Consider the following 57,671-nt stretch of genomic DNA (forward strand, 5'->3'; position numbering starts at 1 on the left):
TCGAGTTGTACTGCTTGAAGAACTGGGTCATGTCCACGATCAGGTCGCGGATGACGGGCAGGCCAGGCAGCGGCTTCAGCACGATGGTCTGAGGCAGCGTGCGCATGTTGGTCAGGCAGGCCAGACCATTCTTGCCGTTGATGTTCATGGCGTCGGAACCGCACACGCCTTCACGGCACGAACGGCGGAACGACAGCGTGGGGTCCACGGCCTTGAGCTTGACCAGGGCATCCAGCAGCATGCGCTCGTTACCTTCGAGTTCGATCTCGATGGTTTGCATGTACGGCTTGGCGTCCTTGTCCGGATCGTAGCGGTAGATTTGGAAAGTGCGCTTTTGGCTCATTTTGAAATCCTCAAAACTGGTCGCTGACGATCAGAAGGTACGGGCCTTGGGAGGCACGGACTCTGCGGTCAAAGGCTTCAGGTTCACGGGCTTGTAGTCCAGACGGCTACCTTCCGAGTACCACAGCGAGTGCTTCATCCAGTTCGCATCGTCACGGTTCGGGTAGTCGTTGTGAGCGTGAGCGCCACGGCTTTCCGGACGGGCTGCAGCGGCCACCATGGTGGCTTGTGCAGCTTCGATCAGGTTGTCTACTTCCAGCGCTTCGATACGGGCCGTGTTGAAGACCTTGGAGTTGTCCTTCAGACCAATGCCCTTCACGCGCTCACGCACTGCAGCGATGCGTTGGACGCCTTCGTCCATCGAGGCTTGCGTACGGAACACACCAGCGTGCTTCTGCATCGTGGCGCGGATCTCGTTGGCCACGTCTTGGGCGTATTCGCCGCTCTTGCAGTTGTCCAGGCGAGCCAGGCGCGACAGGGTGTAGTCGGCGGCATCCTTGGGCAGCGGCTTGTGCGACTTGGTCTTGCTGGCGAATTCCACGATGTGGTTGCCGGCTGCGCGACCAAACACCACCAAGTCCAGCAGGGAGTTGGTGCCCAGACGGTTGGCGCCGTGCACCGACACGCAAGAGCACTCACCCACAGCGTACAGACCGTTGATCATTTCGTTGGGGCCGGAAGCGCCCGGAACCACGACCTGACCGTTGATGTTCGTGGGGATACCACCCATCTGATAGTGGATGGTCGGCACAACAGGGATCGGCTCCTTGGTGATGTCGACGTTGGCGAAGTTATGGCCAATTTCGAACACCGAAGGCAGACGCTTCATGATGGTCTCTGCGCCCAGGTGAGTCATGTCCAGCAGGACGTAGTCACCGTTGGGACCGCAGCCGCGGCCTTCCTTGATTTCCTGGTCCATCGAGCGCGACACGAAGTCACGAGGAGCCAGATCCTTCAGCGTGGGCGCATAGCGCTCCATGAAACGCTCACCCTTGCTGTTACGCAGGATGGCGCCTTCACCACGGCAGCCTTCGGTCAGCAACACGCCAGCACCGGCCACGCCGGTGGGGTGGAACTGCCAGAATTCCATGTCTTCCAGAGGGATGCCAGCGCGAGCTGCCATACCCAAACCGTCACCGGTGTTGATGAAGGCGTTGGTGGAAGCCTGGTAAATACGGCCAGCGCCGCCGGTTGCGAACAACACGGTCTTGGCGTGCAGCACATGCACGTCACCGGTTTCCATTTCCAGGGCGGTCACACCGACCACGTCGCCATCGGCGTCGCGGATCAGGTCGAGGGCCATCCATTCCACGAAGAACTGGGTACGGGCCTTGACGTTTTGCTGGTACAGCGTGTGCAGCAGCGCGTGACCGGTTCGGTCAGCCGCCGCGCAAGCGCGCTGCACGGGCTTTTCACCGTAGTTGGCGGTGTGGCCGCCGAACGGACGCTGATAGATGGTGCCATCTGCGTTACGGTCGAAAGGCATGCCGAAGTGTTCGAGCTCGTACACGACCTTCGGTGCTTCGCGGCACATGAATTCGATGGCGTCCTGGTCGCCGAGCCAGTCGGAACCCTTGACGGTGTCGAAGAAGTGATAGTGCCAGTTGTCTTCGGACATGTTGCCCAGCGACGCACCGATACCACCTTGGGCGGCCACCGTGTGCGAGCGGGTCGGGAAGACCTTGGACAGCACGGCCACGTTCAGGCCAGCCAGAGACAGTTGCAACGAAGCGCGCATGCCGGAGCCACCGGCACCGACGATCACGACGTCAAACTTACGGGTAGGAAGAGAAGTAGCGCTCATTTTTTACAGTCTCCACAGCACTTGGATCGCCCAGCCAGCGCAGCCAACCAGCCACACGAGGGTCAGAACATGCAGCGTCAGGCGGACGCTCACGGGCTTGACGTAGTCCATGAAGATGTCACGAACGCCAACCCACACGTGGACGAGCATGGCCACAATGACCACGAGGGTCAGGGACTTCATCCACTGGGACGAGAAGATACCGGCCCACTTGTAGTAGCTCAGGGGCTCACCGAAGATGACCTGCGCCAACAGGACGACGGTGAAGAGGGCCATGATGATGGCCGTTGCACGCTGAGCCAGCCAGTCGCGCAGACCATAGTGCGCACCGGTGACGATGCGCTTGGTTCCGTAGTTTTGAGACATGGTTGTGATTTCCTGCAATCAGGGAAACAAAAGCGGGGATCAGAACAGACCGAACAGCTTGGCAGCCAGAACGATCGTCAGACCAGTGCTGACCACCAGGGCGACACCAGCAGTGGACTTGCCAGCTTGCTTGGTGTAGCTGTGGGTGATTTCCATGGCCAGGTGACGCACGCCTGCGCAGAAGTGCACCAGGTAGCCCCAGATCAGGCCCAGGGCCAGCAACTTGAAGAACCAGCCGAAGTCCCCGGCAAAGACCGAGGTGAATTCGTCATACGAGATCTCGGAAGTGACGCTCTTGTCGAACATCCAGATGAAGAAGGGCATCAACAGGAACATCAGGGCACCGCTGATCCGGTGCAGGATCGAGACGATCCCGGCCAGAGGCAGTCGGTAGGTGACGATGTCCGTCACGTGGATGTTCCGGTAGACGGGGCGTGGTTTTTTCGCGTTGTCAGCCATGTTGGTGGGGCTCCTGCCGAGCGTCAAAAATCTGTCAAGAGGATCCGGGATTTTAGGGCAATCCCCAGCCCGACGAACTCGCACTGTTATTTCCATCCTTTCGGACAGCGTCAACAATGCGCGAACAAGGGTCCAAAACGAACTGTTTCGTCAACTCAGTTCATTGCGGTAGTAGTGTTGATCGGTACGGTAAAGGCCGCGGCGCAGCTCGACCGGCTGCTCACCATAGGTGAAGGAGCGTCGCTCAACGCTGAGCAACGGCGTGCCCGCATCGACCTTCAGCAACTCAGCCACGGATGGATCAGCCGCCACCGCGCGCAACTTCTCTTCTGCGCGGATCATGCTGACGCCAAATTCGGATTCAAACAGGCCGTACATCGGGCCTTGGTATTCACTCAGGCGCTCGGCAGTCAGCCCCTTGAAGAGGTGACCGGGCAGCCAGATGTCGTCGAGCACCACCGGCACGCCGACAAAATGCAGCACGCGGCGTACTTCAACCACCATGTCGCCTGCCTTGAGTTGCAGGGCGCGCGCCACGTCGGCGGGCGCACGCATGCGACGACAGTCGAGAAATTCTCGACGGGATTGTTCGCCCCCCGCATCGGCGCGATCAGGGATCAAGCGCAGGAAGCGGTACTGGACCTGCTCTTCGTCAGAGTGGGTCGCCACGAAAGTGCCCTTGCCCTGACGACGCGTGAGGAGATTTTCAGCCGCCAGTTCATCGACCGCCTTGCGGACGGTGCCCTGACTGACCTTGAAACGGGCCGCCAGTTCGACTTCGGAAGGAATGGCCTCACCGGGCTTCCACTCACCCGCCTGCAGGCTGCGCAAGATCAAGGCCTTGATCTGCTGGTAGAGCGGGCTGAAGGACGGCCCACCGGCAACGCCAACCGACGCCGAAGCGGTGTCGTGCGAAATAGCGGAGGACGGTGTAGGGGTCACCACAGCGTGTAGTCTCTGTTGATCGATCGGGGTATGATCGCGGGCGGGTTCGGCGCAGGCATGGATATGTGCCAGCCGGATGCCATTGCACCACAATCGTGACGTGAAGTCCACTGGTGATGTGGCTTATGTCTTATATAAGACATCTGATCACGAAGACAGTATGATGACAGTCCCCTGCAAGCCTGCGCACAACGCTACACTTGTGGGTTTTCACCCAGTCCCATCTCCTTACCTATCTCGGAGTTGCATATGAGCAAAGCACCCGTTCGCGTCGCCGTTACCGGCGCCGCTGGTCAAATCGGTTACGCCCTCCTGTTCCGCATCGCTTCTGGCGAAATGCTGGGCAAGGATCAACCAGTGATCCTGCAACTGCTGGAAATTCCTGACGAGAAGGCTCAAAACGCGCTGAAGGGCGTGATCATGGAGCTGGAAGACTGCGCATTCCCTCTGCTGGCTGGCATCGAAGCTCACTCTGACCCGATGACCGCTTTCAAGGACACCGACTACGCTCTGCTGGTGGGTGCACGTCCTCGCGGCCCCGGCATGGAGCGCGCTGACCTGTTGGCTGCCAACGCCCAGATCTTCACCGCTCAAGGCAAGGCTCTGAACGCCGTGGCTTCGCGCAATGTGAAGGTTCTGGTCGTCGGCAACCCCGCCAACACCAACGCCTACATCGCCATGAAGTCGGCTCCGGACCTGCCTGCCAAGAACTTCACCGCCATGCTGCGCCTGGACCACAACCGCGCTGCATCGCAACTGGCTGCCAAGGCTGGTTTCAAGGTTGGCGACATCAAGAAGCTGACCGTGTGGGGCAACCACTCGCCCACGATGTACGCTGACTACCGCTTCGCTACCGTGGACGGCAAGTCGGTCAAGGAAACCATCAACGACCAGGAATGGAACGCCAACGTGTTCCTGCCCACAGTCGGCAAGCGTGGCGCCGCCATCATCGCCGCTCGCGGTCTGTCGTCGGCTGCTTCGGCTGCCAACGCCGCCATCGACCACATGCGCGACTGGGCCCTGGGCTCGAACGGCGAATGGGTGACCATGGGCGTGCCTTCGAACGGCGAATACGGCATCCCAGCCGGCATCGTGTTCGGCTTCCCCGTCACCACCACCCCTGACGGCGAGTACAAGATCGTTGAAGGCCTGGAAATCGACGCATTCTCGCAAGAGTGCATCAACAAGACCCTGGCTGAACTGCAAGGCGAACAAGACGGCGTCAAGCACCTGCTGTGATGCGCGTTGGTGACGACTTGATGCGCTGACACCCCGTTGGCGCGCAAGTGGATCACAATGAAGCCGGCACCTTCGGGTGGCCGGCTTTTTTATTGCCCGATTGGGACAGGACCCGCCTATGTCGACCTTGAGCACCATTCATCCACGCCAGGCGCTGTTCGGCGCCGAAACAGCTTCCCCCGCTCTGCCTGTCTGCGATCACTATGCTGGCGTAGAGGCCAGGATGCGCAAAAGCCTGGCACTGCAAGCCGAGATGGGCGAGGCATGTGGACACGCGGTGTTTGATGTGACACTGGACCTGGAAGATGGCGCCCCCGTAGGCGGGGAAGCGGAGCACCTGGCGCTGGTGACAGAACTGGTGAACAGTTCAGCCAACGCATTTGGCCGCGCTGGCGTGCGGGTGCACGATCCGCGTCATCGCCACTTCGAGGAAGACGTCGACACCCTGATTCGGCAAGCCGGGCACCGTCTGGCTTACATCATGGTGCCCAAGCTGGGCAGTGCCGAGGAAGCGCAGCGCGCCGTAGCAACGATCAAGGCGGCGCGGATCAAACACGGCATCGAGCGCATCGTGCCCGTACATGGTTTGATCGAGACGCATCAGGCGGTTCACGAGGTGTTCGACATCGCCGCAACGTCTGGCGTGGAGTCCTTGTCGTTTGGACTGATGGATTTTGTGTCGGAACATCGGGGAGCGCTGCCCGCGTCAGCCATGAGCGCCACCGGGCAGTTCAGCCACCCCCTGCTAGTGCGCGCCAAACTGGAGATCGCGGCGGCTTGCCACGCCGCACGCATCACGCCCTCACACTGCGTGGTGACGGAGTTCAAGGACAAGAAAACCTTGAGCAAAGCGGCCGAGCGTGCCGCCCGCGAACTGGGCTACACGCGCATGTGGAGCATCCACCCTGACCAGATTCCCGTGATCGTGGAGGCCTTTGCGCCCGTCACGGCAGAGGTGGATGACGCCGCCGACATTTTGCTGGCCGCACAGGCGGCGCACTGGGCCCCGACGTCGTACCACGGCGTGCTGCATGACCGCGCGAGCTACCGCCACTATTGGCACGTACTGGAGCGCGCCTGGCTGACCGGACAGCCTTTGCCTGAAGAGATTGAGCGCGCGTTCTTTGCGGATTGATCGCGCGTTCGTCAGTGCTGACGCAAGGCGCGCTCAATGAAGTGACGCGGCACGGTGGTGCGCGGCACCTTGAAGGGGAACCAGCTGCGCACGTCTTCATCCAGGCCGATGCCGTGCATGAAGTTGTAGATGGCCTTTTTGAGCACTTTGCCCAGTCGGTCGTGATCCACCCCGGTCGGATCGATGAAACCGACATCATTCTTGGCAAAGGTGACGGGCGGCAGCGGCAGCAGTTCAATGCCGTAGGCCTGGGGATCCAAACCGACGGGCGAATGCACCGTGCAAGCGAAACGGTGAAAGAAGCCCGACTGGATGCACCCTTCTGCAAACAACTGGCGCACGTACTCCAGCGCATCCACCGTGTCTTGCACGGTCTGAGTAGGGAAACCGTACATCAGGTAGGCATGCACAAGGATGCCGGCATCGGTGAAGGCCCGCGTCACACGCGCCACCTGATCCACCGACACGCCCTTTTTCATCAGCTTGAGCAAGCGGTCTGAGGCGACTTCCAGTCCGCCCGAAATGGCAATGCATCCGCTGTCGGCCAGCAGTTGGCACAGTTCAGGGGTGAAGGTTTTTTCAAATCGGACATTGCCCCACCATGAGATGGCGACACCCCGCCGGATCAGCTCCTCCGCCAGGGCCTTGAGGGCTTTGGGCGGGGCAGCCTCATCCACAAAATGGAAGCCGGTCTGGCCGGTTTCCTGAACGATGGCCTCGATGCGGTCGACCAGCACCGAGGCTTCGGCGCCTTCGTAGCGGGCGATGTAATCAAGGCTGACGTCGCAGAAACTGCACTTCTTCCAGTAGCAACCGTGGGCCACGGTGAGCTTGTTCCAGCGGCCGTCGGACCACAGCCGGTTCATGGGGTTGAGCATGTCCAGCAAGGACAGGTACCGATCCAACGGCAAGCCATCCCACGTCGGCGTGCCCACTTCAGCAAAGGGCACATCGGGCTCGGGCCAGTTCATGTAACGCACCTGAGCCGAGTCGGGCTCACGAATGAACGTGCGCACGAGGCGTTGCGCCGAACGCTGACCTTGAAGGTGTTCCAGCAAGGCCAACAGGGGGCGCTCGCCCGCGTCCAGCGTCACAAAATCCACGTAGTCGAACACGCGTGGTTCAGTGAGTTCGCGCAATTCGGTGTTGACGAAGCCCCCGCCCAGAACGATGCGTACCTCAGGCGCATGCTGCCGGATGGCCTGCGCCATGCGAAATGCCGCATAGACGGCCCCGGGGAAAGGCACGGACAACAAGACCAGTTGGGGCTGGTGGCGGGCCAAAGCCTGCAAAGTCAGCGCAAGCAGGGTGTCATCCACGAGGTTCATGGGTGCCGCCAGGGCTTCAGCCAGCGGTTCGAACGTGGGCTGACTGGTCGCCAGGGACTCGGCATAGCGCACGAATTCAAATCGAGGGTCCACCGCGTCGCGCAGGACATCGGCCAGATCATTCAGATACAAGGTGGCCAGGTGTTTGGCGCGATCGTGCTGCCCCAATGCGCCAAAGGCCCAGCCCAAGGGGTCCCCCCCCTCATCATCGACGTACACATCCAGCGAACTGAACCGGGGCCCCTCGGGCAAGAAGCCTCGGCTGGCAATGCGATGCGCCAAGGTGGGGTCACGCCCTTGCAGAAACGCGATGGTGGGCTGGATGGTGGCGAGGTAGCGCTCGACGTGATCGGCAAAGAAGTTGACGGGCGCCGTGCGCGCCTCGTCGGACAAGGCCTGCACGCACGCCAAGACCGAGCGCAAGCCTTCTTTGGACAACAAACTCAGCACCAGTTGCAGCGCCAGGTCCTCCTGGACGGCATCGACCCCTCGGCTGCGCAGAAAGCCCGTGAGATACGCCGTCGACGGATACGGCGTGTTGAGTTGCGTCATGGGTGGGATGAGAGACAGGACGCGCATGGCGGGACGGCTTGGCTGAGTGGGTCGCAAAGGGTGCGGCATTGTAGGTGGGGGTCAGGCTTCTCGCAGCTTGCGCCACAAGGTGGTTCGGCTCATGCCCAATTGCTGCGCGGCGCGACCTTTGTCTCCCTCACAGGCCTGAAGCACTCGCTGAATCTCGGCAAGAGACACGGGACGCCGCGGCTCAGTCGATGGCGCAGGCATCGGCCCAGCGGTCAACATGCGCGACGGGCGAACGGCGACGGTTGGCGCCATGAACAACTCGGGTGCCGTGTCCTGCACAAACCCCGCCAACTGCCACGCGGGGATGGGCTCTGAGCGCGAGGCCGCATACGCCACCAGTCGCTCGATCAAATTCTCCAACTCGCGGACGTTGCCGGGCCAGGGGTAATGGGCGGATTGTTCGATGAGGGCCCCGAGCAAAGCCAAAGTGGCCGACGGATGCAAACCCAGGCGCGCACACACCCGACCATGCAAGGCTTGCGCCAATTCGGGCACGTCCTCGGCGCGCTCGCGCAGCGCGGGCATGTCGATGCGCAGGATGTTGAGGCGATAAAACAGATCTTGCCGGAAACGCCCTTCGGCCACGTGCGAGGCCAGGTCGCGGTGGGTGGCCGCGATCACGCGCACATTGACCGGCGTGGGCTCGGTGGCCCCGACACGCAGCACCTCACGCTCTTGCAGCACCCGCAGGAGACGGGTCTGCAGTGACAACGGCATCTCGCCCACTTCGTCGAGAAAGATGGTGCCGTTGTGCGCTGCTTCGAACAGGCCGATCTTCCCGCCCCGGCGAGCACCGGTGAACGCCCCTTCTTCGTAGCCAAACAGTTCGCTTTCGAGCAAGGACTCGGACACCGCCGCACAGTTGACGGCGACAAAAGGCATGTCACGCCGGTCACTGGCCATGTGGATGCCTTGAGCCACCACTTCCTTACCCGTCCCGCTCTCACCGATCAGCAGCACGGTCGCCTGACTGCGTGCGCAACTCGACGCCATGCGCTGAACGCGAGCAATGGCCTGGCTGTGCCCGATCAATTGGTGCAGTTCGTAGCGCGCGTGCTGGGCCTGCGGCTTGATACGGGTCCGAATATGGCGATCCACCCGCTGGATCGAGATCGGGTCCTGGCTGCTGAGCAGCGCACCGGTCAGCACCCCCTGCTCAATCAGCGGAATGCGGTTGACGATGAGGGTCTTGCCCTTGACGCGCTCAATGCGCTCCAGGTCCTGCGCCCCCAAGCGGAGGGTGTGCTGCAGGCTCAGTTCGGGGCACACCTCGCTGAGGCGTCGCCCGAGCCACTGCTCGGCCGTGACGCCCAGCCATTGCGCCATGGTGGGGTTGAGGGTCAGGATGTGCTCTTGCCGATCGACGGCAATCACGCCATCGCTGAGTTGCGCCAGGATGGTACTGAGTCGCTCGCGCTTGGCTTGTTCGATGCGCGAGGCCCGCGCCACTTCCACAGCATCCTCCAGCGCCCCACGCACTGCATCAATGGAGTACAGGAAGATGCCGGTCATGCCGTGCTGGTCAGCCAGATCCGCCACCACGCCCGAACCGACCACCACCTCGATGCCCTGCTGCTGCAACTCGCGCACACAGGCTTGAGCCTCTTCTTCGGTGCGATAGCTGCGCTGAGACACGCCGAAGGCAAACAAGTTGTCGAACTGCGTGATGTCGGGCGCCATGCCTTCGTATGTGACCAGCCCGATTCGCGCAGACAGGCGACGGGCATGGGTGAGCGCCTGCATGAGGTCAAAACCCCCCACTTTCACCAACACCACCGGGGTATCGAGGCGCTGCCGCAAATAAGCGCCGTTGGACCCGGCTGCCACGATGACGTCCACCGGCCGCTGTCGCTGCAACTCACGCACGCGGGCCACGGCCTGGTCAAACCCCATGTCCAGCACCTCGACGGCGGCGCGGTCCGCGAACTCGGGCGCCAGCTCTTGCAGCAGCTTGTTGATGCGTCGAAAACCGACCGCCACGATGCGCGGGATCGAGGGGGGCAGACTGGCGTGCAAACTCGGTGAAGGCAGCATGAGCGGGACATTCAGAACGTTTCATGAGTTTCACACAAAAATGAAACATGTTTCATGAAACAATTCTTGAAACAGAGCATCGGGTGAACCCTCTTTGCTGCGCGGCACAAATCGGCGCCAAATCAAGCACTTAGCGCAAGCGGCCACGCACGCACCGCGACGTGGCCATGCTGGCACGCAGGTTGCGCTAGAGCAGGAAGTATCTCGTTGACCGTTCCATCTGGAGAACCAACATGGCCCTCACCTCTCCCGGCGCACGTTTCCGCCAGGCCCTCAAAGACGAATCGCCCCTGCAGATCATGGGCACCATCAACGCCAATCACGCGTTGCTGGCCAAGCGTGCGGGCTACCGCGCCATCTACCTGTCGGGTGGCGGCGTCGCTGCAGGCTCGCTGGGTCTGCCTGACCTGGGCATCAACACGATGGACGACGTGCTGATTGACGTGCGCCGCATCACCGACGTGTGCGACACCCCGCTGCTGGTCGACATCGACACCGGCTTCGGCCCCTCGGCTTTCAACATCGAGCGCACGGTCAAGAGCCTGATCAAGGCTGGCGCCGCCGCTTGTCACATTGAAGACCAAGTGGGCGCCAAGCGCTGTGGCCACCGTCCCGGCAAGGAAATCGTGACCACCGAAGAGATGGTGGACCGCGTGAAGGCCGCTGCCGATGCCAAGACCGACCCCGACTTCTTCCTGATCGCCCGCACCGACGCCATTCAGGTGCACGGCGTGGACGCCGCCATCGAGCGCGCCATCAAGTGCGTGGAAGCGGGCGCCGACGGCATCTTCGCCGAAGCCGCTTACGACCTGCCCACCTACGAGAAGTTCTGCAAGGCCGTGAACGTGCCCGTGCTGGCCAACATCACCGAGTTCGGCAAGACCCCGCTGTTCAGCGTGGACGACCTGCGCCCCACCGGCGTGGGCATGGTGCTGTACCCGCTGAGCGCCTTCCGCGCCATGAACAAGGCCGCCGAAGCCGTGTACACCGCCATCCGTCGTGACGGCCATCAAAAGAATGTCGTGGACTTGATGCAGACTCGCGAAGAGTTGTACGACCGCATCGGCTATCACGCCTTCGAGCAAAAGCTCGATGCGCTGTTTGCCGCCAAGAAGTAATTCCCTGTTGCCCCCTCTCATCTGGAGACACATCCCATGAGCGCTACCCCCGAGACGACCACCCCCGGTTTCAAGCCCAAGAAGTCTGTGGCCCTGTCTGGCACCGCCGCCGGCAACACCGCCCTGTGTACCGTGGGCCGCACTGGCAATGACCTGGCTTACCGTGGCTACGACATCCTCGACGTCGCCACCACTTGCGAATTTGAAGAAATCGCCCACCTGCTGGTTCACGGCAAGCTGCCCAACGTGGCCGAACTGGCTGGCTACAAGGCCAAGCTGAAGGCCCTGCGCGGTCTGCCCGCAGCTGTGAAGGTCGCCCTGGAGCAACTGCCCCCGTCATCTCACCCCATGGACGTGATGCGCACCGGCGTGTCCGTGCTGGGTTGCGTCAAGCCTGAAAAGGAAGACCACAACCACCCAGGCGCCCGCGACATCGCTGACAAGCTGATGGCCTCGCTGGGTTCGATGCTGCTGTACTGGTACCACTTTGCCTACAACGGCAAGCGCATCGAAGTCGAAACCGATGATGACTCCATCGGCGGCCACTTCCTGCACCTGCTGCACGGCGAGAAGCCCCGCGACAGCTGGGTGCGCGCCATGCACACCAGCCTGATTCTGTACGCAGAGCACGAATTCAACGCCTCGACCTTCACGTCGCGCGTGGTGGCCGGTACCGGTTCGGACATGTACTCGGCTCTGTGCGGTGGCATTGGTGCCCTGCGCGGCCCCAAGCACGGCGGCGCCAACGAAGTCGCGTTCGAAATCCAGAAGCGCTACGACAACCCCGATGAGGCCGAGGCTGACATCCGTGCCCGCGTCGAGAAGAAGGAAGTCGTGATCGGCTTCGGTCACCCCGTGTACACCGTGAGCGACCCCCGCAACGTGGTCATCAAGAAGGTGGCCCACGACCTGAGCGCCGAACAGAACAACATGAAGATGTACAACATCGCCGAGCGTCTGGAGTCGGTGATGTGGGAAATCAAGAAGATGTTCCCGAACCTGGACTGGTTCTCGGCCGTGAGCTATCACATGATGGGCGTGCCCACCGACATGTTCACCCCGCTGTTCGTGATCGCCCGCACCTCGGGCTGGTCGGCCCACGTGATCGAGCAACGCATTGACGGCAAGATCATCCGTCCGTCGGCCAACTACACCGGCCCTGAAGATCAGGTCTTCGTGCCGCTGAAGGACCGCAAGTAATCCAGCCAGTCAAGGGCGCCACATTGCCAACAGGTGATGTGGCGCCTTTCTACCTTGAGCCCCCACCGTTCCGAGAACGCACCGGCCATGAGCAACATCAACACCCAATACCGCAAGCCGCTGCCCGGCACCGACCTCGATTACTTCGACACGCAAGCCGCGGTCGAAGCCATCCAGCCTGGCGCCTGGGCCACCCTGCCCTACACCGCCCGCGTGCACGCTGAAAACATCGTGCGCAAGGCCGATCCGGCCATCATCACCGACTGCCTGAAACAAATCATCGAGCGCAAGCGCGACCTCGACTTCCCCTGGTTCCCGGCTCGCGTAGCCTGCCACGACATCCTGGGCCAGACCGCCCTGGTGGACCTGGCCGGCCTGCGTGACGCCATTGCCAAGGAAGGCGGCGACCCGGCCAAGGTGAACCCCGTGGTGCCCGTGCAGCTGATCGTGGACCACTCGCTGGCCGTGGAATGCGGTGGCTTCGATCCACAAGCTTTCCAGAAGAACCGCGACATCGAAGAGCGCCGCAACGAAGACCGCTTCCACTTCATCGAGTGGACCAAGAAGGCCTTCGCCAACGTGGACGTGATCCCCGCGGGCAACGGCATCATGCACCAGATCAACCTGGAGAAGATGTCGCCTGTGATCCATGCCGACAAGGGCGTGGCCTACCCCGACACCTGCGTCGGCACCGACTCGCACACGCCGCATGTGGATGCGCTGGGCGTGATCGCCATCGGCGTGGGTGGCCTGGAAGCTGAGAACGTGATGCTGGGCCGTGCTTCGTGGATGCGCCTGCCTGAAATCGTCGGCGTGAAGCTGACGGGTCAACGCCAGCCCGGCATCACCGCGACCGACGTGGTGCTGGCCCTGACCGAATTCCTGCGCAAGAACAAGGTGGTGGGTGCTTACCTCGAGTTCTACGGCGAAGGTGCATCGAAGCTGACCATCGGCGACCGTGCCACCATCTCGAACATGGCCCCTGAATACGGCGCCACCGCCGCGATGTTCAGCATCGACGAGCAGACGCTGGATTACTTGAACCTGACCGGCCGCGATGCCGCCCAGGTCAAGCTGGTCGAGACCTATGCCAAGGCTGCCGGCCTGTGGTCCGACAGCTTGAAGAACGCGGTGTACGAACGCAACCTCGAATTCGATCTGTCGAGCGTGGTGCGCAACATGGCTGGCCCGTCGAACCCACACGCCCGTGTGGCCACGTCGGATCTGGCTGCCAAGGGCATCTCGGGTCAATGGACCATGCCCAAGGCCGACGAAGGCACGATGCCCGATGGCGCCGTGATCATCGCTGCCATCACCTCGTGCACGAACACGTCCAACCCACGTAACGTGATCGCGGCCGCCCTGCTGGCCCGCAACGCCAACAAGCTGGGTCTGACCCGCAAGCCTTGGGTGAAGTCTTCGCTGGCCCCTGGCTCGAAGGCCGTGGAGCTGTACCTGAAGGAAGCCAATCTGCTGGGCGACCTGGAGAAGCTGGGCTTCGGCATCGTCGCCTTTGCCTGCACGACCTGTAACGGCATGTCGGGCGCGCTGGACCCCAAGATCCAGCAAGAGATCATCGACCGTGATCTGTACGCCACCGCCGTGCTCTCGGGCAACCGCAACTTCGACGGCCGCATCCACCCCTATGCCAAGCAAGCCTTCCTGGCTTCGCCCCCGCTGGTGGTGGCCTACGCCATCGCGGGCACCGTCCGTTTCGACATCGAAAACGACGTGCTGACCGTGGTCGACGGCAAGGAAATCCGCCTGAAGGACATCTGGCCTTCGGACGAAGAGATCGACGCCGTGGTGAAGGCTGCTGTGAAGCCCGAACAGTACCGTGCGGTGTACGAACCCATGTTCGCCATCCAGGCTGACAAGGGCGAGAAGGTGTCGCCGCAGTACGACTGGCGCGCCATGTCGACCTACATCCGTCGCCCGCCCTACTGGGACACGGAAGGCGTCGGCGCCCTGGCAGCCAACCCGCGCACCCTGAAGGCGATGCGCCCGCTGGCCATCCTGCCGGACAACATCACCACCGACCACCTGTCGCCCTCGAATGCCATCCTGGCCAGCTCGGCCGCCGGTGAATACCTAGCCAAGATGGGTCTGCCAGAAGAGGACTTCAACTCCTACGCCACCCACCGTGGTGACCACCTGACCGCCATGCGCGCCACCTTCGCCAACCCCACGTTGAAAAACGAGATGGTGCGCAAGGAAGATGGCTCGATCAAGGTCGGCTCGTGGGCCCGCGTGGAACCTGAAGGCCAGGTGATGCGCATGTGGGAGGCCATGGAGACCTACCTGAACCGCCGTCAGCCGCTGATCATCATCGCCGGCGCCGACTACGGTCAGGGCTCGTCGCGTGACTGGGCTGCCAAGGGCGTGCGTCTGGCTGGCGTGGAAACCGTCGTGGCCGAAGGCTTCGAGCGCATCCACCGCACCAACCTGATCGGCATGGGCGTGCTGCCCCTGGAGTTCAAGCCAGGCACCACCCGCCTGACCTTGGGCCTGGACGGCACTGAAACCTTCGACGTGGAAGGCGACCTGAAGCCGCGCGCCGACCTGACCCTGGTGATCCACCGCAAAAACGGTCAGACCGAGCGCGTGACCGTGACCAGCCGCCTGGACACCGCCGAAGAAGTGTCGGTGTACGAAGCCGGTGGCGTGCTGCAACGCTTCGCGCAGGACTTCCTGGCCGAAAACAAGTGACCACCCCCGAGCGCCTTTGGCGCTCCCCCTCAAGGGGGCGCAGCCAGTGGACCGGCAAAGCCGGATCCACGGCTGCCGCTGGGTCAGGCCGGAGTGGCGCAAAGCATTGCGCGCTTCGGCTTTTTACCTTTTGAAGGAGCACTGAATGGCTCATCCCGCACAAATCAAGATCCCCGCCACCTACATCCGTGGCGGCACCAGCAAGGGCGTGTTCTTCCGCCTGCAAGACCTGCCCGAGGCATGTCAGCAACCCGGTGAAGCCCGTGACAAGCTGTTCATGCGCGTCATCGGCAGCCCCGACCCCTATGCAGCCCACATCGACGGCATGGGCGGGGCCACGTCGAGCACCAGCAAGTGCGTGATCCTGTCCAAGTCCAGCGTGCCCGATCACGATGTGGACTACCTATATGGCCAGATCTCCATCGACAAGCCTTTCGTGGACTGGTCGGGTAACTGCGGCAATCTCTCTACCGCTGCCGGGGCTTTCGCCATCCATGCCGGCCTGGTTGATCCCGCTCGCATTCCGCAAAATGGCACCGCCGTGGTTCGCATCTGGCAAGCCAACATCCAGAAGACCATCATCGCCCACGTGCCCGTGACCAACGGTCAGGTGCAGGAAACCGGCGACTTCGAGCTCGATGGCGTGACCTTCCCGGCCGCCGAGATCGTGCTCGAATTCATGGACCCGTCCGACGACGGTGACGAGAGTGGTTCGATGTTCCCCACCGGCAATCTGGTCGATGACCTGGATGTGCCCGGCATCGGCACCTTCAAGGCCACGATGATCACAGCGGGCATTCCCACCGTGTTCGTCAACGCCAAGGACATTGGCTACACGGGCACCGAGCTGCGCGAGCACATCAACAGCGATGCCGAAGCGCTAAAGCGTTTCGAAGCCATCCGTGTGGCCGGCGCCCTGCGCATGGGCCTGATCAAGACGCCTGAAGAGGCCGCCACCCGCCAGCACACACCCAAGATCGCCTTTGTGGCCCCGCCGACAGCCTACACCGCCTCCAGCGGCAAGACCATCAACGCGGGTGACGTGGACCTGCTGGTGCGTGCGCTGTCGATGGGCAAGCTGCACCACGCCATGATGGGCACCTGCGCGGTGGCCATCGGCACGGCAGCGGCCATCCCTGGCACCCTGGTCAACCAGGCCGCTGGTGGCGGCGAGCGCGAAGCCGTGCGATTCGGTCACCCCTCTGGCACCCTGCGTGTCGGCGCCCAGGCCAAACAGGTCAACGGTCAGTGGACGGTCACCAAAGCCATCATGAGCCGCAGCGCGCGCATCATCATGGAAGGCTGGGTCCGCGTTCCTGGCGACACGTTCTAAACGCTCAACGCATCCGCACCTCAGGCCCGGTCACTCACGCGATCGGGCCTTTTTCATGGGGCTTGCATCTGCTTACGACCCTTGCATCCTGTATGTGACACGTCGCACGCCTCGGTCTTATCCCCATGCGCAAACCATTCGAAATGGCGGCACAATCGCCTCCATCCCATCCATCGAACATGATCGGCATTGCCATGAAGTCTTCCCTGCACCGCCACCAACGCATCCGCACCCTGGCCCTGTCTGCCGGCATGGTTTTGGGCATGTTCGCCACGACACTGGTGCCTCAAATGGCCCATGCCGCCATCACCAAGGCTGAAAAGGCCGCTCGCGCCAACACGCTGAGCGACAAGTTCACCAACCTGCCCGAAGCCACCGGTGAGCAACTCGCTGCGGCCGAGCGCGTGCTGACTGGCGGTTACCAATGCGAGTTCGGCAAGCGCATCTCGGTGGACCCTCAGTCCAGCCACAAGGGCTACTTCAACATGAAGCTGGGCAGCCAGTCCTGGATCATGAAACCCGTTCAGTCGTCGACCGGCGCGATCCGTCTGGAAGACATCAAGGGTGGCGCCCTGCTGATCCAGATCCTGACCAAGTCCATGGTGATGGACCCCAAAGCGGGTCGCCGCTTGGTGGATGGCTGCGTCCACGACGTTCAGCGTGCAGCCGAGGCCGACCTGAGCCGCAATCCCCGTCAATCGATTTTCGAGGCACCTGCCACAGGTCAGTAACGAGCAGACACTGGCTGTTCACCTGAAAAGCCCGGCTTCGTGCCGGGCTTTTTGTTTTCCGCCCCATCGACGTGCGTTCTGCGCCAATACAACGCGTCAAACAACAATCAGTCGATCGAATTTGAATGTTTTCTCGACATTCTTGTGACACAGAGGGCGCTGCTAGGCGAAAATACGCGGCTGCACGGAAATTGCATTTCCTAGCGACCGGAACGGTGGCCGCCCTGATTTGGTGAGTCTTTGCAGACCCAGCATGTTCGAGTGGCGCCGTGTCCGAGCCCCTTGCCCCCTCAACACCAGGTGAACACCATGTTGCAAGCCTATCGCGAACACGCTGCCGAGCGCGCTGCCCTCGGTATCCCTCCGCTGCCCCTGAACGCTCAGCAAGTCGCTGACCTGATCGAGCTGATCAAGAACCCGCCCGCTGGCGAAGATGCATTCTTGCTCGACCTGCTGACCCACCGCGTTCCTCCGGGCGTGGACGACGCTGCCAAGGTCAAGGCTTCTTTCCTGTCGGCTGTGGCCCATGGCGACATCGCTGTGGCCCTGATCTCCAAGGCCAAGGCCACTGAATTGCTGGGCACCATGGTTGGTGGCTACAACGTCAAGCCGCTGATCGACCTGCTGTCGAACGCCGAAGTCGGCGCCGTGGCTGCCGAAGCCCTGAAAAAGACCCTGCTGATGTTCGACGCCTTCCACGACGTCGCCGAACTGGTCAAGGCTGGCAATGCCAACGCCAAGGCCGTGATGCAATCGTGGGCCGACGCCGAGTGGTTCACCACCCGTCCTGAAGTCGCCAAGAAGATCACCGTGACCGTGTTCAAGGTGCCTGGCGAAACCAACACCGACGACCTGTCGCCTGCTCCTGACGCATGGAGCCGCCCTGACATCCCGATGCACTATCTGGCGATGCTCAAGAACACCCGTCCTGACGCGGCCTTCAAGCCCGAAGAAGACGGCAAGCGCGGCCCGATGCAGTTCATCGAAGACCTGAAGAAGAAGGGCAACCTGGTTGCCTACGTTGGCGACGTGGTCGGCACCGGTTCTTCGCGTAAGTCGGCTACCAACAGCGTGATCTGGGCCACCGGCGAAGACATCCCCTTCGTGCCCAACAAGCGCTTCGGCGGCGTGACCCTGGGCGGCAAGATCGCCCCCATCTTCTTCAACACGCAAGAAGACTCCGGCTCCCTGCCCATCGAAGTCGATGTGAGCAAGCTGGAAATGGGCGACGTGATCGACATCTTCCCGTACGACGGCAAGATCGAGAAGAACGGCGCCGTGGTGACCGAGTTCGCTCTGAAGTCGCAAGTGCTGCTGGACGAAGTCCGCGCTGGTGGCCGTATCAACCTGATCATCGGTCGCTCGCTGACTGGCAAGGCACGTGAGTTCCTGGGCCTGCCCGCTTCGACCCTGTTCCGCCTGCCTGTGGCCCCCAAGGACACCGGCAAGGGCTTCACCCTGGCCCAGAAGATGGTCGGCCGTGCATGCGGTCTGCCCGAAGGTCAAGGCGTGCGTCCTGGCACGTACTGCGAACCCAAGATGACCACCGTGGGTTCGCAAGACACCACCGGCCCGATGACCCGCGACGAGCTGAAGGACCTGGCTTGCCTGGGCTTCTCCGCTGACCTGGTCATGCAATCGTTCTGCCACACGGCTGCTTATCCGAAGCCCGTGGACGTGAAGATGCACCGCGAACTGCCCGCCTTCATCTCGAACCGCGGCGGCGTGGCCCTGCGTCCTGGTGACGGCGTGATCCACTCGTGGCTGAACCGTCTGCTGTTGCCTGACACCGTCGGCACCGGCGGCGACTCGCACACCCGCTTCCCCATTGGCATCTCCTTCCCCGCTGGTTCCGGCCTGGTCGCTTTCGGCGCCGCCACCGGCGTGATGCCTCTGGACATGCCTGAGTCCGTGCTGGTTCGCTTCAAGGGCCAAATGCAACCTGGCATCACCCTGCGCGACCTGGTGCACGCCATTCCTCTGTACGCCATCAAGGCTGGTCTGCTGACCGTGGCCAAGGCTGGCAAGAAGAACATCTTCTCGGGCCGCATCCTCGAAATCGAAGGCCTGCCAGACCTGAAGGTTGAGCAAGCATTCGAACTGTCCGACGCTTCGGCTGAGCGCTCCGCTGCGGGTTGCTCGATCAAGCTGAACAAGGAGCCAGTGGCTGAGTACCTGAAGTCGAACATCGTTCTGATGAAGAACATGATCGCCAACGGTTACCAAGACGCTCGCACCCTGCAACGTCGTATCGAAGCGCAAGAAGCCTGGTTGGCCAACCCCAACCTGCTGGAAGCCGACGCTGACGCCGAGTACGCAGCTGTGATCGAAATCGATCTGGCCGACATCAAGGAACCCATCGTCTGCTGCCCGAACGACCCAGACGACGCCAAGTTCCTGTCTGAAGTCGCCGGCACCAAGATCGACGAAGCTTTCATCGGTTCTTGCATGACCAACATCGGCCACTTCCGTGCTGCCGGTAAGGTTCTGGAAGGCAAGAAGGACATCCCAGTGCGTCTGTGGGTGGCACCTCCTACCAAGATGGATGCTGCAGAGCTGACCAAGGAAGGCTACTACAACACCTTCGGCCAAGCCGGTGCCCGCACCGAAATGCCTGGCTGCTCGCTGTGCATGGGTAACCAAGCTCAGATCAAGGAAGGTTCGACCTGTATCTCCACCTCGACCCGTAACTTCCCCAACCGTCTGGGCAAGAACACCAACGTGTTCCTGGGTTCGGCCGAGCTGACTGCCGTGGCTTCCAAGCTGGGCAAGCTGCCGACGCCAGCCGAGTACATGGCTGAAGTGGGTGTGGTCGCCAAGGATGCCAACAACGTCTACAAGTACATGAACTTCAACCAGATTGAAGAGTACGTGGAGACCGCTGCCACCGTGAAGGCCTGAGCCCCTGCTCTGAGCTGACATGAAAGAGGCCCGCCGGGGAAGCCCGGCGGGCCTCTTTGCTTTGAAGGCGCAATACCCTCGAAGCCCAAAGGGGGGCAACAAGGGGGCATGATGGAGCGCATCATCACGACGATGGAGACCACATCATGAAGATCCTGCTCTGTGGTGCCCGAGGATTCATCGGCAGCCATCTGCATCAAACCCTGCGTCAGGCGGGCCACGAGGTCTTCTCTGGTGTCAGTCAGACCTCGGGCCACGCGACCGATGCCATCCCCATGGACTATGCGCGCGACACCCACGCCGCCGCTTGGCGCGATCGCGTCGAAGGTATGGATGTCGTCATCAATGCAGTGGGGGTTTTGCGAGACACCCATCGGCGCCCCATCCAGGCCGTTCACGCCGACACCCCCATTGCCTTGTTCGAAGCCTGTGCGCAAGCAGAGGTGCGTCATGTGGTGCACATCTCGGCACTGGGCATTGAACACAGTTCCACGCGCTATGCACAGACCAAACTGGCGGCTGAGCGACACCTGCGAAGCATGGTTCGAGCCGGGCGACTGGGTGCCACCATCTTGAAGCCCAGCATCGTGTTCGGCAAAGGCGGCGACAGCAGTGCGTTGTTTGTGAATCTCGCCCGCCTGCCCATCGCACTGTTGCCTGGCCCTGTGATCGATGCCCAGGTGCAGCCCGTCGCTGTCACAGATCTGGCCGACGTTGTCGTCCGATTGGTGGCCAACCTGGCCCAAGCCCCTGAAACCTTGGCTTGCGTGGGCCCCCAGCCCGTTCAGCTGGGCGAGTTCATTGCGAGCCTGCGTACGCAACTGGGGCATCGCCCCGCCACGGTGCTCAGGCTGCCAGAATGGGTCACCTCACTGAGCGCGCGCTGCGGCGATCTGGTGTCAGCCAGCCCCTGGAGCAGCGAAGCGGTTGATTTGCTTAGGCAACCCAATGTGGCCGACGCGGCGCCCATTGCAGCGCTGCTCGGACGCCCCACCACCCATTTCAGCGAGCTCTTGGCTCGAACCTGGCAATAAGCCGCCCCTCCAAACGAATGCGGCCACCGGGTGGGCCTTTTCACTAATAATTCAGGGTTGCCTGAATGGCGGGCGCTCCGATCGAGCGCCCCGAATGCTGTATGTCTGAATCTTCCTCTGCACCACGCACCACCCACTGGGGTTACCGTGTCCTCTGGGTGGCTGTTGGCTTGACCGTGGCCGGACTGTTGGCCTTGGGCGGCCTCCTCGCCGTCATGTGGCCACAGTTGCCTGACACCAGTGGCCTGCAGCATTACCAGCCCAAATTGCCACTGCGGGTGTACACGGCAGATGGCGTGGAAATTGGCGGCTTCGGGCAAGAGAAGCGCCAGTACCTGCGCTTCAATGACATCCCGAAGTTGATGCGCGACAGCTTGCTGGCTGTGGAAGACTCGCGCTTCTACGAACACCCCGGCATCGATGTCATCGGCGTCTTGCGGGCTGTTGCAGCCAATGCCACCGGGGGCCGCACACAAGGCGCATCGACCATCACCCAGCAGGTCGCCCGCACTTTCTTGCTGACACGCGAAAAGACCATCAGCCGCAAGCTGAAAGAGGCCCTGCTGTCGATCAAGATCGAGCGTGAGTTGAGCAAAGAGCAGATCCTTGAGCTCTACATGAACCAGATTTACCTGGGGGCTCGTGCCTACGGCTTTGCCGAAGCTGCCAACACCTACTTTGGCAAGCCGCTCGACAAGCTCTCCGCAGCCGAGTGCGCCATGCTGGCCGGCCTGCCCCAGAACCCGGCCAACGTGAATCCCATCAAAAATCCTGAGCGGGCGCGTACCCGTCAACTGGTGGTGCTATCGCGCATGCATGCCGAGGGCGTGCTCGATGACATCGCCTACGAGGCGGCCAAGGGCGAAAAGCTGGTCATCCGCCCGCCAGGGGGCGTCGAGGTCCACGGTGAATACGTGGCCGAAATGGCCCGCGCACAGGTCTACGCGCAATACGGCGAGGCGGCGTACACCAGCGGCATGAAGGTGGTGACCACCCTGCGCGCCAGCGACCAGCAAGCAGCATGGAAGGCCCTGCGCAAGACCTTGATCGACCGCGAACTGGGGACCGCCTGGCGTGGCCCGGAAGCGCACGAAGACCTGGACAGCGACATGAAGGACGATGACCCTGCCGTCGTACAGGCGCTGGCTGAATACAACGACGACGAGCAGTTGCGTGCGGCCATCGTCACCCATGCGACCACCGAAGAGGTTCGTGTGGTGCTGGCCTCGGGCGATCTGGTCACCATCACCGGCAAGGGGCTGCGTCAGGCCCAACCTGGTCTGGGCAAAAAGGCCACCGACAAGATCCGCATTCACCGCGGCTCCGTGGTGCGAGTACTGCAACAAGGCAAGGACTGGTATCTGACCCAGTGGCCGGAAGCCGAAGGTGCACTCGTCGCCATGGATCCGCATGACGGTCAGATTCGCGCACTCGTAGGAGGCTTTGACTTCCAGCGCAACCAGTTCAACCACGTGACGCAAGGCTGGCGCCAGCCAGGCTCCAGCTACAAGCCCTTCCTTTACTCCGCCGCGCTGGAAAACGGTGTGATGCCGGAAACCATCGTCAACGACGCGCCGTTGACCAATGTGGGGGACTGGAATCCGTCCAACTCGGATGGCACGGCCGATGGCCCCATCCCACTGCACTTGGCACTGGCCAAGTCCAAGAACCTGGTCAGCATCCGCCTCGTTCAGCTGCTCAGCCCGCAAGTGGCACGCGAGTGGACCGGCAAATTCGGGTTTGATGTCAGCAAGCAGCCCGACAACTTGACGCTGGCTCTGGGTTCGGGCTCGACCACGCCTCTGCAATTGGCCAGCGCCTATTCGGTGTTTGCCAACGGAGGACTCAAAGTCAGCCCCGTGGTCATCAAACGTGTCACCGACGGCGAAGGCAAGGTCATTTACGAGGCCAAGATCAAAAACGCCACGGAGGATGACCGGGTGGTGCCCGCCCGCAATGCGTTCCTGACCGGCACACTGCTCAATGAAGTCACCCGCTCAGGGACCGCTGCCCGTGCGCAAGGTGCGCTCAAGCGCCCGGACCTGTATGGCAAGACCGGTACCACCAACGATGTGGTGGATGCCTGGTTTGCGGGCTTCCAGCCCAATCTGGTGGCAGTGGTCTGGCTGGGCTATGACACCCCGCGCAGCCTGGGTAGCCATGCCTCGGGTGGCACGTTGGCCCTGCCTGCGTGGATTCAGTTCATGGGCTCGGCCTTGGCGCGCGAGCCTGTGGCTGAAATGAAGGCACCCGAGGGCATGGTGCACCTGGAGTCTGGCTGGCGCTACAGCGAGTGGGCCAACGGCGGTTTCATCAAAGAGCTGGGTGTGGACGATCGTCCGATTGATCCCAGCCTGATTCCTGCCATGCCGCAGGCTGCTGCTTCGGGTGCCTCTGCGCCTGCAGAGAAAGAGCCGGAAGATCCAATCAAGAACCTGATCGACAAGATCTTGTGATCAGTCAGTTGTGGCTGCGGGACCAGACGCTTCGCTGCCGCGCAGCTCACGCCACGTGAGCCACAGACGCAGGTCGAACTCGTATTGGTGGTACTGCGGCGCCATGTGTGTGCACAGGGCGTAAAACGCCTTGTCGTGGTCACGATAACGCAAATGCGCCAACTCGTGAACCACGATCATGGACAGGAACTCGGGTGGCGCTTCCTTGAACAGGCTGGCCACACGAATTTCGCGCTTGGCTTTGAGCTTGCCGCCTTGCACGCGTGACACCATCGTGTGGGTGCCCAGCGCATGCTGAATGACCTTGATCTTGCTGTCAAACGCCACCTTGCTGATGGGCTCGCTGCTTCGCAAGTAGCGCTGCTTGAGGTCCATCACATAGTCATACAAGGCCTTGTCGGTGCGGACCTCATGTTGGTCGGCGTAACGCCTGGACAGCAACTCACCCAGCTTGTTCTGATCGATGAGGGCCTGAACCTGCTGCAGCATGTGGGCGGGATACCCGCCAAGGTACTTCAAATGCGGCGGGGTGCTGCGAAAGTGCGGCACCAGCGGGGTAACCGACGGCCGGCTTTCAGGGCGGCTGCGCGCGCGCTCCCCATGGGGACGATCAGGGTGCGATGTGTTCGGCATAGTCGTACAAGGCTCCCAGAATGTCTTGCCCACGTTCGTCGTCTTCGGCAAGTGTTTCACTAAGCGCATCAATGCGTTCAAAAAACGCTTGCAGAGACAAGCCCTCCCCTTGCCCCTCATGCAGGCGCGCCACGCAATGCTGGTGCCATCGCGCTTGCTCTTCGTCACTCAGGGTGTCAGGGAAATTGCGGGCGCGATAGCGAAACAGCAACTCGTCCAGGCGTTCATCCGCAAAGCCCGGGTGCTTGTCCGCCAGTTGCGCGGGCGACAAGGTGCGCAGGCGCTGCAAGGTGCGGCGATCATCGTTGCCCACAAAGCCGCCGTACAGGTCTTCGTCAACATCGACCTCGGCACGCTGGTCGGGGCGAATCATGACTTCAGCCCAGATACCGTCCAGCGAAGGCCCCTGTTCTGCCGCCCACTCGGCACGCGCCATGGCCGTCGCCAGGTCGATGCCCCATTTGTCGCACAGCGCTGGCGTCAGAATTTTCAGGTTGCCGATGACCACGGGGGACTTGTTGATATGCACGCTCTTGACGGGCAAGCGCGTGACGCCTTCGGGCAAGTCGGCTGCGCGGGTGAACAGACGCAGGCGCACCTCCTCGGCACTCAGGCCGAACAACTCGCGCGGATCATGGGCCAAGTCCCACACCAGGATCTCGTTCTTGTTGGATGGGTGCTGCGCCAAGGGCCAGACCAGGGCCATGCAGCCACGCTCAGTGCCGAACATGCCAGAGATGTGCAGAAAGGGACGCCATTGGCTGCGAGGACGATCCAGGCCGGTCTCGGCCAACACGGCATCCTTCTTGCGCAACTTCAGACAGAAATCCCACAGGCGGGGCTGGGCGGTCTTGAGCAAGCGGGCCAACGCGATGGTGGCGCGCACATCTGACAAGGCATCGTGCGCCGCCTCGTGGCTCACGCCGTTGGCTGCCGTCAGGTGTTCCAGCTTGAAAGAGGGTCGTCCATCGTCGTGTTGCGGCCATTGGATGCCTTCGGGTCGCAGCGCCCAGGTGCACCGCACCACGTCCAGCAAGTCCCAGCGGCCACAGCCGTTTTGCCACTCACGCGCATAGGGATCGATGAGGTTGCGCCAAAACAGATGCCGGGTCACCTCGTCATCGAAACGAATGGTGTTGTAGCCCACCCCGATCGTATGCGGTTGTGACAAGGCCTGCTCAATGGCCGCTGCAAACGCGTGCTCCGGCACACCCTGCTCCAGACAGGTCTGCGGCACGATGCCGGTGAGCAGGCACGACTCCGGATCCGGCAGGTAATCGGGCGATGGCGCGCAATACTGCGTCAACGGTTCACCGATTTCCTGAAGATCGGCATCCGTGCGGATGCCTGCGAACTGCGCAGGACGATCACGCCGAGGCACACGGCCGAAGGTTTCGTAGTCGTGCCAGTAGAAGGTGTCTTCGCTGCTCATGCGGCCGGGTCGGAATCAGGTCAAAGGAAGCAAAACGGCCCGCTGGGCTGATCCAGTCGGGCCGTTGGCAGGGGGCGGTCGTGCCGCTTAGCGCTTGCGAACCACCACGCTACCCACCGAGTAACCCGCGCCAAAAGAGCAGATCACACCGGTGTCACCCGACTTCAGGTCGCCACGGTACTTGTGGAAAGCGATGATGGAGCCTGCCGACGAGGTGTTGGCGTACTCGTCCAGAATCAGCGGGGCCACATCCGGGGTGACTTCCGCACCGATCAGCTTCTTGACGATCAGCTGGTTCATCGACAAGTTGGCCTGGTGCAGCCAGAAGCGGCGCACGTCGGTCGGCTGAATGCTCAGCGCACCCAATTGGGTTTCGATGTGGGCGGCAGCCACAGGCACGACTTCCTTGAACACCTTGCGGCCTTCTTGACGGAAGGTCTTGTCACGTGCCTTGGGGTCGCTGTCTTCACTGCGGTTGAGGTAACCGAAGTTGTTGCGGATGTTGTTCGAGAACTGGGTGGCTAGATGCGAACCCACGATGTCCCACTGCTCGGCAGCGGTTGCGGTGTCAGCACGCTCCACCACGGTGGCGGTGGCCACATCGCCGAAGATGAAGTGACAGTCGCGGTCTTTCCACTCCTGGTGACCCGAAGTGATTTCAGGGTTGATCACCAGCACGCACTTGGCGGCCCCCGTCTGCACGGCGTTGACAGCCTGCGCCAGACCAAAGGTGGCAGCCGAGCACGCCACGTTCATGTCGAACGCGTAGCCGCCTGCACCCAGTGCGTGTTGAATTTCGATGGCGATGGCCGGATAGGCACGCTGCAGGTTGGAGCAGGCGCAAATGACGCCATCCACATCGGCACCGGTCTTGCCAGCGGCTTCCAGGGCTTTCTTGGCCGCTTCGACACCGATTTCGGCCAGCATGGACAACTGGTCGTCGCTGCGTTCCTGGAAGCGCGGGTACATGCGCTTGGGATCCAGGATGCCGGACTTTTCCATCACATAGCGCTGCTTGATGCCGGACGCTTTTTCGATGAACTCCACGCTGGAATGCGACAGAGGCTGCAGGGTGCCCGCTTCAATGTCAGCGGCGTGCTCGGCGTTGTAGCCATCAACGTAGGCGTTGAAAGCCTCGACGAGTTCGGCATTGGTGATGGTGTAAGGCGGCTGGTACAGACCAGTTCCGCTGATGACGACTGCGCTCATGGCACCCCAATGGATTGGACCAAAACCCGGGATTTTGCCACCATTCACCTACTTGAGGGTGGCATGCGCGCATGAAGCGTTGAATGCATCACCATCTCCCCCTACAAAAGTTGAGTGCACTTGTAGGCCAAATCGAGCCACAATTTGGTGCACCAGCACGCGTCATCCTCGTGCAAAACGACAAGGGAGAAACGGGTGACTCAGGACACTTTGCAAGCCCAGTCCACGCCACATCAGCCATCGCGCCGGTGGTTGTTCATGCTGGCTGCGCTCTGGCTGATCGCAGTGATCGCAGGCGGGAGCTGGTTTCATTACGACCGTGTTCAGAACTATCGGCAAACCTCGCTGAACCGCGTCAGCCAACGCCTGAGTTTGCTGCAGGACAACCTGCGAACCCAGTTCCAGACCATCACCGCGCTGGGGCAGGTTCTGGCGCAACAGTACAACTTTCAGGCATTCCTGGATCAGCCACCCGTTCCCATCCATGAACGGTTGACACCTGCTCAGAGGCTGCAGTTAAGACAACAACTGGCCAGCACTCCCGGTACTCAGCAGTTCAGTCAGACGCTGCAGCAAATCGTCAAAGATTTCAATCTGCGACAGGCGTTTGTGCTGGATGCCTTTGGCAACACGGTGGCAGACAGTGACATCGACACCAACATCTCACTGCTCGGCCTCAACCTGCACGATCGCCCCTATTACCTCAGCGCCATGGATGACGGGCGAGGCTTCCAGTTCATCATTGGCCGCCAAAGCGGGCAGCCGGGCTTCAATTTTTCTGCGCGGATCAGCCATGGGCCCAAAGCACTGGGCGTGCTGGTATTGAAGACCACACCGAGTACCCTGGAACGCCTGATACGGGACTCCATGGATCGCACCATCCTGATTGTCGACAACAACGGGGTGGTCATCACCAGCAACCGATCCGAGCTGACCTTGCAGCAATTGCCAGGCAACATCAACCTGGTGAACAACAAGGAAGCGGTCAAGGCGACTTACAAGACCATCCCACCCGTGCTGCCATGGCAAACGCAGTGGATCAAGATCGGGAACGACCAACACGCAGCGTTTGTGATCGGCGGCGAAACATATCTGGCCCAATCGGCACCGCTGCCGACCTACCCCTACTCATTGTGGGTGATCAGCACCTTACGCGACGAGCCCAAACTGGTGGCCAACATTTGGGCCAGCGCGGGGGGAGCCTGGATCCTGGGGTGGGCGTTGCTGTGGATCTTCTGGCGTCGCCGCGACAAGCAACACGCCATTGATCTGGCCAGGCAAGAAACATTGGCGATGACACGGGCGCTGCCCCTGACCTTGTTCAGGTATCGCGTCACACCGGACGGCAATGGCCGCTTCACCTACATCGGTCCCGGTGCAGAAGCCATTTTGGGACAAAGCGCTGAGCAGTTGCAGTTGCGACCCGCCAGTGTCTGGCAACGTATTTCGCCACAGCGATTGACGCCTCCCACGCAACCAACCAGCTACACCATTGACACGCCAGAGCGGCAACGCTGGATCAGCGTGAACAGCGCAGCGGCGCACGAGTCCGATGGCAGCGTGGTGTACGACGGGTACTGGCTGGACGTCACCACTCAGCGACAAGCCGAGTTGCGCTTTGAAGTGGCCTTTGAGCACGCCCAGACCGCATTCTTCTTCTTTCACCGCGAAAACGGCATTCTGCGCGCCAACCCGGCAGCGCTCAAAATGTTTGCCGCGCTGGATTTCGCACAACTGGAGGGGTTGCGCCCCTGGCTCGCCCCTCTTTCACTGCCGACGCAGCCTGACGGGCGAAACAGTCTGGTCGCAGCACAGATGCTGCTGGACGCACACAGCCAGGGCATGGCCCAGATCAGCTTCGAATGGCAGTTGTGCCGCCTGACAGGTGAGGCCTTCGATGCCGACGTCAAGATGCTGTGGCTGGGCCATGAGGACCCGAACCTGTACTTTGCTGTGCTGGATGACGTCAGCGCCCGCAAGGCCACCGAGCAGGCCTTGAAGAGCGCCAGCACCGCGGCCCAGGAAACCTCCCGCGCCAAGTCAGCCTTCCTGGCCAACATGAGCCACGAAATCCGCACGCCCATGAATGCCATCATCGGGATGACGCACCTGGCCTTACAAGACCCATCGCCGGACCGGGTCAAAGGCTTCGTCGGCAAGGCCCATCAAGCCGCCAACAGCCTGCTGCAAATTCTCAACAACGTGCTGGATCTGTCCAAGATCGAAGCCGGGCACCTGGAGCTGGAATGCATTGAGTTCGACCTCCAGCAGGTCCTGGACCAACTCTCGGATGTCTTGGGGTTGGCCGCCGATGAAAAGGGATTGGAACTGCTGTTCACGGCCCCACCGGACTTGCCGGCCCGTTTGCTGGGGGATCCAACCCGCCTGCGCCAAGTTCTGGTGAACCTGGGGGCCAATGCCATCAAATTCACAGACCGAGGCAGCGTCACCATCGGGCTGGAAGTGCAATCTGCTCGCAGCAACGAAGTGATGCTGCACGGCTGGGTGCAGGACGAGGGCATTGGCATGGACGCCGAGCAGCTGCAACGCATGTTCGAGCCCTTCACCCAAGCCGATGCGTCCAATACCCGCAAATACGGTGGCACGGGATTGGGGCTGGCGATCACCCGTCAGTTGGTCGAAGCCATGGGGGGCAGGATTTGGGTCAACAGCATCCCGGGCAGCGGCTCGACCTTTCACTTCACCGTCGGGTTGAAGCTGCCCGCGCACCCCACCCCCATGGTCGCGCAGCGAGAAGCATGGCGAGGTAAACGTGCCCTGCTGGTGGACGACAACTCGGATGCACGCCTGGTGCAAAGCAACATGCTTCGTGGACTGGGCTTGACAGTTGACACGGCCGCCAGCGGCGACGAAGCGCTGCGCATTGTTCAAGCCAGCAGCCACCCATACGACTGGATCCTGATGGACTGGAAGATGCCTGGCATGGATGGCTTGACCTGCATCCGGCTGATCCATCAGCTCATGCAACAACGCTTCCCCAGCGCCAGCCCATGCATCTTGCTGGTCACCGCCTTCAAGCGCGACGACGCGTTGGCTCAGGCCAAAGACACGCCGATCGCAGGTGTACTGACCAAACCCATCACGCCATCCACGCTGTTCGAGAGCATGTGCAAGGCCGTTCAGTCGCCACGTATCGCGACGACCTCGCTCATGTCATCGCCCGCCACTCCCTTGGAAGAGCCCATCCAGCCTGCGGCGGCACTCAGCAGCACGCCGGCGCAGGTACGTGCACGTTTGCTGGATGGCCTGTCCATTTTGTTGGTCGAAGATCAGCCGCTCAATCAAGAGCTGGCCCGCGAACTCCTGGAGCGCGAAGGCGCAACGGTCACCATCGCCTCAGATGGCATCGAAGCTTTGGACACGCTGGCGCAAACAGCAGCCTTTGACTGCATCCTCATGGACTGTCAGATGCCCCGGATGGACGGCTACACCACCACGACACGCATCCGAAACGATGAGAAGTGGCGCCACCTCCCCATCATCGCCATGACCGCCAGCGCGTTGGTGTCCGACCGGGAGCGAGCGCTGGACGCCGGCATGAATGACCACATCACCAAACCGCTGGATGTCCAGCAGATGTATCAGGTCATTCTGCGATGGGTGAATGTCTCGCGCCAACAGGCGGACAAGCAACCGTGAGGATCAGAACGGGGCCGCGTTGTGCCAGCTCATGCGCGCCCCGGTCTGTGGATGCGTCAAACCCAGTTGCGCAGCGTGCAGAAGCAGTCGCGGTGCCCCCGCCTGACTCTCGGCGTGGCCATAGAAAGGGTCGCCGATGATCGGGTACCCCAGCGCCAGCATGTGGACACGCAACTGGTGTGAGCGCCCCGTGACCGGTTCCAGCGACACCCGGGTCTGGCACTTCTCGTTGTCACGACGGAGCACCCAGTAACGCGTCTGTGACGGTTTGCCTGTTTCTGCGCACACCTTTTGCAGCGGGCGATTGGGCCAGTCCGTGATCAGGGGCAGATCCACCATGCCTTCTTCATCGGGCAGCAGCCCGCTCAACACCGCCTCGTAGCGTTTGTCGATCAGGCGGTCTTGAAACTGCTTGCTCAGTTGACGGTGAACAGACTCGCCCCTGGCGAGCACCATCAATCCCGATGTCGCCATGTCCAGGCGATGCACGATCAACGCATCCGGCACATGTTGCTGCACGCGCGCAATCAGGCAATCCAGCCGGTCATCCCCCCTGCCTGGCACAGACAGCAACCCCTCTGGCTTGCACACCACCACGAGCGCATCGTCCATGTAAAGCGGTGCAAAGCCTTCATCAGGCGGTGCAACGTAGTCGATCCTCGGCATGGATGAAGGTGGCCCGCCGTGACGTCTGGAGCGGGCGCCTGCTACCGTGGTCATACGCTCTGGCGCCATCACACCACCTGACGGGCGCTGCGCGCGGCATACCGCCTGGCCAAGACCGCGCAGACAAACAACTGCAACTGGTGGTACAGCATGATGGGCAGAATCAGCACCCCCATGGCCGAGATGCCGCCAAACAGCAACTTGGCCATCGGCATCCCCGATGCCAAGGTCTTTTTCGAGCCGCAGAACACCGCCACGATCTCGTCTTCCTGATCAAACTTCAGTCGGCGAGACACGGCACGCGTGAACCACAGCATGGGGAACAAGAAAATCGCGGCCCCCACCATCGCTTCGACCAGCAAGGGCCAGCCATGACGGCTCCAGAGTCCGTCTGCCACAGAGTCGCTGAACGCAGCCCAGACCAGCATGACGATGATGGCGCGATCAAACACCGAGGTGAAGCGCTTGATGCGGGAAAAAAGCTCGCCGAGCACCGGTCGCAGCAAATGCCCAATCAGGAAAGGCAACAGCAGCATCTTGGCCACCTTGAGCATGGTCTGCGCCACATCGAAGGATTGGCCTGCCCCACTCATCACCCAGCTCACGAGCAGCGGTGTGATGAACACCCCCAACAAGGTCGACAGGGTGGCATTGAGCACGGCGGCGGCGACATGCCCCCGCGCCAGCGCCGTCATGGCCACCGACGAGGACACGGTGGAAGGCAGCACCGCCAGGTAGAAGAACCCCATGAGCAAGTCATGGGAAATGTGCCCCCCCACCAGCAGCGCCAGCAGGGCCCACCACAGTGGAAACACCACGTAAGTGCAAAGCTGAACCAGAAGATGCAAACGCCACTTGCTGGCACCGTCTTTCAAACTCGCGGTCGACAGACCCATGCCATGCAGGAAGAACAAGGCAAAGATGCCAAGGTCCGTCACCTTGTCGACATGCAACAGGCCACCCGTCTTCCCCAGCGCCGGCCAGAACGAAGCCAACATCACGGCACCGATCATCCCCAGCAAGAAACCGTCGATCACACCCGACTGCTGACGGCGTACACGCACTGACTTCATCACAGCCCCAAGGCTTGCATCAAAGCAGCCACCTTCTTGTCATCGAAGCCCACGCAGACCACTGTGCCATCCAGCTCGATCACCGGACGCTTGATCACACTCGCCTTCTCCAACATCAATGCACGTGCACTGGCTGCATCGACCACAGCGGCCTTGGTCGCATCGTCAAGCTGGCGCCAGGTCGTGCCTTGACGGTTCACCAGCACTTCCCAACCCACGGACTGAATCCACGCATCCAGCCGGTCCTCAGGCACCCCGGCCTTCTTGTAATCATGAAAACGGTACGCAACACCCTGCTCGTCCAGCCAGGTCCTCGCCTTCTTGACGGTATTGCAGCTTGGGATGCCGTAAATGATCGTGTGCATGTTTCAAAGCTTCAGCGAAAACAACAGGCTGAACTGTCGCACAGTCCTGAAACCAGCACCGTTCGGTTGGCTCATGGCACAGGTGTCAAGTCAGCCAACTCTGCATCGGACATCAACCGGGACTGCGTCACAAAGTGGCATCCGAGGGCCTCTTCCAAAGAAAACGTACCCAAACTGCCTACACGAACATCCAGCGTCAATTGCGTCGCGGCCAGGTATTCGGCCTGCGTCGCACTCATGTAAAACGGGACCCCAGCCAACACGCCCCACAAGACATCGGATGCAGTGGGCGTCAACTCGCCTGATTTCAAGCACATGGGCGTGCTGCCATCACAGCAGCCATGCGACAAATAAAACAACAGCGTGCCGTGCTCGCCTTGGAGTTGTTCGATCACCGATTGCGCTGCCGGTGTCGCCTGTACGCGCATCGTCATGTTGCGCCCCTTGCCGTTGAACCAAGATAAAAAAGGGCGGTCTCGACCGCCCTGCCTCTAACCAGCGCCCTTGTGGAGCGCCCTTGTCGTCAGAAGAAGCCCAACTTGTCCGGGCTGTAACTCACCAACAGATTCTTGGTCTGCTGGTAGTGATCAAGCATCATCTTGTGGGTCTCACGGCCGATGCCAGATTCCTTGTAACCACCAAAGGTGGCATGAGCAGGGTAAGCGTGATAGCAGTTGGTCCACACACGCCCAGCCTGAATGCCGCGACCAAAGCGATAGGCGCGGCTGCCGTCTCGTGTCCACACACCAGCGCCCAAACCATACGGTGTGTCGTTGGCAATTGCCAAGGCCTCAGCCTCGTCCTTGAATGTGGTCACGGCCAGCACAGGGCCAAAGATTTCTTCACGGAAGATGCGCATCTGGTTGTGGCCCTTGAACAGGGTCGGCTGGATGTAATAGCCGCCAGCCAGATCGCCACCCAGGTGTGCACGATCACCACCGATCAGAAGCTGTGCGCCCTCTTCCTTGCCCACGGCCAGATACGACATGATCTTGTCCATCTGCATGGCAGAAGCCTGTGCGCCCATCATGGTGTCCGTGTCCAGCGGGCTACCCTGCTTGATCGCCGCCACGCGCTTGAGCGCACGTTCCATGAAGCGGTCGTAGATCGACTCTTGAATCAGCGCACGCGATGGGCACGTGCACACCTCGCCTTGGTTGAAAGCAAACAGCACCATGCCTTCGATGGCCTTGTCGAGGAAGGCGTCGTCCGCCGACATCACATCCTCAAAGAAAATGTTGGGGCTCTTGCCGCCCAACTCCAGCGTGGCGGGGATCAGGTTGCCCGCCGCGGCCTGAGCGATCACTCGCCCTGTAGCCGTTGAGCCCGTGAAGGCAATCTTCGCAATCCGCTTGCTGCTGGCCAAGGGCATCCCTGCCTCACGACCCAAACCGTTCACGATGTTCAACACGCCGGGTGGCAGCAAGTCTGCAATCAACTCCATCAGGATCAGGATGCTGACCGGTGTCGACTCGGCAGGCTTGAGCACGACGCAGTTGCCTGCCGCCAGTGCGGGTGCCAGCTTCCACGCTGCCATCAGAATGGGGAAGTTCCAGGGAATGATCTGCCCCACGACGCCCAGAGGCTCATGGAAGTGATAAGCGATGGTGTTGCCATCGATCTCGCTGATCGAACCCTCTTGCGAGCGCAGACATCCCGCAAAGTAGCGGAAGTGGTCGACCGCCAGAGGAATGTCCGCGTTCAGCGTTTCACGGATGGGTTTGCCGTTGTCCACTGTTTCTGCATAGGCCAGTTTCTCGAGGTTTTGCTCCAGACGATCCGCAATCTTCAACAAAATCGCTGCACGTTCGGCAGGCGCCGTGGCCGCCCACTTGTCCTTGGCTGCGTGTGCGGCATCGAGCGCCAAGTTGATGTCTGCCTCGCCGGAGCGCGCGGCCTGGGTATAGACCGTGCCACTGATGGGCGTGATCACGTCGAAATATTCACCGCCCAGGGGCGCAACGAACTTGCCGCCGATGAAGTTGTCATAGCGGGGCTTGAAGGTAACAGGTGCGCCTGCTGCGCCGGGTGCTGCGTAGATCATGAAAGTCTCCTCTTCAGGTCGGGGTACAGATCAATGGGCCAGGTGAACGCGGGCAGATCGCTCATGGCCATTTGCCCGTCACACCCTCTCCTGAGTGCAGAGCACGTGCCAGTGCGGGTTCATCCCGAGCCGGCCGCCCACCGCCTCTGGGCATCGCCCTCACACCCGAACTGTCACCCCTGTGTCAGCCGACAGCGGTGATACGGCACACTGTCCCAAAATGACACAGGGTGACTACGGGTGTACCTGCCTGTCCGCAAAGCCATACTGAGTGCAACCCACACCCATGTCACCATGTCACGCGACCTGACACCTCCGCCCTCCGACTCGGCACTGCAGCAAGCGCGCCGCTGGCTTCTGGAGTCGGGCGATATCCCCCCGGGGCTGGTCACCGAGGCCCTCCAGCAATCCTGGCTGCGCAGCCGCCATGCCGGCCTCAGCCCGCAGGAACACCCTGGACATTCGCCAACCTGCGATGACGCCGAGTTACGGCAGGCGCTGGGTACACAACGCGAGTTCCTGGCCCACGCACGCCCGGTCATGGACTTTCTTTTTGATCAGGTTCGAGATTGCGGCAACCTGGTCATCCTGTCTGATGCGCGTGGTCTGCTCCTGCACGCCTTGGGCGACAACGATTTCAGCGAGCGAGCCGACCGGGTGTCGTTGCGCCCGGGCGCACTTTGGCATGAGCACGACCGAGGCACCAACGCCATCGGAACCGCCTTGGCAGAACAACGAGCGCTGGTCATTCACGGCGCAGAGCACTATCTGGCGCGCAACAGCTTTTTGACCTGTGCGGCCGCACCGGTCGTTGCCTCTGACGGACAACTACGCGGTGTGCTCGACATTTCAGGCGACCACCGCAGTCGGCACCCCCACACCTTCGCCCTCGTTCGATCGGCTGCCCGCATGATTGAAGATCGACTGTTTCACTCCCGACATCTGCGCGACCAGATCTTGAGGCTGCACCCGCATCCCGAGGGCTTGGGGGCTGTCGGCGAGGGACTCGTGGCTCTGTCCGACGATGGCTGGGTGATCGGCGCCAACACACTGGCTCGCAACTGGCTGTCATTGAGCGATGGTCGAATCGGCTGCGGCACCCTCGAGCAACTCACCGGCCTGCGTCTCGGCCAATTCCCCCCCGGACGCATCATGCGGTGCCGCCTGCCTCATGGCGACACCATCCATGCCAAGCTCGAGCCCCGTCACAAATTGGTGGTGAATCTGGGCGAACCCGTCCTCCGCCTGCACGAACCCGAACATCCCGCCCTCTCCGTCGACCTCTCATCCCCAGCCCCCAACGCCTCGCCCTCAGCAAAAGTCGACGTCAAAATCCAGGACGCTTTCCGAAGGGCCTGTCGGGTCCAGGCGCAAGGTATCGCCTTGCTCATTCAGGGCGAGTCGGGTGCCGGCAAAGAGGTCTTTGCCCGTGCACTGCATGCAGAAGGCCCTCGCAGCAATCATGCATTTGTCGCGCTGAATTGCGCGGCACTACCAGAGACACTGATTGAAGCCGAGCTGTTTGGCTACGTCGGCGGCGCATTCACCGGCGCCCGGCGAGAGGGCGCTCCTGGTCGTATCCGAGACGCAGACGGCGGCACCCTCTTTCTGGACGAGATCGGTGACATGCCCTTGTCGCTTCAAGCACGGCTGCTACGGGTTTTGCAAGACAAAACAGTGGTCCCGCTGGGTGGCAGCAAATCCTTCCCGGTGAACTTTCAACTGGTTTGCGCCACCCACAGGCACCTCAAGGAAGCCGTCCGTGCAGGGCACTTTCGCGAAGACTTGTACTACCGACTCAACGGCCTCACAGTCACACTGCCCGCACTGCGAGAACGCCACGACTTTGACGAACTGGTGCACACCACCCTGTCGCGCACCATGCACGACATGGGCAACGCCCGCACCGTCACCCTGAATCCAGGACTCATGCAGGCCATGCGCCAGTACACGTGGCCTGGCAATCTGCGACAACTCAATGCGCTGCTGCGCACCATGTGTGCGCTGCTGGAGACCGACGAGTCCGCGCTGGACTGGCATCACCTTCCCGAAGACATGGTGTCGGAACTGCAAGAGGCGGTCCACTCGCCTGAGGTTGCATCCCCCACGCCAGCCTCTGCTGCCAACACCTTCGTGGCAGAAGCCAATCTCAAACGACTGTCCGGACAGGCCATCCGGCATGTGATCGACGCGACCGGCGGCAACATGTCCGAAGCAGCGCGGAGACTGGGTATCAGCCGCAACACACTGTACCGACGCATCAAGCAAGGCCTGGATTGACCCCTGTTCACCTGGGGCAAATCAAAAAATCGACGACAAAATGCCCCGACACCCCGGCAGACACCGTCGGTTTGGGTAGCATTTCACCCCATGACGAACGTTGACCCCCAAGAACTCGCCAAATTCAGTGACCTCGCCCACAAGTGGTGGGACCCTGAGAGCGAATTCCGCCCCCTGCACGAGATCAACCCCTTGCGCCTGGACTGGATCGACCAGCACGCGGCCATCAAAGGCAAAGCCGTGGTCGACGTGGGTTGCGGCGGGGGCATCCTGGCCGAATCCATGGCGCGCCGTGGCGCCAACGTGCTCGGCATCGATTTGGCCGACAAATCGCTGAAAGTCGCGCAGTTGCATGCCATGGAAGCAGGTGTGGCCAACCTCGATTACCGTTGCGTGGCCGCCGAAACACTCGCTGCCGAGCAGCCCGCGCAATACGACGTGGTCACCTGCATGGAAATGCTGGAGCACGTCCCCGACCCGGCCTCGGTGATCCAGGCCTGTGCAGCCATGGCCAAGCCCGGTGGCTGGTTGTTTTTCTCGACCCTGAACCGCAACCCCAAGTCCTTCCTGTTTGCGGTCTTGGGCGCCGAATACCTGCTCAAGATGCTGCCCAAAGGCACGCACGAGTACGCACGCTTCATCCGGCCGGCCGAGTTGGCTCGCTGCATCCGCGAAGCGCATCTCGATCTGGTGCAATTCAAAGGCATGGAGTACAACCCGCTGACCCGCCACTACTGGCTGTCAGGTGACACCAGCGTGAACTACATGGTGGCTTGCCGCAAGCCCGTCAGCGCAGCCTGATGAACGGTATCCGCCCATGAACACCCCCGCCATCGCCACCATCACGTGGTCAGCCCCGCCGCAAGCCGTCCTGTTTGATCTGGATGGCACCCTGGCCGATACCGCGGGCGATCTGGTGGGCGCAGCCAATGCCCTGCGGACATCGCGTGGCCTGACGCCACTGCCTTTGGCTGAGTTGAGACCCTACGCCTCAGCGGGGGCACGCGGCCTGATTGGCGCCGCGCTGGACATTCATCCTGGTCACGAAGAGTTTGAGCCGCTCCGCACCTCGTTTCTGGACACGTACGCGCGTTGCCTGGCCGACACCACTTGCTTGTTTGACGGCATGGACACCGTGCTGCACGAACTTGAGCAGCGTGGCATCGCATGGGGTGTGGTGACGAACAAACCTCACCGTTTCACGGTACCGGTGATGGAAGGCCTGCAGTTGGCCAGCCGGGCCGCCGTCTTGATCAGTGGCGACACCACGGCACACGCCAAGCCTCATCCCCTGCCCTTGCTCACGGCCTGCGAGCGCATTGGCGCCACGCCATCACGTGTCTTGTATGTGGGGGATGACCTGCGAGATATCCAGGCCGCTCAAGCGGCTGGCATGCCCAGTGCTGCCGCGCAATGGGGCTACATCGGCCACAGCGGCGACATCAGCAGTTGGGGCGCTGACGTCATCACCGCCCACCCCATGGATCTGCTTCAGTACCTCTGAGGTTCGGCCACTCAGACTGAACGGCCGTAGTTGTCCTGGTAACGCACGATGTCGTCTTCACCCAGGTAGCTGCCCGATTGCACTTCGATGATTTCCAGCGGAATCGTGCCCGGGTTCACCAGGCGGTGAACCGTGCCCAGCGGGATATAGGTCGACTGATTTTCAGACAGCATCAGCACCTTGTCTCCCACTGTCACCTCAGCCGTGCCACTCACCACGATCCAGTGTTCGGCGCGATGGTGGTGCATCTGCAGGCTCAACGAGGCCTTGGGCTTGACCATGATGCGCTTGACCTGGAACCGTGGACCATGGTCGATGGAGTCGTACCACCCCCAAGGGCGGTGCACGCGGCGATGCAAGGTCCCCTCGGTTCGCGACTGCCCCTCCAGCTTGGCCACGATCTTTTTGACATCCTGGCTGCGTGAGCGGTCGGCCACCAACACAGCATCAGGCGTCTCTACCACAACCACGTTGTCCACCCCCACGGCCGCCACCAGGCGACCGGTGGAGTGCACCAGCGTGTTGGTGCTGTCCTGGAACAAGGCATCACCCTGAGCGGCATTGCCCTGCGCATCGTGAGCGCTGACCTGCCATACCGCATCCCAAGCCCCCAGATCGGACCAGCCCGCATCCAGCGGCACCATCATGACCTTGAAACCTGCCTCAGGATGCGCGGGACACTGCTCCATCACCGCATAGTCAACCGACTCGGAAGGCACGGCCTTGAACTCATCCTTGCCGGGACGCACAAACTGGGCATCCGTGGTGCGGACCGCAAACGACGCCTGGGTGGCGTCCGCAATGTCCGGACGGAAGTGCGCCAGGGCTGCCAGCCAGCGGGACGCCTTCATCACAAACATGCCACTGTTCCAGAAGTAGCCGCCATCGGCCACATACGCCTTGGCGGTTTCCAGGTCGGGCTTTTCCACGAAGGCCATCACGGCGCGTACGCCTTGCGCATCCCCTGCTGCGGAGCGGATGTAGCCAAAACCAGTTTCCGGGCGGTCCGGGGTGATGCCCAGGATCACGATGTCGCCTTCTGCCGCCGCACGGACCGCCTTTTGTACGGCCTCGGTGTAAGCGTGCTCGTTCGTCACGGTCTGATCCGCAGGCGTGACCACCAAGATGGGATCCTCACCGCCAGCCACCGCTTGCAAGGCAGCCAGCGTGACCGCAGGGGCCGTGTTGCGCCCGGCGGGCTCCAGCAGCAACGACGAAGGATCACCTTTCACTTCGCGCAACTGGTCGAGCACCAGAAAACGGTGCTCTTCGTTGCCCACCACACAAGGCTGGCTCACTGCAATGTCAGACGCCGCCAAGCCTTGCAAACGCAGGTGTGCCTGCTGAAAGAGGCTCTGATTACCCGACAGCACGAGGAACTGCTTGGGGTACAGCGCGCGAGACAGCGGCCACAGGCGCGTGCCAGAACCGCCAGCCATGATCACGGGAAGAACGGAGTAAGTCATTTTGAAACCCTGATTTTTTGTCACGCGGCAAAGCCACTCGGATTCATGGACTGCCAACGCCACGAATCCACACACATTTCATCGAGACCACGGGTTGCACGCCACCCCATGGTTGCGTGGGCATGTGCGGGATCGGCGTAGCAAGCATCAATGTCGCCCGGTCGACGCGGCGCAAACACCACGGGAATGTCTCGCCCCGATGCCTTGCCATACGCCTTGGCCAATTCGAGCACGCTGTAGCCTTGGCCCGTACCGAGGTTGACTGTCAGGGAGTGCTGCTGCGCCAGCAGGTAGCGCAAAGCGGCTACATGCCCCTCGGCCAGATCACAGACATGAATGTAGTCACGCACACCCGTGCCATCGGGCGTCTCGTAATCGTTGCCAAAGACGTTCAAGTGCTCGCGCTTGCCCACGGCCACCTGCGCCACATACGGCATCAGGTTGTTGGGAACCCCGCGCGGATCTTCACCGATCAGGCCACTGGGGTGTGCGCCCACCGGATTGAAGTACCGCAGGATGGCCAGTTGCCAGGCTGCATTGCAGCGCTCGAGTTCGCGCAGCATCTCCTCGCCCATGAGCTTGGTCTGCCCATAAGGATTGGTGGCGCGCAAGGTCGCCGACTCGGTGATCGGGAGCACATCCGGCTTGCCGTACACGGTGGCCGACGAACTGAACACCATGCGTCGCACGGCATGGCGCTCCATGGCCTGGCACACCGACACTAAGCCACCCAGGTTGTTATCGAAGTAGAGCAGCGGCTTCTCGACCGATTCGCCCACGGCTTTCAACGCCGCGAAGTGGACCACCGCCTGAATGCCCCCGTACGCTTGCCCTGCAGCCAAAGCCCGATCCAAGGCGGCCGCATCGCGAACGTCACCTTCCACAAAAACGGGATCACGCCCGCTGATCGTCTTCAAACGGTCCAGTACGCGCGGCGAACTGTTGACAAAGCTGTCAATGCCAACCACATCCAACCCGGCGTCCTGCAACGCCAGCCAAGTGTGCGAACCGATGTAGCCGGTCGCGCCAGTCAACAAGATGCACGGCACCAATTACCCCAAGAACTGATCAGTCAATTGTGAACGAAGCGCGGCAGGTCAACGCGTTACCACTGTAAGCGCGCGAGAAGGTCGAGCGCGTACGGTCATAGCGTTGCGCATCACAGCCCAAATCAACGGAGCGAATGGGCTGATAAGACACCCCCAGCGACAGCCCGTTGTAGCGCCCGTTCACCGAGGAGTTGGTCAACGCGACGGCCGTGCCCACGCCATAATCTTCCTGATACAGCGCGTGGGTGTAAGCCGCATTGACGCCGACTTTTGCCGTCGCTTGCCAGCGTGCAGAGCCCGTGAAGGTGTTGGTCAAACGATTGTTGGTAGAAAAAACCGAATCCGCGTTGATGTTTTGCCCCAAGGTTTGACCGCCCTCGTTGCTGGTGTTCCGCACCCATGTCAGCGCATAACTCATCTTGCCGCCTGGGGTGTAATTCCACGCAGCTGAACCCGTGACACCCTTGAAGTTGCGACGCTTGTCTGCCGGATGATTTTCATTCGTGACAGCCAGCGATCCAGACAAGCGACTGAACCCTGTGACAACCCAATACGTGTTGAATCCCAGGCTGGTTCGTTCGATTTTTTCGCCCACCGCCGCCACCCCGACCAACACCCGATTCGGAACATCTGTGTCGGACCGAGACAGCGATGTGCCGAAATAGACCAGATCCGATGGCATGAAACGCAGCCCGACAGCGCGCACCACGGACGTCTTGTTATCCCACGTAGCGAAGTTGTACCGTGTCTCCGTTCGGCTCACCGTCGCGTTGGTCGACCACCGGCCATACAGGCCATATCGCAAATCTGCAACGTACTGCTTGTTGGTTTGGATATTCCTGACCGACCGATCGGTCTGATTCTCAAAATTTGGAAGGAAGCGCGAACTCGCCCCACTCACACTCAATTTGAAATCTGAACCCAGCTCGGAGTCGGCCGATCCGCTCAAGGCGTAACCATCGTTGTTGTATTGACTGTTGTGCTTGTAGTCGTGATGTGACGCCTCTGCCGTCAAGCGATAGTTTTGACGCCCATACGCCTTGTTGATCCCGCCAGACAATGAGGTAATTGAGATGTAATCCTGCTTGCGATTCGCATCATCCCGTAGCAAGTTGGAATCCCGCGTCATGCTCTGACTCAGGCTCAGAAACAGCGGCAACTCCTCATCAGATGCCCACGCAGACGAAACGCTGATCGCCCCCATCAGGATGGCACTCCAACGCCAACTCAGCGCCGTAAAGGCATGCATGTTGCTCATCTCTGATGCTCCTCCGGATTTTTAATATGCGTTGCGATCAAACAGCACCAAACGGATCGTGCGAATGATGATTTGCAGGTCCAGCCCCAAAGACCAATTGCGCAGATATTCCAAGTCGTACTCGACGCGCGCCTGCATTTTGTCAATCGTTTCCGTTTCGCCTCGATAGCCATTGACCTGGGCCCAACCTGTGATGCCTGGGCGCACCTTATGACGGACCATGTACGCCTTGATCAGTCGACGGTATTCCTCGTTGTGAGCCACGGCGTGCGGACGCGGCCCCACAATGCTCATGCGCCCTTGCAGCACATTGATGAACTGAGGCAATTCATCCAGCGACGTTTTGCGGATGAACGCGCCAAAAGGCGTGATGCGTGGATCGCCTTTGGTGGCCTGTTTGACCACTGTGCCATTGTCTTGCGTTCGCATCGAGCGGAATTTGTAGACGATGATTTCCTCGCCATCCAGTCCGTTACGGCGTTGCTTGAAGATGATGGGGCCAGGAGAGCTGAGCTTCACCCCAATGGCCAGTCCCAGCAAAATGGGCGAGATCAGCACCAAGATGATGCTGGCCAAGATGATGTCCGACACGCGCTTGACGAGCTCGTTCGTGCCAGTAAAGGGTGTTTCACAAATGCCGACAACCGGCACCCCGTTCATATCCTGCAAACGCCCCTGGATGATGCTGATGCCAAAGACATCCGGGACAAAGTACAGCGACGCGGTGGTGCCCTGCAAAGTTTCCATCAGTTCAACGATCCGGGGCTGAGACCCCAGAGGCAGGGTGATGTAGACCTCTTGAATGCCGTGGGCATAGACGTAATTTGCAACATCCCGCAAGCCGCCCAAACGCATGCTGACCGCTTCTGGCAAGACCCGGCTGTCGGTTCGATCATCGAAGTAGCCCACGAATTCGACAGGCTGATCACCGATGGTCTGCAGCGCACGGGCCACCTTCCCACCCAGCGGGCCGGCCCCCACAACGATGGCGCGACGACGTGACCCCGGGACCGATGCACGGTGTCGAATGACCGCACGCCCCAGCAGCATGAAGAGCCACTGCGCCAACGGAGTGGCCGCAGCCCAAGCGAGCATCACGTGAACATCGAAATAGCCAAGACTGCTGGTCGCATACCCGCAGAGCCACAAAATCATCAACATCGGCAGCCAGGCGCTGACGATGTCAACCCCGGCCTCCAGTCGTGAATCGTAAAAACGATTGCGCCCTGGGAAAGACAATGCAAACACCATCAGGCATAGCACCATGGTCGCCCGATCCACGGGCTGCTGGAACCAGTTCATGACACCCAGCAACACGCCCACGGTAATGAACGGCTCCATGAATGCAGCGACAAACGACGTCACTGATTGCGGTGCGCTGAAAAACGTTCGGTTGTAGTTTCGGTCGTTGAACATGTACTTCCAAGGGGCTAACCCCAAGCCCCGACCTCAGGCGCAAAGCACTTGCTACGCTGGCAAACGCATGGTTGACACCGGGCCGACAACAGGCACCCACTCTTGGGGCGCATGCTGATTGTGAAGCAAAACATGTGACCGTTTTTCGGAAAATCCCCCCCGGCAACCCCTGCGTTACAGGGGGGTGTCCTCCTCAACCTACAATGCCCGTCATGGCACTTCACCCCCTCTCCTGGATCGGCCCGGTCGCACTGCCGCGCCTGACGCTGCTGCTCAACCACGTGATCTCAAATGAGCCCGTGGCCATGACCAAACTGCAACCGCATGCCGGTCGAACCATCGACATCCGCTGGGCTTCGGATTTCGCACCCAAGCTCCCTCGGTTCTTGCATCCATCGCAAGACGGCGGCCCTTTGCTGCCCCCCGCCATGCGTTTCATGATCACGCGCGCCGGCCTGCTGGAGTTGTCTGAAGCCCACGATGCCCCCAACGCAGACGGTCTGACCCTGACAGTGCACCTGTCCAACCCCTTGCGCGTGATTCGCCAGGCATTCAAGGGCGAGCGGCCGGAGGTGCAAATTGAAGGCAACGCTTCACTGGCAGAAGCTGCGTCCTGGTTGATGAAGCATTTGCGCTGGGACATCCAGGACGATGTGGCTCGACTGGTCGGCAACACGCCCGCCGAGATGCTGCGACACCTGTCCAACGCGGTGCGTCAAGCACTGTCGCGCTGGCGCCCAGGCGATGCCACGCATCCGTCTTCGTCTCAGCGTCACTGATCGAGAACGCCCGGATGCGCGCCCTGTTTCGCCCCGCCTTCATCGCCTGGATTGGCTTGCGCTACGGCTTGGACGGCCTGCTGCTGGACAGCTTTCGCCATCCCGGCTGGAGTCGCGTCGGCCGCGTCCTGTCGTGGGGACGTCGCCTTCACGAGCCCCGAGGACAGCGCCTGCGTGAAGCGCTGGAACGTCTCGGCCCCATTTTTGTCAAGTTTGGTCAGATGTTGTCCACGCGGCGCGACCTGCTGCCGCCCGACATTGCCGATGAACTGGCCAAGTTGCAGGACAGAGTCCCCCCCTTCCCCAGCGATGAATCTGCACGCCTGATCGAAGAAGCCTTGGGCAAACCCATCGCAGAGGTATTCCGGACCTTCGAAACCGACCCTGTCGCCAGTGCATCGATTGCGCAGGTGCACTTCGCCACCCTGCACGATGGCCGCGAAGTGGCCGTCAAGGTTCTGCGCCCCGGCATGCTGGCGGTGATCGATGACGATCTGGCCCTGCTGAGAACCATTGCGGGCTGGGTGGAACGTTTCTGGGCCGACGGCAAGCGACTGAAACCCCGCGAGGTGGTCGCAGAGTTTGACAAGTACCTGCACGACGAACTCGACCTGGTTCGGGAAGCCGCGAATGCCGCGCAATTGCGCCGCAACATGGATGGCCTGGATCTGGTGCTGGTGCCCGAAATGATCTGGGACTACTGCACACCCACCGTCATGGTGATGGAGCGCATGAAGGGTGTGCCCATCAGCCAGATGGCGCGCCTGCGTGAAGCCGGCGTGGACATCAAGAAGCTGGCGCGAGACGGTGTCACGATTTTCTTCACCCAGGTCTTCCGCGATGGCTTCTTCCATGCCGACATGCACCCGGGCAACATCCAGGTCAGTTTGGATCCCGAAAGTTTCGGTCGCTACATCGCGCTGGACTTCGGCATCATCGGCACGCTCACCGAGATCGACAAAGACTATCTCGCGCAGAACTTCATTGCTTTCTTCCACCGCGACTACAAACGCGTGGCCGAACTCCACATCGAGAGCGGCTGGGTCCCGGCCAGCACCCGGGTGGACGAACTGGAAGGTGCGGTACGCACCGTGTGCGAACCATATTTCGACCGACCGATCAAAGAAATCTCGCTCGGACAGGTGCTGATGCGTCTATTCCAGATCTCGCGCCGCTTCAACGTCGAAATCCAGCCACAACTGGTGCTGCTGCAAAAGACCCTGCTGAACGTGGAAGGCCTGGGGCGCGAACTGGATCCCGAACTGGACCTGTGGAGCACAGCCAAGCCCTTCCTCGAAAAGTGGATGCACGAGCAAGTGGGCCTGCGAGGGCTGTGGGCTCGCCTCAAACGCGAAGCCCCGCGCTACGCGAAGATGCTGCCTGAGCTGCCTCGCCTGATTCACCACAACCTGGAACACGGCGACGCCAACTTGCGACGTGACCTGGCGGCCATGCTGGCTGAGCAGCGTCAAACCAACCGCCTGCTGTCCACCGTGGTGTGGGTTGGCGTGGGATTCCTTCTGGGTCTGCTGACCGCGCAGCTCTTTGTTCGCCTGCACATGCTGGGTGTCATCTGACCCCAAACTGGCACTACACTGCGCCCCGCAACCCTTCCTTCAACCGCCGACGGCTTTTTGGTGTCGGCGGTTTTCGTTCGTCGGCCTGTCAGTTGAAAGGTTTTAGCCGAATATGAACACCACCCTGCTTGCGTTCGTGCTTCTGTACCTCGTCGGAACGATGGGGATCGGGATTTATGCGGGCACGCGCATCCAGAACACCACCGACTTCGCCGTGGCGGGCCGCAGCCTGCCGCTGGCGATGGTGATCACCACCACGTTTGCCACCTGGTTTGGTGCTGAAACCGTCATGGGCATCCCAGCCAAGTTCGTTCAGGGTGGCCTGAATGCCGTGGTGGAAGACCCGTTTGGCGCATCCATGTGCCTGGTGCTGGTGGGCGCCTTCTTCGCCAGCAAGCTCTACAAGATGAGCCTGCTCACGATCGGTGACTTCTACCGCCATCGTTACGGTGAAGGCGTGGAAATCTTCTGCTCGGTCGCGATCATCCTGAGCTACCTGGGTTGGGTGGCGGCCCAGATCACCGCACTGGGGCTGGTCTTTTCGATTCTGTCGGGCGGCGCCATTGTCCCCGCTATCGGCATGACCATCGGGACGGTGCTGGTGCTGATCTACGTGTTGATTGGTGGCATGTTGGCCGTGGCCTGGACCGATTTCATCCAGATGATCGTGCTGGTGGTCGGCCTGTCGTTCATCGCTGTGATGGCGGGTGATCAGGCCGGCGGCGCCGACAAGGTGCTAGACATGGCCGTGGCCAATGACTGGTTCAAGATCCTGCCAGAGCACACTGCGGAGGGCTGGATTGCCTTCATCGCAGCGGCGATCACCATGATGTTCGGCTCCATCCCGCAACAGGACGTGTTCCAGCGTGTGATGTCGGCCAAAGACAGCGAAACGGCCAAGAAGGGCGCCATCATCGGCGGATTCAGCTACCTGGCTTTCGCGTTCGTGCCCATGTTCATCGTGGCCTCGGCACTGATCATCATGCCGACCGAAACCCGTGAGTTGCTGGCCAACGATCCACAGAAGGTGCTGCCCACGCTGATCATGAGCAAGATGCCCCTGATCGCGCAGATCTTCTTCTTCGGTGCGCTGGTGTCAGCCATCAAGTCGACCTCGTCGGCAACGCTGCTGGCCCCCTCGACCAGTTTCGTGGAAAACATCCTGAAGAACATTCGCCCGGGCATGACGGACCGCCAGATCCTGCTGTCCTTGCGCATCACCATCCTGCTGTTCACGGCGCTGGTGCTGACGTACGCCATCAAGATGCAAGGCACCGCCATTTACGACCTGGTGTCATCGGCATACCAAGTCACGCTGGTGGGCGCCTTCATCCCGCTGGTGATGGGTTTGTACTGGAAGCGGGCCACCACCCAAGGTGCGCTGCTGTCGATCACTGCCGGCATCGGCGTGTGGGCGGCCTTCCTGATGAACGAAGCCTGGGGCGAGACGTTCCCATGCCAACTGGCCGGCTTGCTGGCGGCGATGGTGGGCATGCTGGCGGGCTCGCTGGCACCACAGTGGATCAAGGATCGTCGCACCGAACTGGCCCACGCTGCCTGAGTACCGCACCGGTCTATTGGCGGGGTCTTGAAACCCCGCCGACCACCCCCATTAAAATGGCGTCTGAACGGGCTCACCCCGAAGGTTTGATCATGCCGATTTACGCTTACCGCTGCTCGTCCTGCGGCCATACCAAGGACGTCCTGCAAAAGATTTCCGACCCTGTCTTGACCACCTGCCCCGCTTGTGGAGCCGAGGCGTTCTCCAAGCAACTGACCGCTGCAGGCTTTCAGCTGAAGGGTTCCGGCTGGTACGCCACCGACTTCCGCGGCAGCCAGAGCGGTACGGGCGGTACCAGCGCACCCGCGACCGGCCCGGCTGAATCCAGTTCTGCATCCGACACGGCCAGTGCCGCCCCCGCGACACCCTGTGGCGGTTCGTGCGCCTGTCACTGATCTGGACTGACAATACCCTGGTACGGCGGGCAGCGCTTCGTGCGCGAGCCCGCCGCTGTGTTTGCAACGCACCTTTCGTCGTGTCATCCGACTCGATGCCCGGCACCTCGCCTCTTAACCTGGTTTCGCCGTGAAGAAATTCATCCTCACTGGTTTGCTCGTCTGGCTGCCCCTGGCCATCACTGTCTGGGTGCTGAAGAACGTCATTGGCACGCTCGACGGCGTTTTTGCCTGGTTTGTCGCGGTGGCACAGACCATCCTGCCCGTCAGCCTGCATCCGTTTCTGGCTGATCTGCAGCGCATTCCCGGACTCAGCGTCATCATCCTGGTCACGGCCTTGTGGCTGACCGGCATTGCCGTGACCAACATGGCGGGCCAATGGCTGCTCAAGCAGTCCAACAAGGTGCTGTCGAATATTCCGATCGTCAAGAGCATCTACACCTCGGTCAAGCAGGTGTCGGACACGCTGTTTTCCAGCAGTGGTCAGGCCTTCCGTGAAGCCGTGCTGGTGCAGTATCCCCGCCAAGGCTCGTGGACGATCGCCTTTGTCACCGGCAAGCCGGGCGGCGAAGTGGCGGACAAACTGCCTGCCGACATGCTCACCCTGTATGTACCGACCACCCCCAACCCCACCTCGGGTTTCATGCTGATGGTGCCTCGTGAAGAGGTGCGCGGTCTCGACATGACGGTGGATGAAGCGCTGAAATACATCATTTCGATGGGCGTTGTGGGCCCCACGGCCACGGAAACAGCCCAATCCTGAACGACAATGGAGGGTTTGGAGCTGGCGATTGGTTCAGCTCAGCGACCCTCACTCCCCGGAGAGAACAACAATGCGCACCACTTACTGTGGTCTGGTCAGCGAAGCGCTGATGGGCCAGACCGTGACGCTGATGGGCTGGGCCCACCGTCGCCGCGACCACGGCGGCGTGATCTTCATCGACCTGCGTGACCGCGAAGGTCTGGTGCAGGTCGTGTTCGACCCCGATCGTGCCGACTCTTTCAAGATTGCGGAAGACGTCCGCAACGAGTTCTGCCTGAAGGTGACCGGCGTTGTGCGCGCCCGTCCTGCCGGTACGGAAAACAATGGCCTGACCAGCGGCAAGATCGAAGTGCTGGGCCACACGCTGGAAGTGCTGAACGCCTCGGTGACGCCGCCGTTCCAGATCGACGACGAAAACCTGTCGGAAACGACACGCCTGACCCACCGCGTGCTGGACCTGCGTCGTCCTTACATGCAGCGCAACCTGATGCTGCGCTACCGCGTGGCCATGGAAGCCCGCAAGTTCCTGGACGAGAACGGTTTCATCGACATCGAAACCCCGATGTTAACCAAGTCGACCCCGGAAGGCGCCCGCGACTACCTGGTGCCTTCGCGCGTGCACGACGGTCAGTTCTTCGCCCTGCCCCAATCGCCACAGCTGTTCAAGCAGTTGCTGATGGTGGCCGGCTACGACCGTTACTACCAGATCACCAAGTGCTTCCGCGACGAAGACTTGCGTGCCGACCGTCAGCCCGAATTCACCCAGATCGATATTGAAACGAGCTTCCTGACCGAACAGGAAATCCGTGACATGTTCGAAGGCATGATCCGCCACGTCTTCAAGAAGGCGCTGGATGTGGACCTGGGCGACTACCCGGTCATGAAGTACGCCGACGCCATGCACCTGTACGGTTCGGACAAGCCTGACCTGCGCGTCAAGCTGCAGTTCACCGAACTGACCGACGTGATGGCCGATGTGGACTTCAAGGTCTTCTCGACACCGGCCACCACCAAGGGCGGTCGCGTGGTCGCGCTGTGCGTGCCCGGCGGCGCCGAAATGTCTCGCGGCGAAATCGACGCCTACACCGAGTTCGTCAAGATCTATGGTGCCAAGGGCCTGGCCTGGATCAAGGTCAACGAAGTCGCCAAGGGTCGTGAAGGCCTGCAATCGCCAATCGTGAAGAACCTGCACGACGCGGCCATTGCAGAAATCCTGAAGCGCACCGGCGCCAAGGACGGCGACCTGATCTTCTTCGGCGCAGACAAGGCCAAGGTCGTGAACGACGCCATCGGCGCCCTACGTCTGAAGGTGGGTCACTCGGACTTCGGCAAGAAGGCCGGCCTGTTCGAAGACCGCTGGGCTCCGTTATGGGTGGTCGACTTCCCGATGTTCGAACACGACGACGAGGAAGACCGCTGGAACGCCGTGCACCACCCCTTCACCGCTCCGAAGGATGGTCACGAGGACTACATGGACACCGATCCTGGCAAGTGCATTGCCAAGGCCTACGACATGGTGCTGAACGGCTGGGAACTGGGTGGCGGCTCGATCCGTATCCACCGCGCCGAAGTGCAGTCCAAGGTATTCAAGGCACTGAACATCACGGAAGAAGATGCCCAGGTCAAGTTCGGCTTCTTGCTGGACGCCCTGCAATACGGCGCGCCTCCTCACGGTGGTTTGGCCTTCGGTCTGGACCGCCTGGTCACCCTGATGACCAAGGCCGAATCCATTCGCGACGTGATCGCTTTCCCCAAGACGCAACGTGCCCAGTGTCTGCTGACCGGCGCACCATCCAACGTCGACGAGAAGCAACTGCGCGAACTGCACATCCGTCTGCGCAATGCCCAGGCTGCCGCCGCTGCACAAGGCTAATTGAGCCACTCGCTCAACCTTCAAAAGCCACCTTCGGGTGGCTTTTTTCATGGCGCGGACATTGGCGCCTGAATGCGACAGTGCTGCCGCCCGGCATCGCGGCTCGTGCCACACTTGGCATCATGAGCGAGACGCCCCCTCACAAGATTCCCCAGTCGGTCCTGGTGGTGATCTACACGCCCCAGCTCAATGTGCTGCTGATGGAGCGAGCCAAGCAGCCCGGTTTTTGGCAAAGCGTGACCGGGTCGAAAGACACCCCGGACGAAGATTGGCGCGCAACGGCCATCCGCGAAGTGGCTGAGGAAACCGGTATCCAGGTTGGCTCGGCCGCCGTGCCGCATCAGGCGCTGACAGACTGGGCCCTGGAAAACATCTACGAGATCTACCCCGTCTGGCGATACCGCTATGCGCCCGGCGTCACCCACAACATCGAGCGCGTGTTTGGCTTGTGCGTCCCCGAAGGCACCCCCATCACCCTGGCGCCGGCAGAACACACGCAGTACCTCTGGCGCCCTTGGCAAGCTGCGGCAGATCAGTGTTTTTCGCCGTCCAATGCGGAAGCCATCCTGCAACTTCCCCGACGTCTGAACGCAGGCTGCGCCTGATATCCTGTCCCAAGCTATCGGAGTCGTCACTGTGCTGAACCCGCTGAATTCGTCGCTGCTGACGCCATCAGGGCAAGACCCTCAGGTGCTGCGCATTGCCACGTACAACATCCACAAGGGCGTGCGGGGCATGGGCCCCACCAAGCGGCTGGAGATCCACAACCTAAGCCTGGCCGTCGAAGCACTGGACGCCGACATCGTGTGCCTGCAAGAGGTGCGCAGCTTCAACCACGCCGAGGCACGGCACTTTTCGCAGACCGACTTTGGTCCGCTGGCATGGCCCAGTGCACCGCAGGCTGACTACCTCGCCCCCAACGGCTATGAGGTGGCGTACCGCACCAATGCGGTCACACGGCATGGCGAGCATGGCAATGCCTTGCTGGCACGATGGCCTTTGGGAGACATCGGTCACCACGATGTGTCTGATCACCGCTTTGAACAGCGCGGCCTGCTGCATGTCCCCGTGCAATGGCGTGGCAAGGATATCCACGTGGTCGTCGTGCACTTCGGCCTGATCCATGCCAGCCGGGTTCGACAGGCCGAGCGTTTGGCTGAAGTCGTGCAATCGCACATTCCGGCCGATGCACCGGTGTTGATTGCGGGCGACTTCAATGACTGGAACGAAAAGCTGGACGACATCCTGGCCGGTGCAGGCTTGTCGCGCGCCTTGCAAGCCGACGAGTCGAAGGCCGCGACCTATCCCTCGCTGATTCCGGTTCTGTCCCTGGACCGGGTGTACATGCGCGGGTGGCAATGCCAATCCCTGATGGTGCCCAAGGGCACGACTTGGGCCAGACTGTCTGACCACCTTCCCCTGGTGGCAGAGTTGACGCTGACCTCAAACGGCTGAGCGCTGCATAGGCATGACCGAACGACCGGCGCAGCCGCAAGCCGAATCGACGGTGTCAGACGAGGCTTTGGCACCCTTGGCCTGGTACGCCCAGCGCCGCCCCGTGTACACCGGCGGCAATGTGGCCACCCTGCTGCAAGGTGGCAGGGAGTTGTTCCCCGCGCTGCGAGACCGAATCGATCGCGCCAGGCACACTGTGTGGATGGCGGTCTACATCGTGTCGCCTGAAGGGCAAAGCAGCACCGTACTTCAAGCCTTGATGCGTGCAGCACGACGTGGCGTCGACGTTCACGTTGTGGTGGATGGCGTGGGCTCGCGTGAGGCCTCGCCTCAGTTGTGGCAATCGATGGAGCAAGCTGGCGTGAAACTCGCCATCTATCGCCCGCTGCATCGTCTTTGGAGCATCCTCGACGCGGGACAGTGGCGCCGCATGCATCTAAAGCTGTGCGTCGTCGATGAGCGTGCGGCCTTCATCGGCGGCATCAACCTGATCGATGACCACTATGACCTGACACATGGATGGAGCGACACACCGCGGCTGGACTACGCCGTCGAAGCGCAGGGCCCCGTGGTCACGCCGATGCTTCACACCATCAAGGCAATGTGGACGCGCGCCAAGGTGGGGCGAGATTGGCGCGACGATTGGGTCCACCTCGCCCAAGACCCCAACAAACTGCAACACCTGCGAGAGATGTGGCAACGTGCGCGACTGCGCTTGACGCCACATGAGCAAAGCCAGCTCAGTGCAGCCGAAGCCGATGATCGGCCCATGCGCTGCGCCTTTGTGTTGCGAGACAACCTGCGGCAACGCCGCACCATCGAGTTGGCGGCCTTGCAGGCCATCTTGCAGGCCAAGGAGTGCGTCGACATCGTGACGCCGTACTTCTACCCGCGGCGCGCACTCAAGCGTGCGCTCAAGCAAGCGGCTGCACGGGGTATTCGCGTCCGCTTGCTGTTGCAAGGCAAGCTGGACTACCGCATTGCAGGCATGGCGGCACAGGTGCTGTACGGCGAGCTGCAGAGCCAAGGCATCCGTATCTACGAATATCAACCGGCTTTCCTGCATGCCAAGGTGCTGTGCGTCGACCAGCAGTGGGCCACCATTGGCTCCTCCAACCTGGACCCCTTGTCTTTGTTGCTGAATCTGGAGGGCAACTTGCTGGTGAGGGACGCACCGTTTGTGGCCGCTCTGTCAGAGAAACTGGCTTCGGACTTTGCGCTCAGTCGAGAGGTGCCCCCCAGTGCATCGCCGGGCGCGGGCAACTGGCGCACACGCTGGAAACGCCGCTGGGTGGCATTTGTCGCCAAAGCCTACTTGTGGATGGCTGGCGCAACAGGCCGGTATTGAATCGGCCCCGTGCTGATTGCCCAGCACTCACCGTATTGCGCCGGCATGGGCCATTGACGGGCATCAACGGGGGCCTCCACATGCGTCAGCACCCACTGTGCAGCCAGCATCCATCCGCCATGTCCCACCATCAACAGTGACGGCGCGGCCGCAGTTTGGTGTGCGCGCAACCATGTCGCCGCGCGACTGAGCACGTCCAGCAAACACTCGCCATCGCCAGGTGGATAGGTGGCAAAGCGGGCGCACCACGCATCCACCTCGGCATGGCTGATCTGTGTCCACGGCAGGCCATCCCAGGCACCGAAGTCGGCCTCCATGAGGGCGGGATGCACATGGTGCGCCCAACCCCATTGGCGCAGTTGCCGCCCCACACGCGCACACCGCAGCAAGGGCGATGTGTGGATGACACGCGGCCATCCGTGCCGTCGAGCCGTCTGACGAATGCGATGTGCCAGCCGTTTGACTTTGCGCCGATCAATGGCCAGATCCGTTTGGCCGATGCAACGCCCATGTGCTGCTTTGGGACGAGGATGCCGCCACACCAGCAGTTGGGGAAAGCCAGACTCAGACGCATGCATGCCGATCGCCCTCACGCAACGGGATGAATCACGGTCAGCCAGGCCAACAGTCCCGCCACTTCAGCAAGTTGCTGTGTCGCCCCGAGGGTGTCACCTGTGAATCCGCCCAGCCGCTGTTTGAACCAGCGCCAGCACACCACGCCCACGAGCAGCATGGCCAACGACGATCGCGTCAGGGCTTGCATCAGGGTGCCGGTGGGCCAGCCGGATTGGGCCAACCAGCACCACATGCCTGCAGCGACCAACACGGTCCACGCCGAGGCGGTCAACACTTGCGGCCAAGTCGCCTGAAGACCCAACGGTTTGGCCTTGGCATGTGCCAAATCCCCGCCGTAGGGAAGCAATCGGATCATCCAGACGGCGACAAGCCTCGAGGCGGTGTGCCCCCAGATCACAGCCATCAATGTCCAGGCCAACAAGACCATGTGAATGTGGCTGGCTTGCGCGCTGTTCAATTCCGCCACCTGTGGCGACGCCAGTGAGGTCAGGGTCGCCGCTTTCAGCCCCAGCAAGAGGATCAAACCCAAAGAGCCATAGGAACCAATGCGGGAGTCCTTCATGATCTCCAGCGCACGCTCACGGGTGACAGTGCCCCCCAAGCCATCGCAGGTATCTGCCCAGCCGTCTTCGTGAAAGCCACCTGTGAGCCACACGGTGAACGCCATGCTCAGGATCACCGCCACCGCAGGCGGCCACCAGTGGCTGGCCAGCGCCAACATCAGCGCACCTGCTGTCCCCACCACACTGCCCACCAGCGGGAAGTAACGCTGGCAGGCCTGCAGCCATTCAGGCTGGTAGCCCACCCATTGTGGAATGGGTACCCGCGTGAAGAACTGCAGGGCGATGAAGAAGAGGCGAACCTCGTGGATCAGAAAGCGCATGGTTATGCAGCTTGTGAGGAACCTGCGTCGGCATCCGAGCCACTGACCCCTGCGGATTCGAAGCTGGCCATGTCACGCATGATGCGGCAAGCCGACTCCAGCAAGGGCCACGCCAAAGCGGCACCCGATCCTTCGCCCAACCGCAAGTTCAGTTTGAGCAAGGCTTGCACACCCAGGTGCGACAGCATGCGTGCGTGCCCGGACTCGTCGGACTGGTGCGAGAAGACACAACGCTGCAGCACCAAAGGCTGCACGCGCGCAGCCACGAGCACGGCACTGGTGGTGATGAAGCCATCGACCAGGATGACGCGGTTTTCAGAAGCGGCTTGCAACACGGCACCCACCATCTGCGCGATTTCGAATCCCCCCATGGCGGCCAGCACATCCAGTGGCAGCCTGGCGCCTGCGTGCAGGGCCTGCACCTGCTTGAGCACCGCCAGTTTGCGCGCCAGGCCCGCGTCATCCAGACCCGTGCCACGGCCGGTGCATTGCTCGATGGGCTCCCCGGTGAGCTGAGACATGAGCAAAGCAGCACTGGAGGTGTTGCCAATGCCCATTTCACCCAACAGGATGGCATTGCCCGGCAAGCTGCGCACCACCGCCTGACCGTGGGCCAGCGCCTGGTCCAGTTGTTCGGCCGTCATGGCCGCCTGCGTGGAGCAGTCCGCGGTGCCTCTCGCCACTTTGCGCAGGTGCAAACCCGGGCGCGGGGCGAAGTCATGGGCCACACCGGCATCCACCACATTGAGTTCAAGGCCGTGTTGGCGCGCCAACACGCTGACGGCGGCCCCACCGGCTAGGAAGTTCTCGACCATCTGCCAGGTGACATCACTTGGGTAGGCCGACACGCCACGTGCGGCCAATCCGTGATCACCGGCAAACACCAGCATCTGCGGCTGCTTCAACTGCGGCTTTTCAGTGCGTTGAATGAGCCCGATCTGATGCGCCACACGTTCGATCTGTCCCAAGGCCCCTAGGGGCTTGGTCTTGTGGTCAATGACGTGTTGCAAGCGATCAGACAGCGCGTCATCACGCAAGTCGGCAATCAAGGGCCATTCAAAAGTCATGCTGAGCACCTCAATCTTCAATGCCACGTTGGGCCGGGATGCCTGCCTCATAGGCATGCTTGATTTTGCGGACCTCACTCACCGTGTCCGCAATCTCGATGACTTCTGGCGGGCAGTCACGGCCCGTGATCACCACGTGGACTTCCTTGGGGCGATGCTTCAAGGTCTGCACCACTTCCTCCAGCGGCACCCAACCATAGATCAGGGGATAGGTCAGCTCGTCGAGCACGACCAGGAAATGCTCGCCGCTCGTGATGGCCTGGGCCGCACGCTGCCACCCTTCTCGGGCCAACTGCGCAGAGCGCTCCAGGTCTTTGCTTTTCCAGCTGAAGCCATCGCCCAAGCCTTCGATGGGCAGTCCGAGCTGTTCAAAGGCACGGTGCTCACCAAAGCGCGCAGAGGGCACCTTCATGAACTGGAAGATGCGCACAGCTTTGCCCCGACCAAAGGCACGCAAGGCCAAACCAAATGCAGCAGTGCTCTTGCCCTTGCCGTCACCGGTGTTCACGATCAACAAGCCACGACGCTCAGCATGCTCACGCTGTTGCGGCGCTTCGGTCGGAGGGTTTTGAATATCCATGAGAGTCTTCACAAATCAAATCAGAATTGGGGCACAACGACCCAACGGCCATCCAGACGGCTCACCGCCACTGCATGGTCAAAAACAGATTCCAGAATGCGATGCACAGCCGGGTCATCCCGCGAGCCCTGGATCAGCACACGCCCTTCTCGCATCACGGCCAACTCATCGGCCTGCAGCGCCAATGGCAACTCGTGCAGCACACTGACCACACTGCGGCCAAACAAGGCTTCGCGACGTAACACTTGCGCCAGCAAACGCTGATGCGGCGCGTCGAGGTGTGCCACAGGCTCGTCCAACAACAACACAGGCGCCTGCACCGCCAAGGCACGCGCCAGGCTGACACGTTGGCGCTCGCCACCCGACAGGGCGCCCCAGCTTCGCTCGGTCGCCCAAGTCATGTCAGCGTCCTGCAAAGCCAACTCAATGGCTTCACGGTCACCGGTCTGATCCGACGGCAAGCCCAGCCAGCCTTGGTGCGGCAAACGCCCCAAGGCTACGGCATCCCGCACAGTCATGTCAGGATCGGCGACCACGTCCTGCCCCATCCAGGACAGCGTTCGGGCGCGTTGTCGCCCCGACCAGGCCTGCAAGACCTTGCCTTGCAACGACACCTGCCCCGAGGCGGGCTCCAGCAGCCCCGCCAGGCATCGCATCAACGTGGACTTGCCTGCCCCGTTGGGCCCCACCAAGGCCACCCATCGCCCGAGAGGAACCATCAGTGAGGCTTCGCGCAAGACCACGCGTTCACCGTAGCTGACCTGTAATCCCATGGCTTGCAAGGCGGGCGTCATGAGCGCCTCCGGTGCAACAACCAAATCAAATACGAACCGCCCAGCACCGCCGTCAGCACACCCACAGGCAGCTCCTGCGGCGCCAACACATAGCGAGACAAGACATCAGCCGTGCCCAGCAGCACCGCGCCCATCAAGGTGGACAAGCCCAACAAGGCCGCATGTCGGCCACGCGCACTGCTGCGCACCAGATGCGGCGCGACCAGTCCGACAAAAGCCACCAGACCCGCCTGCGCAACGGCAGCACCG

48 protein-coding genes (1 of these 48 running past the window's edge) are annotated in these 57,671 nt (G+C 61.5%); 23 read left to right on the plus strand and 25 right to left on the minus strand.

What is annotated here, in order from left to right; all coding sequences use genetic code 11:
- The 5 genes from ACOYNB_RS09685 to ACOYNB_RS09705 all read right to left on the minus strand — a co-directional run.
- The coding region (locus tag ACOYNB_RS09685; RefSeq protein ID WP_422838881.1) for a 2Fe-2S iron-sulfur cluster-binding protein at nt 1-343 on the minus strand (343 nt) is incomplete at its 3' end.
- A 30-nt stretch (nt 344-373) separates the two neighbouring features.
- Nucleotides 374-2,146 carry a succinate dehydrogenase flavoprotein subunit gene (gene sdhA, locus ACOYNB_RS09690; RefSeq protein ID WP_422838882.1) on the minus strand — a complete coding sequence of 591 codons (1,773 nt, stop codon included), beginning with the start codon at nt 2,144-2,146 and terminating at the stop codon, nt 374-376.
- 3 nt (nt 2,147-2,149) lie between these two features.
- Entirely contained in the window at nt 2,150-2,512 is a 363-nt protein-coding gene (sdhD, locus tag ACOYNB_RS09695; RefSeq protein WP_422838883.1) for a succinate dehydrogenase, hydrophobic membrane anchor protein, read from the minus strand.
- 39 nt (nt 2,513-2,551) lie between these two features.
- Entirely contained in the window at nt 2,552-2,971 is a 420-nt protein-coding gene (gene sdhC / locus ACOYNB_RS09700) for a succinate dehydrogenase, cytochrome b556 subunit (RefSeq protein ID WP_422838884.1), read from the minus strand.
- Nucleotides 2,972-3,121: 150 nt separating this feature from the next.
- Complete coding sequence (locus ACOYNB_RS09705; protein WP_422838941.1) at nt 3,122-3,916, minus strand: GntR family transcriptional regulator; 795 nt, start codon at nt 3,914-3,916, stop codon at nt 3,122-3,124.
- Nucleotides 3,917-4,165: 249 nt separating this feature from the next.
- Between ACOYNB_RS09705 and ACOYNB_RS09710 the strand changes: the two genes are divergently transcribed.
- Nucleotides 4,166-5,155 (plus strand): malate dehydrogenase, encoded by a 990-nt coding sequence (locus ACOYNB_RS09710; RefSeq protein WP_422838885.1) that lies wholly within the window; start codon nt 4,166-4,168, stop codon nt 5,153-5,155.
- A gap of 118 nt (nt 5,156-5,273) precedes the next feature.
- Nucleotides 5,274-6,290: an HpcH/HpaI aldolase/citrate lyase family protein gene (locus ACOYNB_RS09715; protein WP_422838886.1), complete on the plus strand. Its 1,017-nt coding sequence runs from the start codon at nt 5,274-5,276 to the stop codon at nt 6,288-6,290.
- 11 nt (nt 6,291-6,301) lie between these two features.
- Here ACOYNB_RS09715 and ACOYNB_RS09720 read toward each other — a convergent pair whose 3' ends face one another.
- A complete protein-coding gene (locus ACOYNB_RS09720) occupies nt 6,302-8,197 on the minus strand; it encodes a B12-binding domain-containing radical SAM protein (protein WP_422838887.1) in 1,896 nt (631 codons plus the stop codon).
- Nucleotides 8,198-8,251: 54 nt separating this feature from the next.
- Complete coding sequence (gene prpR, locus ACOYNB_RS09725) at nt 8,252-10,234, minus strand: propionate catabolism operon regulatory protein PrpR (RefSeq protein ID WP_422838888.1); 1,983 nt, start codon at nt 10,232-10,234, stop codon at nt 8,252-8,254.
- A gap of 233 nt (nt 10,235-10,467) precedes the next feature.
- Here prpR and prpB point away from each other — a divergent pair, with 233 nt between their 5' ends.
- From prpB to ACOYNB_RS09765, 8 genes are all read left to right on the plus strand, one after another.
- Entirely contained in the window at nt 10,468-11,352 is an 885-nt protein-coding gene (gene prpB / locus ACOYNB_RS09730) for a methylisocitrate lyase (protein WP_422838889.1), read from the plus strand.
- A 36-nt stretch (nt 11,353-11,388) separates the two neighbouring features.
- On the plus strand, nt 11,389-12,552 hold the full coding sequence (prpC, locus tag ACOYNB_RS09735) for a bifunctional 2-methylcitrate synthase/citrate synthase (protein WP_422838890.1): 1,164 nt from the start codon (nt 11,389-11,391) through the stop codon (nt 12,550-12,552).
- An 87-nt stretch (nt 12,553-12,639) separates the two neighbouring features.
- On the plus strand, nt 12,640-15,261 hold the full coding sequence (gene acnD, locus ACOYNB_RS09740; RefSeq protein ID WP_422838891.1) for a Fe/S-dependent 2-methylisocitrate dehydratase AcnD: 2,622 nt from the start codon (nt 12,640-12,642) through the stop codon (nt 15,259-15,261).
- A gap of 145 nt (nt 15,262-15,406) precedes the next feature.
- Nucleotides 15,407-16,594, plus strand: a complete 1,188-nt coding sequence (gene prpF / locus ACOYNB_RS09745; RefSeq protein WP_422838892.1) for a 2-methylaconitate cis-trans isomerase PrpF — start codon at nt 15,407-15,409, stop codon at nt 16,592-16,594.
- A 194-nt stretch (nt 16,595-16,788) separates the two neighbouring features.
- On the plus strand, nt 16,789-17,325 hold the full coding sequence (locus ACOYNB_RS09750) for a hypothetical protein (RefSeq protein WP_422838893.1): 537 nt from the start codon (nt 16,789-16,791) through the stop codon (nt 17,323-17,325).
- 309 nt (nt 17,326-17,634) lie between these two features.
- Nucleotides 17,635-20,226 (plus strand): bifunctional aconitate hydratase 2/2-methylisocitrate dehydratase, encoded by a 2,592-nt coding sequence (gene acnB, locus ACOYNB_RS09755; protein WP_422838894.1) that lies wholly within the window; start codon nt 17,635-17,637, stop codon nt 20,224-20,226.
- A gap of 146 nt (nt 20,227-20,372) precedes the next feature.
- Nucleotides 20,373-21,260, plus strand: a complete 888-nt coding sequence (locus ACOYNB_RS09760; RefSeq protein WP_422838895.1) for an NAD-dependent epimerase/dehydratase family protein — start codon at nt 20,373-20,375, stop codon at nt 21,258-21,260.
- Nucleotides 21,261-21,361: 101 nt separating this feature from the next.
- Nucleotides 21,362-23,716 (plus strand): penicillin-binding protein 1A, encoded by a 2,355-nt coding sequence (locus ACOYNB_RS09765; RefSeq protein ID WP_422838896.1) that lies wholly within the window; start codon nt 21,362-21,364, stop codon nt 23,714-23,716.
- Here the strand turns inward: ACOYNB_RS09765 and ACOYNB_RS09770 are convergent, their stop codons facing one another.
- The 3 genes from ACOYNB_RS09770 to ACOYNB_RS09780 form a co-directional block, all read right to left on the minus strand.
- Nucleotides 23,717-24,205, minus strand: coding sequence for a M48 family metallopeptidase (locus ACOYNB_RS09770; protein WP_422838942.1), 489 nt, complete (start codon nt 24,203-24,205; stop codon nt 23,717-23,719).
- A gap of 121 nt (nt 24,206-24,326) precedes the next feature.
- On the minus strand, nt 24,327-25,781 hold the full coding sequence (sbcB, locus tag ACOYNB_RS09775) for an exodeoxyribonuclease I (protein ID WP_422838897.1): 1,455 nt from the start codon (nt 25,779-25,781) through the stop codon (nt 24,327-24,329).
- An 87-nt stretch (nt 25,782-25,868) separates the two neighbouring features.
- Nucleotides 25,869-26,990 (minus strand): beta-ketoacyl-ACP synthase III, encoded by a 1,122-nt coding sequence (locus tag ACOYNB_RS09780; protein ID WP_422838898.1) that lies wholly within the window; start codon nt 26,988-26,990, stop codon nt 25,869-25,871.
- Between the two features lie 195 nt (nt 26,991-27,185).
- Here ACOYNB_RS09780 and ACOYNB_RS09785 point away from each other — a divergent pair, with 195 nt between their 5' ends.
- Nucleotides 27,186-30,650: a response regulator gene (locus tag ACOYNB_RS09785; protein WP_422838899.1), complete on the plus strand. Its 3,465-nt coding sequence runs from the start codon at nt 27,186-27,188 to the stop codon at nt 30,648-30,650.
- Nucleotides 30,651-30,653: 3 nt separating this feature from the next.
- Here the strand turns inward: ACOYNB_RS09785 and ACOYNB_RS09790 are convergent, their stop codons facing one another.
- From ACOYNB_RS09790 to adh, 5 genes are all read right to left on the minus strand, one after another.
- Nucleotides 30,654-31,316: a pseudouridine synthase gene (locus ACOYNB_RS09790; protein WP_422838900.1), complete on the minus strand. Its 663-nt coding sequence runs from the start codon at nt 31,314-31,316 to the stop codon at nt 30,654-30,656.
- Between the two features lie 68 nt (nt 31,317-31,384).
- Nucleotides 31,385-32,389: a bile acid:sodium symporter family protein gene (locus ACOYNB_RS09795; protein WP_422838901.1), complete on the minus strand. Its 1,005-nt coding sequence runs from the start codon at nt 32,387-32,389 to the stop codon at nt 31,385-31,387.
- A complete protein-coding gene (locus ACOYNB_RS09800; RefSeq protein WP_422838902.1) occupies nt 32,389-32,754 on the minus strand; it encodes an ArsC family reductase in 366 nt (121 codons plus the stop codon). Before ACOYNB_RS09800 ends, ACOYNB_RS09795 begins: the two co-directional genes overlap by 1 nt.
- A gap of 71 nt (nt 32,755-32,825) precedes the next feature.
- Nucleotides 32,826-33,188, minus strand: a complete 363-nt coding sequence (locus ACOYNB_RS09805) for a DUF779 domain-containing protein (protein ID WP_422838903.1) — start codon at nt 33,186-33,188, stop codon at nt 32,826-32,828.
- A gap of 89 nt (nt 33,189-33,277) precedes the next feature.
- Nucleotides 33,278-34,798 carry an aldehyde dehydrogenase gene (gene adh / locus ACOYNB_RS09810; RefSeq protein ID WP_422838904.1) on the minus strand — a complete coding sequence of 507 codons (1,521 nt, stop codon included), beginning with the start codon at nt 34,796-34,798 and terminating at the stop codon, nt 33,278-33,280.
- Between the two features lie 294 nt (nt 34,799-35,092).
- On the opposite strand from adh, the gene ACOYNB_RS09815 reads away from it, so the two are divergent.
- From ACOYNB_RS09815 to gph, 3 genes are all read left to right on the plus strand, one after another.
- Nucleotides 35,093-37,078 (plus strand): sigma-54-dependent Fis family transcriptional regulator, encoded by a 1,986-nt coding sequence (locus tag ACOYNB_RS09815; RefSeq protein ID WP_422838905.1) that lies wholly within the window; start codon nt 35,093-35,095, stop codon nt 37,076-37,078.
- Between the two features lie 90 nt (nt 37,079-37,168).
- Complete coding sequence (gene ubiG / locus ACOYNB_RS09820; RefSeq protein ID WP_422838906.1) at nt 37,169-37,879, plus strand: bifunctional 2-polyprenyl-6-hydroxyphenol methylase/3-demethylubiquinol 3-O-methyltransferase UbiG; 711 nt, start codon at nt 37,169-37,171, stop codon at nt 37,877-37,879.
- Nucleotides 37,880-37,895: 16 nt separating this feature from the next.
- The gene (gph, locus tag ACOYNB_RS09825) at nt 37,896-38,582 is read left to right on the plus strand and encodes a phosphoglycolate phosphatase (protein WP_422838907.1); all 687 of its coding nucleotides are present in this window, start codon (nt 37,896-37,898) and stop codon (nt 38,580-38,582) included.
- 11 nt (nt 38,583-38,593) lie between these two features.
- On the opposite strand, the gene ACOYNB_RS09830 is transcribed toward gph, so the two are convergent.
- Genes ACOYNB_RS09830 through ACOYNB_RS09845 form a run of 4 tightly spaced genes read right to left on the minus strand, consistent with a single transcriptional unit; the run spans nt 38,594 to nt 43,771 of the window.
- Nucleotides 38,594-40,048, minus strand: a complete 1,455-nt coding sequence (locus ACOYNB_RS09830; RefSeq protein WP_422838908.1) for a mannose-1-phosphate guanylyltransferase/mannose-6-phosphate isomerase — start codon at nt 40,046-40,048, stop codon at nt 38,594-38,596.
- Nucleotides 40,049-40,068: 20 nt separating this feature from the next.
- Nucleotides 40,069-41,100, minus strand: a complete 1,032-nt coding sequence (galE, locus tag ACOYNB_RS09835) for a UDP-glucose 4-epimerase GalE (protein ID WP_422838909.1) — start codon at nt 41,098-41,100, stop codon at nt 40,069-40,071.
- A 16-nt stretch (nt 41,101-41,116) separates the two neighbouring features.
- On the minus strand, nt 41,117-42,355 hold the full coding sequence (locus tag ACOYNB_RS09840; RefSeq protein WP_422838910.1) for a hypothetical protein: 1,239 nt from the start codon (nt 42,353-42,355) through the stop codon (nt 41,117-41,119).
- A gap of 21 nt (nt 42,356-42,376) precedes the next feature.
- Entirely contained in the window at nt 42,377-43,771 is a 1,395-nt protein-coding gene (locus ACOYNB_RS09845; protein ID WP_422838911.1) for an undecaprenyl-phosphate glucose phosphotransferase, read from the minus strand.
- Nucleotides 43,772-43,983: 212 nt separating this feature from the next.
- On the opposite strand from ACOYNB_RS09845, the gene ACOYNB_RS09850 reads away from it, so the two are divergent.
- From ACOYNB_RS09850 to clsB, 9 genes are all read left to right on the plus strand, one after another.
- Nucleotides 43,984-44,550 (plus strand): hypothetical protein, encoded by a 567-nt coding sequence (locus tag ACOYNB_RS09850; protein ID WP_422838912.1) that lies wholly within the window; start codon nt 43,984-43,986, stop codon nt 44,548-44,550.
- 14 nt (nt 44,551-44,564) lie between these two features.
- Nucleotides 44,565-46,127, plus strand: a complete 1,563-nt coding sequence (gene ubiB, locus ACOYNB_RS09855) for a ubiquinone biosynthesis regulatory protein kinase UbiB (protein WP_422838913.1) — start codon at nt 44,565-44,567, stop codon at nt 46,125-46,127.
- A 112-nt stretch (nt 46,128-46,239) separates the two neighbouring features.
- Nucleotides 46,240-47,688 (plus strand): sodium:solute symporter family protein, encoded by a 1,449-nt coding sequence (locus ACOYNB_RS09860; protein WP_422838914.1) that lies wholly within the window; start codon nt 46,240-46,242, stop codon nt 47,686-47,688.
- Nucleotides 47,689-47,780: 92 nt separating this feature from the next.
- Nucleotides 47,781-48,083, plus strand: coding sequence for an FmdB family zinc ribbon protein (locus ACOYNB_RS09865; RefSeq protein ID WP_422838915.1), 303 nt, complete (start codon nt 47,781-47,783; stop codon nt 48,081-48,083).
- A 130-nt stretch (nt 48,084-48,213) separates the two neighbouring features.
- Nucleotides 48,214-48,846, plus strand: a complete 633-nt coding sequence (locus ACOYNB_RS09870) for a DUF502 domain-containing protein (protein ID WP_422838916.1) — start codon at nt 48,214-48,216, stop codon at nt 48,844-48,846.
- A 70-nt stretch (nt 48,847-48,916) separates the two neighbouring features.
- Nucleotides 48,917-50,719: an aspartate--tRNA ligase gene (aspS, locus tag ACOYNB_RS09875; RefSeq protein WP_422838917.1), complete on the plus strand. Its 1,803-nt coding sequence runs from the start codon at nt 48,917-48,919 to the stop codon at nt 50,717-50,719.
- 122 nt (nt 50,720-50,841) lie between these two features.
- Complete coding sequence (gene nudB / locus ACOYNB_RS09880; RefSeq protein ID WP_422838918.1) at nt 50,842-51,324, plus strand: dihydroneopterin triphosphate diphosphatase; 483 nt, start codon at nt 50,842-50,844, stop codon at nt 51,322-51,324.
- Between the two features lie 34 nt (nt 51,325-51,358).
- A complete protein-coding gene (locus tag ACOYNB_RS09885) occupies nt 51,359-52,174 on the plus strand; it encodes an endonuclease/exonuclease/phosphatase family protein (protein ID WP_422838943.1) in 816 nt (271 codons plus the stop codon).
- Between the two features lie 13 nt (nt 52,175-52,187).
- Nucleotides 52,188-53,522, plus strand: coding sequence for a cardiolipin synthase ClsB (clsB, locus tag ACOYNB_RS09890; protein ID WP_422838919.1), 1,335 nt, complete (start codon nt 52,188-52,190; stop codon nt 53,520-53,522).
- Here clsB and ACOYNB_RS09895 read toward each other — a convergent pair.
- The 6 genes in view from ACOYNB_RS09895 to ACOYNB_RS09920 are tightly spaced (at most 20 nt apart) and all read right to left on the minus strand, a layout consistent with a single transcriptional unit that may run on beyond the window.
- Complete coding sequence (locus tag ACOYNB_RS09895) at nt 53,486-54,100, minus strand: histidine phosphatase family protein (protein WP_422838920.1); 615 nt, start codon at nt 54,098-54,100, stop codon at nt 53,486-53,488. The genes clsB and ACOYNB_RS09895 overlap by 37 nt on opposite strands.
- Before the next feature lie 11 nt (nt 54,101-54,111).
- Entirely contained in the window at nt 54,112-54,981 is an 870-nt protein-coding gene (locus ACOYNB_RS09900) for an adenosylcobinamide-GDP ribazoletransferase (RefSeq protein WP_422838921.1), read from the minus strand.
- 2 nt (nt 54,982-54,983) lie between these two features.
- Nucleotides 54,984-56,048: a nicotinate-nucleotide--dimethylbenzimidazole phosphoribosyltransferase gene (gene cobT / locus ACOYNB_RS09905; RefSeq protein ID WP_422838922.1), complete on the minus strand. Its 1,065-nt coding sequence runs from the start codon at nt 56,046-56,048 to the stop codon at nt 54,984-54,986.
- A gap of 10 nt (nt 56,049-56,058) precedes the next feature.
- A complete protein-coding gene (gene cobO / locus ACOYNB_RS09910; protein WP_422838923.1) occupies nt 56,059-56,628 on the minus strand; it encodes a cob(I)yrinic acid a,c-diamide adenosyltransferase in 570 nt (189 codons plus the stop codon).
- A gap of 20 nt (nt 56,629-56,648) precedes the next feature.
- On the minus strand, nt 56,649-57,422 hold the full coding sequence (locus ACOYNB_RS09915) for an ABC transporter ATP-binding protein (RefSeq protein ID WP_422838924.1): 774 nt from the start codon (nt 57,420-57,422) through the stop codon (nt 56,649-56,651).
- A protein-coding gene (locus ACOYNB_RS09920; protein ID WP_422838925.1) for a FecCD family ABC transporter permease crosses the window boundary here: on the minus strand, nt 57,419-57,671 show its final stretch. It continues 749 nt past the right edge of the window; 253 of the gene's 1,002 nt are visible here — the last part of the coding sequence; its start codon lies off the right edge, out of view; it ends in the stop codon at nt 57,419-57,421. The genes ACOYNB_RS09915 and ACOYNB_RS09920 overlap by 4 nt, the downstream gene beginning before the upstream one ends.

This window comes from Aquabacterium sp., assembly GCF_049317225.1.
Lineage (GTDB): Bacteria > Pseudomonadota > Gammaproteobacteria > Burkholderiales > Burkholderiaceae_C > Aquabacterium.

Excerpts from the sequence above, each read along its gene's own strand:
- sdhA (WP_422838882.1), bottom strand. The coding sequence starts at position 2,146 with ATGAGCGCTACTTCTCTTCCTACCCGTAAGTTTGACGTCGTGATCGTC.
- sdhD (WP_422838883.1), bottom strand. The coding sequence starts at position 2,512 with ATGTCTCAAAACTACGGAACCAAGCGCATCGTCACCGGTGCGCACTAT.
- sdhC (WP_422838884.1), bottom strand. The coding sequence starts at position 2,971 with ATGGCTGACAACGCGAAAAAACCACGCCCCGTCTACCGGAACATCCAC.
- ACOYNB_RS09710 (WP_422838885.1), top strand. The coding sequence starts at position 4,166 with ATGAGCAAAGCACCCGTTCGCGTCGCCGTTACCGGCGCCGCTGGTCAA.
- ACOYNB_RS09715 (WP_422838886.1), top strand. The coding sequence starts at position 5,274 with ATGTCGACCTTGAGCACCATTCATCCACGCCAGGCGCTGTTCGGCGCC.
- ACOYNB_RS09720 (WP_422838887.1), bottom strand. The coding sequence starts at position 8,197 with ATGCGCGTCCTGTCTCTCATCCCACCCATGACGCAACTCAACACGCCG.
- prpR (WP_422838888.1), bottom strand. The coding sequence starts at position 10,234 with ATGCTGCCTTCACCGAGTTTGCACGCCAGTCTGCCCCCCTCGATCCCG.
- prpB (WP_422838889.1), top strand. The coding sequence starts at position 10,468 with ATGGCCCTCACCTCTCCCGGCGCACGTTTCCGCCAGGCCCTCAAAGAC.
- prpC (WP_422838890.1), top strand. The coding sequence starts at position 11,389 with ATGAGCGCTACCCCCGAGACGACCACCCCCGGTTTCAAGCCCAAGAAG.
- acnD (WP_422838891.1), top strand. The coding sequence starts at position 12,640 with ATGAGCAACATCAACACCCAATACCGCAAGCCGCTGCCCGGCACCGAC.
- prpF (WP_422838892.1), top strand. The coding sequence starts at position 15,407 with ATGGCTCATCCCGCACAAATCAAGATCCCCGCCACCTACATCCGTGGC.
- ACOYNB_RS09750 (WP_422838893.1), top strand. The coding sequence starts at position 16,789 with ATGAAGTCTTCCCTGCACCGCCACCAACGCATCCGCACCCTGGCCCTG.
- acnB (WP_422838894.1), top strand. The coding sequence starts at position 17,635 with ATGTTGCAAGCCTATCGCGAACACGCTGCCGAGCGCGCTGCCCTCGGT.
- ACOYNB_RS09760 (WP_422838895.1), top strand. The coding sequence starts at position 20,373 with ATGAAGATCCTGCTCTGTGGTGCCCGAGGATTCATCGGCAGCCATCTG.
- ACOYNB_RS09765 (WP_422838896.1), top strand. The coding sequence starts at position 21,362 with ATGTCTGAATCTTCCTCTGCACCACGCACCACCCACTGGGGTTACCGT.
- ACOYNB_RS09770 (WP_422838942.1), bottom strand. The coding sequence starts at position 24,205 with ATGCTGCAGCAGGTTCAGGCCCTCATCGATCAGAACAAGCTGGGTGAG.
- sbcB (WP_422838897.1), bottom strand. The coding sequence starts at position 25,781 with ATGAGCAGCGAAGACACCTTCTACTGGCACGACTACGAAACCTTCGGC.
- ACOYNB_RS09780 (WP_422838898.1), bottom strand. The coding sequence starts at position 26,990 with ATGAGCGCAGTCGTCATCAGCGGAACTGGTCTGTACCAGCCGCCTTAC.
- ACOYNB_RS09790 (WP_422838900.1), bottom strand. The coding sequence starts at position 31,316 with ATGCCGAGGATCGACTACGTTGCACCGCCTGATGAAGGCTTTGCACCG.
- ACOYNB_RS09795 (WP_422838901.1), bottom strand. The coding sequence starts at position 32,389 with ATGAAGTCAGTGCGTGTACGCCGTCAGCAGTCGGGTGTGATCGACGGT.
- ACOYNB_RS09800 (WP_422838902.1), bottom strand. The coding sequence starts at position 32,754 with ATGCACACGATCATTTACGGCATCCCAAGCTGCAATACCGTCAAGAAG.
- ACOYNB_RS09805 (WP_422838903.1), bottom strand. The coding sequence starts at position 33,188 with ATGACGATGCGCGTACAGGCGACACCGGCAGCGCAATCGGTGATCGAA.
- adh (WP_422838904.1), bottom strand. The coding sequence starts at position 34,798 with ATGATCTACGCAGCACCCGGCGCAGCAGGCGCACCTGTTACCTTCAAG.
- ACOYNB_RS09815 (WP_422838905.1), top strand. The coding sequence starts at position 35,093 with ATGTCACGCGACCTGACACCTCCGCCCTCCGACTCGGCACTGCAGCAA.
- ubiG (WP_422838906.1), top strand. The coding sequence starts at position 37,169 with ATGACGAACGTTGACCCCCAAGAACTCGCCAAATTCAGTGACCTCGCC.
- gph (WP_422838907.1), top strand. The coding sequence starts at position 37,896 with ATGAACACCCCCGCCATCGCCACCATCACGTGGTCAGCCCCGCCGCAA.
- ACOYNB_RS09830 (WP_422838908.1), bottom strand. The coding sequence starts at position 40,048 with ATGACTTACTCCGTTCTTCCCGTGATCATGGCTGGCGGTTCTGGCACG.
- ACOYNB_RS09840 (WP_422838910.1), bottom strand. The coding sequence starts at position 42,355 with ATGAGCAACATGCATGCCTTTACGGCGCTGAGTTGGCGTTGGAGTGCC.
- ACOYNB_RS09845 (WP_422838911.1), bottom strand. The coding sequence starts at position 43,771 with ATGTTCAACGACCGAAACTACAACCGAACGTTTTTCAGCGCACCGCAA.
- ACOYNB_RS09850 (WP_422838912.1), top strand. The coding sequence starts at position 43,984 with ATGGCACTTCACCCCCTCTCCTGGATCGGCCCGGTCGCACTGCCGCGC.
- ubiB (WP_422838913.1), top strand. The coding sequence starts at position 44,565 with ATGCGCGCCCTGTTTCGCCCCGCCTTCATCGCCTGGATTGGCTTGCGC.
- ACOYNB_RS09860 (WP_422838914.1), top strand. The coding sequence starts at position 46,240 with ATGAACACCACCCTGCTTGCGTTCGTGCTTCTGTACCTCGTCGGAACG.
- ACOYNB_RS09865 (WP_422838915.1), top strand. The coding sequence starts at position 47,781 with ATGCCGATTTACGCTTACCGCTGCTCGTCCTGCGGCCATACCAAGGAC.
- aspS (WP_422838917.1), top strand. The coding sequence starts at position 48,917 with ATGCGCACCACTTACTGTGGTCTGGTCAGCGAAGCGCTGATGGGCCAG.
- nudB (WP_422838918.1), top strand. The coding sequence starts at position 50,842 with ATGAGCGAGACGCCCCCTCACAAGATTCCCCAGTCGGTCCTGGTGGTG.
- clsB (WP_422838919.1), top strand. The coding sequence starts at position 52,188 with ATGACCGAACGACCGGCGCAGCCGCAAGCCGAATCGACGGTGTCAGAC.
- ACOYNB_RS09895 (WP_422838920.1), bottom strand. The coding sequence starts at position 54,100 with ATGCATGCGTCTGAGTCTGGCTTTCCCCAACTGCTGGTGTGGCGGCAT.
- ACOYNB_RS09900 (WP_422838921.1), bottom strand. The coding sequence starts at position 54,981 with ATGCGCTTTCTGATCCACGAGGTTCGCCTCTTCTTCATCGCCCTGCAG.
- cobT (WP_422838922.1), bottom strand. The coding sequence starts at position 56,048 with ATGACTTTTGAATGGCCCTTGATTGCCGACTTGCGTGATGACGCGCTG.
- cobO (WP_422838923.1), bottom strand. The coding sequence starts at position 56,628 with ATGGATATTCAAAACCCTCCGACCGAAGCGCCGCAACAGCGTGAGCAT.
- ACOYNB_RS09915 (WP_422838924.1), bottom strand. The coding sequence starts at position 57,422 with ATGACGCCCGCCTTGCAAGCCATGGGATTACAGGTCAGCTACGGTGAA.